General features: G+C 74.3%; 49 protein-coding genes and 2 pseudogenes (1 of these 51 cut by a window edge). 17 read left to right on the top strand and 34 right to left on the bottom strand.

All coding sequences use genetic code 11. From position 1 onward, the window contains the following. A pseudogene (locus KC207_RS15490) lies at positions 1–127 on the top strand (IS30 family transposase); the annotation flags it as partial. 157 nt (positions 128–284) lie between these two features. On the opposite strand, the gene purF reads toward KC207_RS15490, so the two are convergent. Together purF and KC207_RS15480 are read right to left on the bottom strand one after the other, a co-directional pair. Next, complete coding sequence (gene purF / locus KC207_RS15485; RefSeq protein WP_211604216.1) at positions 285–1,901, bottom strand: amidophosphoribosyltransferase; 1,617 nt, start codon at positions 1,899–1,901, stop codon at positions 285–287. A gap of 26 nt (positions 1,902–1,927) precedes the next feature. Beyond that, positions 1,928–2,170 carry a hypothetical protein gene (locus KC207_RS15480; protein WP_211604215.1) on the bottom strand — a complete coding sequence of 81 codons (243 nt, stop codon included), beginning with the start codon at positions 2,168–2,170 and terminating at the stop codon, positions 1,928–1,930. 148 nt (positions 2,171–2,318) lie between these two features. Here KC207_RS15480 and KC207_RS15475 point away from each other — a divergent pair, with 148 nt between their 5' ends. The 4 genes from KC207_RS15475 to KC207_RS15460 all read left to right on the top strand — a co-directional run bounded on the left by KC207_RS15475 (position 2,319) and on the right by KC207_RS15460 (position 6,165). Further along, a complete protein-coding gene (locus KC207_RS15475) occupies positions 2,319–3,899 on the top strand; it encodes a molybdopterin-dependent oxidoreductase (protein ID WP_211604214.1) in 1,581 nt (526 codons plus the stop codon). Between the two features lie 199 nt (positions 3,900–4,098). Next, positions 4,099–4,743, top strand: coding sequence for a fasciclin domain-containing protein (locus KC207_RS15470; RefSeq protein ID WP_211604213.1), 645 nt, complete (start codon positions 4,099–4,101; stop codon positions 4,741–4,743). 22 nt (positions 4,744–4,765) lie between these two features. Continuing rightward, entirely contained in the window at positions 4,766–5,368 is a 603-nt protein-coding gene (sigK, locus tag KC207_RS15465) for an ECF RNA polymerase sigma factor SigK (RefSeq protein WP_249138788.1), read from the top strand. Continuing rightward, the gene (locus KC207_RS15460) at positions 5,365–6,165 is read left to right on the top strand and encodes an anti-sigma factor (protein WP_211604212.1); all 801 of its coding nucleotides are present in this window, start codon (positions 5,365–5,367) and stop codon (positions 6,163–6,165) included. Before sigK ends, KC207_RS15460 begins: the two co-directional genes overlap by 4 nt. Before the next feature lie 16 nt (positions 6,166–6,181). On the opposite strand, the gene KC207_RS15455 is transcribed toward KC207_RS15460, so the two are convergent. Together KC207_RS15455 and KC207_RS15450 are read right to left on the bottom strand one after the other, a co-directional pair. Further along, positions 6,182–7,048, bottom strand: a complete 867-nt coding sequence (locus tag KC207_RS15455; RefSeq protein WP_367616054.1) for an LLM class flavin-dependent oxidoreductase — start codon at positions 7,046–7,048, stop codon at positions 6,182–6,184. After that, positions 7,045–7,422 carry a sterol carrier family protein gene (locus KC207_RS15450; RefSeq protein ID WP_211604211.1) on the bottom strand — a complete coding sequence of 126 codons (378 nt, stop codon included), beginning with the start codon at positions 7,420–7,422 and terminating at the stop codon, positions 7,045–7,047. Before KC207_RS15450 ends, KC207_RS15455 begins: the two co-directional genes overlap by 4 nt. 38 nt (positions 7,423–7,460) lie before the next feature. Between KC207_RS15450 and KC207_RS15445 the strand changes: the two genes are divergently transcribed. Beyond that, positions 7,461–8,255 (top strand): spermidine synthase, encoded by a 795-nt coding sequence (locus tag KC207_RS15445; RefSeq protein WP_211604210.1) that lies wholly within the window; start codon positions 7,461–7,463, stop codon positions 8,253–8,255. Positions 8,256–8,289: 34 nt separating this feature from the next. On the opposite strand, the gene KC207_RS15440 is transcribed toward KC207_RS15445, so the two are convergent. The 6 genes from KC207_RS15440 to KC207_RS15415 form a co-directional block, all read right to left on the bottom strand. Then, positions 8,290–9,105, bottom strand: coding sequence for a DUF1295 domain-containing protein (locus KC207_RS15440; protein ID WP_249138787.1), 816 nt, complete (start codon positions 9,103–9,105; stop codon positions 8,290–8,292). Positions 9,106–9,108: 3 nt separating this feature from the next. Then, the gene (locus KC207_RS15435; RefSeq protein WP_211604209.1) at positions 9,109–11,244 is read right to left on the bottom strand and encodes a xanthine dehydrogenase family protein molybdopterin-binding subunit; all 2,136 of its coding nucleotides are present in this window, start codon (positions 11,242–11,244) and stop codon (positions 9,109–9,111) included. Then, positions 11,241–12,242: an FAD binding domain-containing protein gene (locus KC207_RS15430; protein WP_211604208.1), complete on the bottom strand. Its 1,002-nt coding sequence runs from the start codon at positions 12,240–12,242 to the stop codon at positions 11,241–11,243. The genes KC207_RS15435 and KC207_RS15430 overlap by 4 nt, the downstream gene beginning before the upstream one ends. Next, positions 12,239–12,745 (bottom strand): 2Fe-2S iron-sulfur cluster-binding protein, encoded by a 507-nt coding sequence (locus KC207_RS15425; RefSeq protein WP_211604207.1) that lies wholly within the window; start codon positions 12,743–12,745, stop codon positions 12,239–12,241. The genes KC207_RS15430 and KC207_RS15425 overlap by 4 nt, the downstream gene beginning before the upstream one ends. A gap of 124 nt (positions 12,746–12,869) precedes the next feature. Continuing rightward, positions 12,870–13,757, bottom strand: a complete 888-nt coding sequence (locus tag KC207_RS15420) for a GNAT family N-acetyltransferase (RefSeq protein WP_211604206.1) — start codon at positions 13,755–13,757, stop codon at positions 12,870–12,872. A 58-nt stretch (positions 13,758–13,815) separates the two neighbouring features. Then, entirely contained in the window at positions 13,816–14,268 is a 453-nt protein-coding gene (locus tag KC207_RS15415; protein WP_249138786.1) for a MerR family transcriptional regulator, read from the bottom strand. A gap of 53 nt (positions 14,269–14,321) precedes the next feature. Between KC207_RS15415 and KC207_RS15410 the strand changes: the two genes are divergently transcribed. Beyond that, positions 14,322–15,374, top strand: coding sequence for an aldo/keto reductase (locus KC207_RS15410; protein WP_249138785.1), 1,053 nt, complete (start codon positions 14,322–14,324; stop codon positions 15,372–15,374). Between the two features lie 97 nt (positions 15,375–15,471). Here the strand turns inward: KC207_RS15410 and purL are convergent, their stop codons facing one another. After that, complete coding sequence (gene purL, locus KC207_RS15405) at positions 15,472–19,374, bottom strand: phosphoribosylformylglycinamidine synthase (RefSeq protein ID WP_211604205.1); 3,903 nt, start codon at positions 19,372–19,374, stop codon at positions 15,472–15,474. A 154-nt stretch (positions 19,375–19,528) separates the two neighbouring features. On the opposite strand from purL, the gene KC207_RS15400 reads away from it, so the two are divergent. Both KC207_RS15400 and KC207_RS15395 read left to right on the top strand, forming a co-directional pair. Continuing rightward, positions 19,529–20,296 carry an SDR family oxidoreductase gene (locus KC207_RS15400; protein ID WP_211604204.1) on the top strand — a complete coding sequence of 256 codons (768 nt, stop codon included), beginning with the start codon at positions 19,529–19,531 and terminating at the stop codon, positions 20,294–20,296. Between the two features lie 132 nt (positions 20,297–20,428). Beyond that, on the top strand, positions 20,429–21,772 hold the full coding sequence (locus KC207_RS15395; protein ID WP_211604203.1) for a family 43 glycosylhydrolase: 1,344 nt from the start codon (positions 20,429–20,431) through the stop codon (positions 21,770–21,772). A 165-nt stretch (positions 21,773–21,937) separates the two neighbouring features. Here the strand turns inward: KC207_RS15395 and KC207_RS15390 are convergent, their stop codons facing one another. The 8 genes and pseudogenes from KC207_RS15390 to KC207_RS15360 all read right to left on the bottom strand — a co-directional run bounded on the left by KC207_RS15390 (position 21,938) and on the right by KC207_RS15360 (position 29,219). After that, positions 21,938–22,432: a hypothetical protein gene (locus tag KC207_RS15390; RefSeq protein ID WP_211604202.1), complete on the bottom strand. Its 495-nt coding sequence runs from the start codon at positions 22,430–22,432 to the stop codon at positions 21,938–21,940. Positions 22,433–22,547: 115 nt separating this feature from the next. Beyond that, positions 22,548–22,718 (bottom strand): annotated as a pseudogene (locus tag KC207_RS16965) (DeoR family transcriptional regulator); the annotation flags it as partial. Positions 22,719–22,722: 4 nt separating this feature from the next. Further along, the gene (locus KC207_RS15385; RefSeq protein ID WP_211604201.1) at positions 22,723–24,222 is read right to left on the bottom strand and encodes a sulfatase family protein; all 1,500 of its coding nucleotides are present in this window, start codon (positions 24,220–24,222) and stop codon (positions 22,723–22,725) included. Beyond that, positions 24,219–25,214, bottom strand: a complete 996-nt coding sequence (locus tag KC207_RS15380) for an aliphatic sulfonate ABC transporter substrate-binding protein (protein ID WP_211604200.1) — start codon at positions 25,212–25,214, stop codon at positions 24,219–24,221. The genes KC207_RS15385 and KC207_RS15380 overlap by 4 nt, the downstream gene beginning before the upstream one ends. A 108-nt stretch (positions 25,215–25,322) precedes the next feature. Further along, complete coding sequence (locus KC207_RS15375; protein WP_211604199.1) at positions 25,323–26,138, bottom strand: ABC transporter ATP-binding protein; 816 nt, start codon at positions 26,136–26,138, stop codon at positions 25,323–25,325. Next, a complete protein-coding gene (locus tag KC207_RS15370) occupies positions 26,135–26,974 on the bottom strand; it encodes an ABC transporter permease (RefSeq protein ID WP_249138784.1) in 840 nt (279 codons plus the stop codon). The genes KC207_RS15375 and KC207_RS15370 overlap by 4 nt, the downstream gene beginning before the upstream one ends. Continuing rightward, the gene (locus KC207_RS15365; protein WP_211604197.1) at positions 26,964–28,169 is read right to left on the bottom strand and encodes an ROK family transcriptional regulator; all 1,206 of its coding nucleotides are present in this window, start codon (positions 28,167–28,169) and stop codon (positions 26,964–26,966) included. Before KC207_RS15365 ends, KC207_RS15370 begins: the two co-directional genes overlap by 11 nt. 147 nt (positions 28,170–28,316) lie before the next feature. Then, entirely contained in the window at positions 28,317–29,219 is a 903-nt protein-coding gene (locus KC207_RS15360; protein WP_211604196.1) for a phosphoribosylaminoimidazolesuccinocarboxamide synthase, read from the bottom strand. A 99-nt stretch (positions 29,220–29,318) separates the two neighbouring features. On the opposite strand from KC207_RS15360, the gene KC207_RS15355 reads away from it, so the two are divergent. The 3 genes from KC207_RS15355 (at position 29,319) to KC207_RS15345 (ending at position 32,116) form a co-directional block, all read left to right on the top strand. Then, positions 29,319–29,768 carry a MarR family winged helix-turn-helix transcriptional regulator gene (locus tag KC207_RS15355; protein ID WP_211604195.1) on the top strand — a complete coding sequence of 150 codons (450 nt, stop codon included), beginning with the start codon at positions 29,319–29,321 and terminating at the stop codon, positions 29,766–29,768. Positions 29,769–29,829: 61 nt separating this feature from the next. Continuing rightward, entirely contained in the window at positions 29,830–31,035 is a 1,206-nt protein-coding gene (locus KC207_RS15350; RefSeq protein WP_249138783.1) for an MFS transporter, read from the top strand. 82 nt (positions 31,036–31,117) lie between these two features. Next, positions 31,118–32,116 (top strand): acetamidase/formamidase family protein, encoded by a 999-nt coding sequence (locus tag KC207_RS15345; RefSeq protein ID WP_211604194.1) that lies wholly within the window; start codon positions 31,118–31,120, stop codon positions 32,114–32,116. Here the strand turns inward: KC207_RS15345 and soxR are convergent. Then, positions 32,041–32,496 (bottom strand): redox-sensitive transcriptional activator SoxR, encoded by a 456-nt coding sequence (gene soxR, locus KC207_RS15340; RefSeq protein WP_249138782.1) that lies wholly within the window; start codon positions 32,494–32,496, stop codon positions 32,041–32,043. The genes KC207_RS15345 and soxR overlap by 76 nt on opposite strands. A 56-nt stretch (positions 32,497–32,552) precedes the next feature. Between soxR and KC207_RS15335 the strand changes: the two genes are divergently transcribed. Next, positions 32,553–33,965 carry an MFS transporter gene (locus KC207_RS15335; protein WP_211604192.1) on the top strand — a complete coding sequence of 471 codons (1,413 nt, stop codon included), beginning with the start codon at positions 32,553–32,555 and terminating at the stop codon, positions 33,963–33,965. Between the two features lie 9 nt (positions 33,966–33,974). Continuing rightward, the gene (locus KC207_RS15330; protein ID WP_211604191.1) at positions 33,975–34,898 is read left to right on the top strand and encodes an LLM class F420-dependent oxidoreductase; all 924 of its coding nucleotides are present in this window, start codon (positions 33,975–33,977) and stop codon (positions 34,896–34,898) included. A gap of 27 nt (positions 34,899–34,925) precedes the next feature. On the opposite strand, the gene purD is transcribed toward KC207_RS15330, so the two are convergent. Beyond that, positions 34,926–36,212 (bottom strand): phosphoribosylamine--glycine ligase, encoded by a 1,287-nt coding sequence (purD, locus tag KC207_RS15325; protein WP_211604190.1) that lies wholly within the window; start codon positions 36,210–36,212, stop codon positions 34,926–34,928. A 299-nt stretch (positions 36,213–36,511) separates the two neighbouring features. Here purD and KC207_RS15320 point away from each other — a divergent pair, with 299 nt between their 5' ends. After that, on the top strand, positions 36,512–37,462 hold the full coding sequence (locus tag KC207_RS15320) for a glycine betaine ABC transporter substrate-binding protein (RefSeq protein ID WP_249138781.1): 951 nt from the start codon (positions 36,512–36,514) through the stop codon (positions 37,460–37,462). A gap of 99 nt (positions 37,463–37,561) precedes the next feature. Here KC207_RS15320 and KC207_RS15315 read toward each other — a convergent pair whose 3' ends face one another. The 3 genes from KC207_RS15315 to KC207_RS15305 all read right to left on the bottom strand — a co-directional run bounded on the left by KC207_RS15315 (position 37,562) and on the right by KC207_RS15305 (position 40,333). Continuing rightward, positions 37,562–38,443 carry an ABC transporter permease gene (locus tag KC207_RS15315; RefSeq protein ID WP_249138780.1) on the bottom strand — a complete coding sequence of 294 codons (882 nt, stop codon included), beginning with the start codon at positions 38,441–38,443 and terminating at the stop codon, positions 37,562–37,564. Beyond that, complete coding sequence (locus tag KC207_RS15310) at positions 38,440–39,606, bottom strand: betaine/proline/choline family ABC transporter ATP-binding protein (RefSeq protein ID WP_211604188.1); 1,167 nt, start codon at positions 39,604–39,606, stop codon at positions 38,440–38,442. Before KC207_RS15310 ends, KC207_RS15315 begins: the two co-directional genes overlap by 4 nt. Positions 39,607–39,673: 67 nt before the next feature. Further along, complete coding sequence (locus tag KC207_RS15305; protein WP_211604187.1) at positions 39,674–40,333, bottom strand: ABC transporter permease; 660 nt, start codon at positions 40,331–40,333, stop codon at positions 39,674–39,676. Between the two features lie 273 nt (positions 40,334–40,606). On the opposite strand from KC207_RS15305, the gene KC207_RS15300 reads away from it, so the two are divergent. After that, positions 40,607–42,817: a HelD family protein gene (locus tag KC207_RS15300; RefSeq protein WP_211604186.1), complete on the top strand. Its 2,211-nt coding sequence runs from the start codon at positions 40,607–40,609 to the stop codon at positions 42,815–42,817. 54 nt (positions 42,818–42,871) lie between these two features. On the opposite strand, the gene KC207_RS15295 is transcribed toward KC207_RS15300, so the two are convergent. The 5 genes from KC207_RS15295 to KC207_RS15275 form a co-directional block, all read right to left on the bottom strand. Then, entirely contained in the window at positions 42,872–44,173 is a 1,302-nt protein-coding gene (locus tag KC207_RS15295; RefSeq protein WP_211604185.1) for an adenylosuccinate synthase, read from the bottom strand. A 114-nt stretch (positions 44,174–44,287) separates the two neighbouring features. Continuing rightward, on the bottom strand, positions 44,288–45,067 hold the full coding sequence (locus KC207_RS15290) for a helix-turn-helix domain-containing protein (protein ID WP_211604184.1): 780 nt from the start codon (positions 45,065–45,067) through the stop codon (positions 44,288–44,290). Between the two features lie 304 nt (positions 45,068–45,371). Further along, positions 45,372–45,776, bottom strand: a complete 405-nt coding sequence (locus tag KC207_RS15285) for a DUF3151 domain-containing protein (protein WP_211604183.1) — start codon at positions 45,774–45,776, stop codon at positions 45,372–45,374. 169 nt (positions 45,777–45,945) lie between these two features. Beyond that, positions 45,946–46,983 carry a class II fructose-bisphosphate aldolase gene (fbaA, locus tag KC207_RS15280; RefSeq protein WP_282958980.1) on the bottom strand — a complete coding sequence of 346 codons (1,038 nt, stop codon included), beginning with the start codon at positions 46,981–46,983 and terminating at the stop codon, positions 45,946–45,948. 88 nt (positions 46,984–47,071) lie between these two features. After that, a complete protein-coding gene (locus KC207_RS15275) occupies positions 47,072–47,758 on the bottom strand; it encodes a hypothetical protein (protein ID WP_211604181.1) in 687 nt (228 codons plus the stop codon). A gap of 85 nt (positions 47,759–47,843) precedes the next feature. On the opposite strand from KC207_RS15275, the gene KC207_RS15270 reads away from it, so the two are divergent. After that, positions 47,844–49,151, top strand: a complete 1,308-nt coding sequence (locus tag KC207_RS15270) for an acyltransferase family protein (RefSeq protein WP_211604180.1) — start codon at positions 47,844–47,846, stop codon at positions 49,149–49,151. Here KC207_RS15270 and KC207_RS15265 read toward each other — a convergent pair. The 5 genes from KC207_RS15265 to KC207_RS15245 form a co-directional block, all read right to left on the bottom strand. After that, positions 49,105–50,361: an RNA polymerase sigma factor gene (locus KC207_RS15265; RefSeq protein ID WP_211604179.1), complete on the bottom strand. Its 1,257-nt coding sequence runs from the start codon at positions 50,359–50,361 to the stop codon at positions 49,105–49,107. The two genes, KC207_RS15270 and KC207_RS15265, sit on opposite strands and share 47 nt — an antisense overlap. Next, on the bottom strand, positions 50,358–50,723 hold the full coding sequence (locus KC207_RS15260) for a YciI family protein (protein WP_211604178.1): 366 nt from the start codon (positions 50,721–50,723) through the stop codon (positions 50,358–50,360). Before KC207_RS15260 ends, KC207_RS15265 begins: the two co-directional genes overlap by 4 nt. Continuing rightward, positions 50,720–51,100, bottom strand: a complete 381-nt coding sequence (locus KC207_RS15255) for a YciI family protein (protein ID WP_211604177.1) — start codon at positions 51,098–51,100, stop codon at positions 50,720–50,722. The genes KC207_RS15260 and KC207_RS15255 overlap by 4 nt, the downstream gene beginning before the upstream one ends. After that, positions 51,097–51,459 (bottom strand): YciI family protein, encoded by a 363-nt coding sequence (locus KC207_RS15250; RefSeq protein WP_211604176.1) that lies wholly within the window; start codon positions 51,457–51,459, stop codon positions 51,097–51,099. Before KC207_RS15250 ends, KC207_RS15255 begins: the two co-directional genes overlap by 4 nt. 128 nt (positions 51,460–51,587) lie before the next feature. Further along, positions 51,588–52,382 carry the 3' portion of an LLM class flavin-dependent oxidoreductase gene (locus tag KC207_RS15245; RefSeq protein WP_211604175.1) on the bottom strand. It continues 261 nt past the right edge of the window, so 795 of the gene's 1,056 nt are visible here — the last part of the coding sequence; the start codon falls outside the window, past its right edge; the stop codon is at positions 51,588–51,590.

Genomic DNA, 52,382 nt, shown 5'->3' with positions numbered 1-52,382 from the left:
CAAAGGCACCGACCTGTCCAAGCACACCCAGGAAGACCTCGACACCGTCGCCGACGGCCTCAACAACCGCCCCCGGATGACCCTCGGCTGGCACACCCCCGCCGAAGCCCTCGCCGACGTAGCCTGACACCCCCGTTGCACTCACCGATTGAATCCGCCGGGTGCTCACCTGCGTGTTGCCCGATCTCGACGGGAACGAGGGCGGCCGTGTGGGCGACGGCGCCTGCCGGCCCGATGCTCTTGCTGACGGGCGTCAGGGTGACGGGCGCGAGGACGGCCGGAGGTCAGGGGCGCAGGATCGCCTCGGAGGCGCCGCCGCCGGCACCGGTCGACACCCCGTCGACGTCGGTGAAGGGGCGGTCGACGAGCGTTCCCTGTCGCTGCGGGTGCCGCTCGCCGACGACCCGGCCCTCGGGCCCGTCGCCGGTCTCGATCGGCAGCTCCAGCTCGAGGACGCCCTTGCCGACCCGCCCGTCCTCGGGCAGGGCGACCGGGTAGACGCCGCTGAAGCAGGCCGTGCACAGCCGGTCACGCGGCTGCCCGGAGGCCTCGACCATCCCGTCCTCGGAGATGTACCCGAGGCTGTCCGCACCGATCGAGTTGCACACCTCGTCGACGCCGAGCCCGGTGGCGATGAGCTCGGCCCGGGTCGCGAAGTCGATGCCGTAGAAGCACGGCCAGCGCACCGGCGGCGAGGAGATCCGCACGTGGACCTCGGCCGCGCCCGCCTCGCGGAGCATCCGCACGAGGGCGCGCTGGGTGTTGCCGCGGACGATCGAGTCGTCGACGACGACGAGCCGCCGACCGCGGATGACGTCGCGCAGCGGGTTGAGCTTGAGTCGGATGCCGAGCTGGCGGATCGTCTGCGACGGGGCGATGAAGGTGCGTCCCACGTAGGAGTTCTTCACCAGGCCCTGGCCGTAGGCGATACCGGACTCCTGCGCGTACCCGATGGCCGCGGGCGTCCCGGACTCCGGCACCGGCATGACGAGGTCGGCGTCGACCGGGTGCTCGCGGGCCAGCGCGCGACCCATCTCCACACGGGCCTCGTGGACGACCCTCCCGGAGATCGTCGTGTCCGGCCGCGCGAGGTAGACGTACTCGAAGACGCAGCCCTTCGGCTGCGGCTGCGCGAACCGCTGGGAGCGCAGCCCGTCCTCGTCGACGGCGATGAGCTCGCCCGGCTCGACCTCGCGGACGAAGGAGGCACCGACGATGTCGAGGGCGGCGGTCTCGGAGGCGACGACCCAGCCGCGCTCGAGCCGGCCGATGACGAGCGGGCGGATGCCCTGGGGGTCCCGGGCGGCGTACAGGGTGTGCTCGTCCATGAAGACGAAGCAGAACGCCCCCCGCAGCAGCGGCAGCACCTCGAGGGCCGCCGTCTCGACCGTCCGGTCCGGGTCCTCGGTGAGCAGCCCGGTGACGATGGCCGTGTCCGTCGTGTTGCCGCGCGCCATCTCTCCACGGGCGCCGTCGACCCGGCGCCCGGCGAGGACGTCGCGCAGCTCCGCGGAGTTGATGAGGTTGCCGTTGTGCGCGAGCGCGACGGTGGAGCCGGAGTGCCCGTCGAGGGTCGGCTGGGCGTTCTCCCACGTCGAGCCGCCGGTCGTGGAGTACCGACAGTGACCGACCGCGAGGTGCCCCCGCAGCGAGGCCAGGGAGCGCTCGTCGAACACCTGCGACACCAGGCCCATGTCCTTGTAGACGAGGAGCCGCTTGCCATCGGAGGTCGCGATGCCGGCCGACTCCTGCCCGCGGTGCTGGAGGGCGTAGAGCCCGTAGTAGGTGAGCTTGGCGACGTCCTCGCCGGGAGCCCAGACCCCGAACACCCCGCAGGCGTCCTGGGGGCTCTTCTCGCCGGGGACGAGGTCGTGGCTGAGGCGTCCGTCTCCGCGTGGCACGCCCCGATTCTCACACAGCGCGGCGGTCAGGACCGACGGGACCACCAGTCGACCGCGAGGGCCACGAGCGCCGCGAGCAGCGCGAAGAGGCCGGCCCCGATGAGCCCGAGGTAGCCGACCGCCGCGCTGGGTCCGTAGGTGCCCTGGAGGGTCGACGGCTCCGGCTCGGCGAACCAGCCACCGGAGGCGAGCAGGGCACCGACGAGGAACCCGATGACGGCACCGGTGACGATGAACGGCAGGAAGCGCGGGCGGCGGGCGGACGACACGGTCCTTACGGTAGGCGACCACCGCCGCACCTCCCGCCGGGAGCCCGCGGGAGGATGGGTCCGTGACCGGTGGCCCACCCCGTCGAGCACGCCCCGTCCCCGCCGGGGCGGCACCATCCGTCCCGGCCCCTCGTTCCGAACGACGGTCATGACCACGACCACTCAGCCCAGCGCCACCCGGCGTCCGCGCCGCCCCTGGTACGCGGCCGGTACGCTGCTCGCGGCCGCTGCCGGGGCCGGCCTCGGCCACCTCGTCGCCGGCTTCGTCTCCCCCGAGAGTTCTCCGGTGCTCGCGGTCGGCTCGACGGTCATCGACGCCACCCCCACGCCCGTCAAGGAGTGGGCCGTCTCGACCTTCGGCACCGCCGACAAGCCCATCCTCGTCGCCTCGGTGACGGTTGTGACCCTCGTGCTCGCCGCGGCCGTCGGGCTCGTCGCCCGCAGCCGCCGCTCGCTCGGGCTCGGACTGCTCGGGGCGCTCGCCCTCCTCGCCCTCGCGGCCGCGGCCTTCCGGCCCACGAGCCAGCCGGTCGACGTCATCCCGGGCCTCGTGACGGCCGTCGTCGGGGTGCTCGCCGCCCAGTACTTCCTCGGCCTCCTCGACCGGGCCGGGGCGGCCGACGCCGACCCCGCCGCGGGCGCCGGGCCGGACCGCACCGCCCACCAGGACGGCCGGAGCGGACGGCGCACCGTCATCGCGGCCGCCGCGGGCCTCGGAGCCGTCGCCGCCACCGGTGGCGGGCTCGGCCAGACCGTCGCCCGCCGGGGCGCTCCCTCCGACATCGTGCTGCCGTCGCCGACGAACACGCTCGAGCCCCTCCCGCAGGGCCTGGAGGAGATGGTGCGCGGCATCACCTCCTTTCGGACCCCGAACGACGCCTTCTACCGGATCGACACCGCCCTCGTCATCCCCCGGGTCGACGCGGGGTCCTGGTCGCTGACGGTCGACGGCGACGTCGACAACCCCTTCGAGCTCAGCTACGCCGAGCTCCTCGAGCTGCCGATGATCGAGAAGGACATCACGATGACGTGCGTGTCCAACCCGGTCGGCGGCCCGTACGTCGGGGCGGCCCGCTGGCTGGGGGTCCCGGTCCGCGAGCTGCTCGAGCGCGCCGGCGTCCGCGGCGGCGTCGACCAGATCTTCAGCCGGTCGACCGACGGGATGACGATCTCGACCCCGCTCCAGGCGCTCATGGACGACCGCGACGCCCTCGTCGCCGTCGGGATGAACGGCGAGCCGCTGCCCCCCGTGCACGGCTTCCCGGCCCGGCTCGTCACCCCCGGCCTCTACGGCTTCGTCGGGGCCACGAAGTGGCTCACGCAGATGACGGCGACGACGTACGACGCCGAGCAGGCGTACTGGACCGAGCGCGACTGGGCCATCGACGCGCCCATCTACACGCAGTCCCGGATCGACACCCCGAAGCCGCTGTCGACGGTCGACGCCGGCGAGGTGACGATCGGCGGGGTCGCCTGGGCCCAGCAGCGCGGCATCGCCAAGGTCGAGGTCCGCGTCGACGAGGGCGAGTGGCGCGAGGCCGAGCTCGGGCCGGAGGCGAACATCGACTACTGGCGCCAGTGGTTCTACCGCTGGGACGCCGAGCCCGGCCGGCACACCCTCGAGGTGCGCGCCACCGACGAGGACGGGCAGACCCAGACCGAGCAGCGCCAGGAGCCCTTCCCCGAGGGAGCGACGGGCTGGCACTCGGTCGTCATGACCGTCGCCTGAGCCCCGGTCGCACCCCGGTCCGACGCCCTCGCCGCACCCGCGGCGGGGGCGTCGTCGTTCGTCCCGGCTCCGTTGTGCCGCAGCGTGACCGGATCGTGACCTCCGTCACGAAGATTTCCTCCCGGGGGCCAATCCACCGCCCTCGGGAGGCCGAACCACACGTGTACGAAGCAGAACCCCACCCGCAAGGAGACCTCCGATGCGCACCTCCCGTATGACGGTCGCCGCCATGGCGCTCGCCCTCCCCCTGACCCTCGCCGCCTGCGGCTCGGACGCCGACAGCACCGACGCCGGCGCCGAGAGCACCGCCCCCGCCACCTCCGCCGCCCCGTCCGAGAGCCCCTCGGAGGACGACATGGCGATGGACGGTCCGTTCGGCGCCGCCTGCGACGCGGTCCCGGCCGACGGCGCCGGCTCGTTCGACGGCATGGCCCAGGACCCGGTCGCCACCGCCGCGTCGAACAACCCGGTCCTCGAGACCCTCGTCACCGCGGTCGGCGAGGCCGGCCTCGGCGACACCCTGAACTCGGCCGAGGACATCACCGTCTTCGCCCCGACGAACGACGCCTTCGAGGCGCTCGGCCAGGAGACCCTGGACGCCGCGATGGCCGACCCGGAGGGTCTGCTCACCACGGTGCTCACCAACCACGTCGTCGAGGGCCGCCTGGCTCCGGACGAGCTGGCCGGCGAGCACGAGACGCTCAACGGCACGACGATCACCGTCGAGGGCTCCGGCGAGGACTTCACCGTCGACCCGGGCATGGCCAACGTCGTCTGCGGCAACGTGCAGACCGCGAACGCCACGGTCTACATCATCGACCAGGTTCTCGTCCCCGAGAGCTGATCCGTCAGCCATGATGGACCGCATGACAGCCGCCTCCTCGGACCCGCCCGTGACGGACTCCGAGGGGGCGGCTGCCCGCGGACCCGACCTGACGGACCTGCTCCGTCGGTCGGCCCGGGGGGACGAGGAGGCCTTCGCCGGCCTCTACGACGCGACCTCTCGCCGCGTCTACGGCCTCGTCCTGCGGATCGTGCGCGACCCCGCCATGTCCGAGGAGGTCACCCAGGAGGTGTACCTCGACGTCTGGCGGACCAGCGCCCGGTTCGACGCCGGACGGGGCACCGCGCTCTCGTGGCTCATGACCATCGCCCACCGTGCGGCCGTCGACCGGGTCCGCTCCAGCGAGGCGTCGCGCCGACGCGACGACGCCCACGCGAGCGCGACCCAGGAGGTCGACTTCGACGCCACCGCCGAGGCCGCACACACCTCCATCGAGGCCGCGAGGGTCCGCAAGGCCCTCGACACCCTCACCGAGGCGCAGCGCAGCGCCGTCGAGCTCGCCTACCTCGGGGGATACACCCACACCGAGGTCGCCCGGCTGCTCGACCTGCCCCTCGGAACAGCGAAGACCAGGATCCGGGACGGACTCATCCGTCTCCGGGACACGTTGGGAGTAACGGCATGAGCCCCGACCTTCACCACCTCAGCGGTGCGTACGCGGTCGACGCCCTCGACACCGACGAGCGGTCGGCGTTCGAGCAGCACCTGTCGCTGTGCAGTGCGTGCCAGTCGGACGTCCACGAGCTCACCGAGGCAGCGCACGCTCTCGCCGCGCTGACCGAGGCGGCCCCGCCCGCGTCGCTGCGGACCGCGGTGCTGGCCGGCATCGGGCAGGTCCGTCCGCTGCCGCCGCTCGTCGTCGACGACGCCGCGCAGCCGGTCGGCGGCGACGCGTCCACCGCCCCCACCCACGACGAGCCCGAGCCCGTGGCGGGCGAGGGCGCCGCAGTCGCCCGGCACGCGAAGGTCGTGCCGCTCTTCCGCCGCCGCACCACGTGGATCGCCGCCGCCGCGGCCGCCGCGGTGCTCGCCGTCGGCGGGGTCGGCGTCGACGCGTGGACCTCGCAGGAGCCCGAGCTGACGGCCGTCCAGGAGGTGCAGCAGGCACCGGACAGCTCGACCGTCACGAGCAGCCGCGGCGAGCTGTCCGCCGAGCTGACGTACAGCCGCGAGCTGGGCCGCTCCGCCATCTCGATGACGGGTGTCCCCCCGGCACCCGACGGGATGACCTACCAGCTCTGGTACGTCGGCACCGACGAGGTCGCCCGCTCGGCCGGGTTCATCGAGCCCGACGACGGGCGCGGCCAGTCGGTCCTCGAGGGCGACCTCTCCCGCGCGGCGGCCGTCGGTGTCACCGTCGAGCCCGCCGGTGGGTCCGACGCGCCGACGACGGAGCCGATCGTCGTCCTCGCCCTCGGCTGACTCCCCTCCCCGTCGGTCACCCGGCCGACCGCAGCGACCCCGCCACCTCCTCGAGGACGGCGGGGTCGCCCGCGTACGGGCCCTCGTCGCGCGGCCAGTGGCTCACGACGTCGGTGAACCCGAGCGCGGCGGCGCGGCCGGTCATCTCGGCGTAGAGGCCGGCGGACCCGAGGCTGAACCGCGGCGAGGAGTCGAGGGAGAGGTAGCGGGCGACCGGGCCCCGGCCGGCCTCGTCGAGCGCCTCGTCGAACCGCTCGACGAGGCCCGCCACGTGCGCGAACCACGCGTCGAGCGTGTCGCCCTTCCCGCCGTAGGTCACCCAGCCGTCGCCGTGCCCGGCCGCGAGCCGCAGTCCCCGCGGGCCGTTCGCGGCGACGAGCAGCGGGACCCGGTGCCGGACCGGTCCGGGCAGGGTCCGCGCGTCGCGGGTCGTGAACCAGTCGCCGTCGTGGTCGACGTGGTCCTCGCGGAGCAGCCGGTCGAGCAGGGGGACGAACTCGTGGAAGCGGTCGACCCGCTGCCGCAGGGCGAGGTCGGACCCGAGGAGCCGGGCGTCGAGGTCACCGCCGGTCCCGACGCCGCAGAGGAACCGTCCGTCGGTGAGGTCGTCGAGGGTGATGACGTCCCGCGCGTAGGTGTACGGGTGGTTCTGGTTCGGCGACGACACGAACGTGCCCAGCCCGATCCGCCCGGTGACGCCGGCTGCGGCCGCGAGCGTCGGCATCGCCGAGCGCCAGGGGCTGTCCGGCAGGCCGCCCCACACGAGGTGGTCGTAGGTCCACGCGTGGTCGAAACCCATCTCCTCGACGGCCCGCCAGCGCGGCGCCGTCTGCCGCCACGGCTCGTCGGTGAGCAGGACGACACCGTGCCGCAGCCCGCTCACGGCCGGTCCCCCCGGGTCAGGGGCAGCAGGGCGGACAGGTCGGCCCGGGTGCCGCTGACCCGCAGCGCCCCGCTCGCGAGCGCGTCGGCCCACGTCGTACGGCCGATGACGAGGAGCAGCCACGTCTCGGCGTCGGTCTCGACGACGTTCGGCGGGGTGCCGCGGGTGTGCCGCGGTCCCTCGACGCACTGGACGACGCCGTACGGCGGGACGCGGACCTCGACGCTGTTGCCGGGGGCGCGCTCACCGAGCTCCTCGAGGGTGAACCGGACGGCCGTGGCGCGGGTGGAGCGGTCGATGCCCTCGGCCTCGGCGCGCCACGCGGCGAGCGCGGCGCGGCCCTGGTCGGGGCTCGTTCGACGGCGGGGCGGCATGGACCCGACGCTACCGGGACACCGTAGTCTCGGCTGGCGTGGGCGCGCGGTTCGAGGACGAGGACGGGGTCGTCACGGTCGTCCTCGACGGGCACCCGCAGTCGGCGGTCGACCTCGAGGACCCGACGGTCCTGGCCTTCGAGTACGTCCAGCACCTCGCGCTCGCCGTCGACGTCCTGGCGCCCGAGGGGCGGCTGCGCACGACCCACGTCGGCGGCGCCGGGCTGACGCTCGCCCGGTGGCTGCACCACACCCGTCCCGGGTCGCCGCAGATCGTCCTCGAGCCCGACGCCGACCTCACCGACGCCGTCCGGCGCGAGCTGCCGCTGCCGCGCGGGCACCGCATCCGGGTGCGCCCGCAGCGGGGGGAGGAGGGGGTCGGGGCGCTCGCCGACGGCAGCGCCGACCTCGTCGTCCTCGACGCGTACGCCGACGGTCGGGTGCCGGGGGCGCTCGTGACCACGGAGTGGCTGGCGGACGTCGCGCGGGTGCTCGGGCCCGACGGCCTGCTCCTCGCGAACCTCGCCGACGAGCGGGGACTGAGGTGGGTCGCCCGGGTGGTCGCGGGGGCGCAGGAGACGTTCGGGAACGTCGCACTCGTCGGGCTGCACGAGGTGCTCAAGGGGCGGCGGTTCGGCAACGTCGTCCTCGTCGCGTCGCCCGCCCCGCTGCGGCTGTTCGACCTGCGCCGGGCGTGCGCGTCGGCCCCGCTGCCGACCGGGGTGCTCACGGGTGAGGACGTGCTCCGCAAGGTCCCCGGGAGCCGTCCGTTCACCGCCGAGGACCCCGAGTCGTCCCCGGAACCCCCGCACCGCGACGGCTGGCGCCGCTGACCCATCGGGCCCGATCTCGACGCGGCGGCGGACGTCAGCGCGAGCGCGGCGGGCGGGGGAGGAAGAACGCGACCCGGTCCTGGTAGTCGCGGTAGGCGGGCCGTTCCTCCATCCGGTCCTCCGTCCGCTTGGCGCCGGTGGCGTACACGAGGAAGTAGGACATCGCGATGGGCGCGGGGACGGTCCAGCCGCCGGGTGCGGAGGCCGCCGCCGCGAGCCAGGCCCCGTCCCAGACGAGCGAGTCGCCGAAGTAGTTGGGGTGCCTCGACCAGCCCCAGAGACCCGAGTCGAGGATCTCCGGCGCCTCCTCCCCCGCATCCTTCGCGCGCTGCTTCTCGGCCGTGAAGGCGGCTTTCTGGCGGTCGGCCACGGCCTCGACGACGCCACCGAGGACCATGACGCCGAGCCCCACGGGGAAGAGCCATCGACGCCGGCCGCGCGGCAGGGGGCTCGCGGCCGCCAGCTGGAGCGGCGCGGAGACGAGGATCTGCGCGAGCGCCTGCGTGCCGAAGACCTTGGCGACGACGACCGGTGTCGGGTCGCCCTCGAGGAACTCGGTGTACCGCTCGTCCTCCTCGTCCGCGCCGCGCAGGCGGCCCAGCATGAGCCGCTCGAGCCGCGTGGCCCAGGCCGTCGTCGCCGCGGCGAGCGCCCAGCGGCGCCACGGGTCGCCCCGACCGACGACGGCCCCGGTCACGGCGACCGCCGCGAGGCCCGGACCCCAGACCCCGTCGGCGTAGTCCCGCCGACCGCTGCGGACCGCGACGACGACCGTCGCGGCCTGGAGCGCGCCGACGACGGCGGTGGACACCCCGACGACCCGGCGTAGGTTCCCCCGGTCCACGGCCACGGCTCAGCCCTCCCCGAGGAAGCGGTCCGCGGTGACGGGCAGGTCCCGGACCCGTACCCCCGTCGCGTGGTACGCGGCGTTGATCACGGCGGCCGCCGTCCCGACGATGCCGATCTCCCCGATGCCGCGCGCCCCCATCGGGGTGAACTCCTCGTCACTGCCCTCGAGCCAGTCGGCGTCGACGTCGAGGACGTCGGCGTGCGACGCCACGTGGTAGGTCGCGAGGTCCTGCGTCACGACGTGACCGAAACGCGGGTCCCGGACGGACTCCTCGTGCAGCGCGCTCGACAGACCCATGACGAGCCCGCCGACGAGCTGGCTGCGCGCCGTCGTCGGGTTCATCACGCGCCCGACCGAGTACATCCCGAAGAGCCGCGGGACCCGGATCTCGCCGGTCCGGCGGTGGACCCGCACCTCGGCGAACACCGCGCCGTGGGAGTGGAAGACGTGGTCGCCGTTCAGCGGGTCGTCGGCGGCCGAGGCGGTGAGGGAGGCGCCCGGGTCCGGGGTCCGACCGTGCTCGTGGAGGAAGGCCTGCGCGGCCGCGCTGACCGCCGACCCCCACGAGGCCGTCCCCGACGACCCGCCCGCCACCGACGCGGGCGGCAGGCTCGAGTCGGCGACCCGGAGCACGACCGCCGCGGGGTCGACGCCGAGGGCGTCGGCCGCGATCTGAGTGAGCACGGTCCGCGCCCCGGTGCCGATGTCGACGCAGCCGATGGCCACCTCGAACCGTCCGCCGTCGAGCGCCGTCACGCGGGCCTCGTTGCCCGGCATCCGGTAGCCCGGGTAGGTCGAGACGGCCATCCCGGTGCCGACCCGCCACTCGCCGTCGAGGGTCGCCCCGGCCTGCGCGGGCCGGTCCGCCCAGCCGAACCGCTCGGCGCCCTCGCGCAGGCACTCGACGAGGCGGTGGTCGCTGAACGGCTTGCCGGTCTCCGGATCCCGTTCCGGAATGTTGCGCACCCGCAGCTCGACGGGGTCGACGCCGCACGCGACGGCGAGCTCGTCCATCGCGACCTCGTGCGCGAAGATCCCCGGCATCTCGCCGGGCGCGCGCATCCACGAGGGCACCGCGACGTCGAGGACGGCGAGCCGATGGCTCGTGCGTCGGTTGGCGGCCGCGTAGAGGGACCGGGTGCCGACGGCGGTCTGCTCGGCGAACTCCTTGACGGCGGCGGACTGGGCGTACGCGCGGTGCTCGATGGCGGTGAGCCGGCCGTCGCGGTCCGCGCCGAGCCGCATCCGGGAGACGGTCGCCGTCCGGTAGCCGGTGAGGGCGAACATCTGCTGCCGGGTCACCGCGAGCGAGACCGGCCGGGGGGACGTCTCGCGGGCGGCGAGCGCGGCCACGACGACGTTCGCGTGCGGCAGCCCCTTGCTGCCGAACCCGCCGCCGACGTACGGCGCCGTCACGTGCACCTGGTCCTTGCCCAGCCCGACCATCGGCGCGATCGTCGACGCCACGCCGTGCACGCCCTGGGTCGAGTCGACGAGCCGCAGCACGACCCCGTCGTCGTCGCCCTCGTGCCACCGCGCGATCGTCGCGTGCGGCTCCATCGGGTTGTTGTGCTCGTACGGCGTGCCGTAGGACGCGTCGACGACGACCGCGGAGCCGGCGAGCGCCGCGTCGACGTCCCCGTCGTCGCTGTCGGTCTCGAACGCCGGGTTCACCGAGTCGGGCCGGTAGGTGGCCCCCTCGACGGTGAACGCGGCCGCGTGCGGCTCCGCGCGGTAGGAGACCTCGACGAGCGCGGCCCCCTCGCGCGCCGCCTCGGAGGTCTCGGCGACGACGACGGCGACGATCTGGCCCCGGAAGTGCACGCGGGCGTCCTGCAGGACGGCGAGCTCGCCGTCCTCGGTGTCCTCGAGCCGCGGCGCACTCGTGTGGTCGAGCACCCGCAGGACGCCGTCGTGCGCGAGGGCGGCGGAGGCGTCGACCGCCTCGACCTCGCCCTTGGCCACGGTCGACTGCACGAGCCAGAGGGACAGCGGGTCGCCGAGGCCCTCCTCGTCGCGGTGCTCGACGGCGTAGCGCGCCCGGCCGGTCACCTTCTCCGGGCCGTCGACCCGGGCGAGCCGGGTTCCGACGGATCGCACGTCGAGCGGGACGGGGACCTGTTCCACGGTGTCGGTCATGCGTCCTCTCCCTCCACGAGCGCCAGCAGCGTCTCGACGGTGGCACCCCGCAGCATGGGGACCTTGTAGGTGGTGGCCTCGCTCGTCTCTGCTTCGGCCAGCTCGGCGTCGACCGCCGCGGCGACCGCCTGCTCGTCGACGGGTCCGCAGCGCAGCGCCTCCTCGGCACGCCTCGCCCGCCACGGCGCGTGGGCGACCCCGCCCCAGGCGAGCCGGACGTCCTCGACGACGCCGCCCGCGGTCCGGACGGCGGCGGCGACCGACACCAGGGCGAACGCGTACGAGGCCCGGTCGCGCACCTTGCGGTACGTCGAGACCGCCGCGAGGTCGGTGAGGGGGATCTCCACGCCCGTGACGAGCTCGCCGTGCGCGAGCGTCGTGTCGCGCTGCGGTTCGTCGCCCGGGAGCCGGTGCAGGTCGGTCGACGGCATCCGCCGCTCACCGTCCGGCCCGAGGACGACGACCGACGTGTCGAGCGCCGCCATCGCGACGGCCATGTCGGACGGATGGGTCGCGACGCAGTGCTCGCTCGCCCCGAGGACGGCGTTGTAGCGGCCGTACCCCTCGAGGGCCGAGCACCCGGAGCCCGGCTCGCGCTTGTTGCACGGGGTCGTGACGTCCTGGAAGTAGACGCAGCGGGTGCGCTGCAGGAGGTTCCCGGCCGTGCTGGCCTGCTGGCGGATCTGGCCGGATGCTCCGGCGAGGAGCGCGCGCGAGAGCCCCGGGAGGCGGGAGCGGACGACGGGGTGGGCCGCGAGGTCGGCGTTGCGCACCGTGGCCCCGACGCGCAGCACGGTGCCGCGGTCGGTGTCGTGGGTGGCGACCTCGTCGAGCGGCAGCCGGCTCACGTCGACGAGCCGCCCGGGGCGCGCCACCCCGAGCTTGAGGTGGTCGACGAGGTTGGACCCACCGGCGAGGAACATCGCGTCCTCGTCACCGGCGACCGCGGCGACCGCCTCCTCCGGCGTGGACGGCCGGACGTAGTCGAGAGCCCTCACGAGCGGGCCGCCTGCCGGACGGCCCCGAGGATCCCCGGGTAGGCACCGCAGCGGCAGAGGTTGCCGCTCATCCGCTCCCGGATCTCGTCGTCGTCCAGGTCGGGCTCGGCCCCGAGGTCGGCCGTGACGTGGCTGGGGTGGCCCCGCTTCGCCTCGTCGAGCATCCCGACGGCCGAGCACACCTGGCCCGGGGTGCAGTACCCGCACTGGTAGCCGTCGTGGTCCAGGAACGCCTGCTGGACGGGATGCAGCACGTCACCGTCCGCGAGCCCCGAGGCCGTGACGACCTCCGCCCCGTCCTGGGCGACGGCCAGGCTGAGGCACGTGAGGTGGCGCCGCCCGTCGAGGAGGACCGTGCAGGAGCCGCACTGGCCGTGGTCGCACCCCTTCTTCACCGTGGTGACGCCCAGCCGCTCCCGGAGGGCGTCGAGAACGGTGGTGCGGGTGTCCACGTCGAGTCGGTGCTCGACACCGTCGACGGTCAGGGTGATCGGAACGTCCATGGGTGCCGTCTACCCGGGGTCGTGGACGTCCAACCCCTGCGCAGCGTCTCCCCCGGGTCGAGGTCCGGCAACACGCAGGTCGTCGCTGGTCGTTCGTCTGCGTTTCGCCCGATCTCGACGCGGGTCACCCGGCGCGGCGGACGTCCCGGACCGGCTCCGCGGCGACGAACCCCGCCGCCTCGTACGTCGCGACGGCGCCGGTGTTCGCGGTCTCGGCGCACACGAGGGCGCTCGAGGCACCCGCGTCCCGGAGGACGGCGGCCGCGGCGAGGCAGACGGACCGCCCGTACCCGTGCCCGCGGTGGGCGTCGTGCACCCCCATCGGCTCGAGGAGTCCCGGCCGCCCGGCTCCCGCCGTCCAGACCGCGGCGCACGCGACGGCCGCCCCCGCCGCGTCGCGCCCGGTCACCGCGGTGACGTCGGCGGCGAACGGGCCGGCCGTGAGCGTGTCGAACCGGTCGCGGACGAGCCGGCGGTCGTCGTCGGTCACGACGTCACCGTGGAAGGCCGACAGGTGCACCTCGACCCAGTCGTCGGCGGTGTCCGGGCCGACGACCTCGAGCCGCAGGTCGACGCCCGGGACCGGGTCCCGCAGGTCCCGGTGCAGCGGCGTCCAGGGCTCGTCGTCGACCCAGCCCCTCTCCTTGAGCGCGGCGAGGAGCAGCGGGCCGCCGCGGGCCTCGACGACCGCCTCGCCGGACGGCAGCACCCCCCGGGCGGGGTCGTCGACGTCCTCGGCCATCCGGCGGGCGAGGTCGGCGTCGGTCCCGAGGTGCGGGTCGACCGCGGTGCGCAGCAGGTCGTCGCCGTCGAGCAGCCCGACCGCGACGACCCGCCCGCCCACCCGCCAGACCCGGAGGGCGGCCGCCGTGGCAGCCGGACCGAGACGGCCGTACCACCCGATGTCGCCGGGATGGAGCTGGAGCGGTCCGTCGTCGCGCTGCCAGCCCCCGACCGCGTCGGTGACGGATCGCAGGTCGGCCGTGGCGGGCGTCGACATCGTGAGGTCCATGGCCCTCACCCAACCCGACCGGCCACCACCCGTCGACCGGTTTCCCCGGGCCGCCGGGTCAGCCGATGCGCGCGGCGGCGTCGAGCGGGACGGTGTCGCAGTCGAGCCGCTCCCCCCGCTCGGCGGCGGCGTAGTGCGCGATCTTCCCGTCGAGGACGGCAGCAGCCCGTTGCAGCTCGGCGATGGCCGCGCCGACGGTCCGCCGGTGCTCCTCGAGGAGGGCACGTCGCTCCGGCACCGTGCCCTGGCCGTCCCGCACCATGCGGGTGTAGCGGCGCACCTCCTCGAGAGGCATCCCGGTGGCCCGCAGGCGCAGCACGAAGACCGTCCACCCCAGGTCGTCGCGGGTGTAGACCCGACGCCCCGTCGACGTACGCCGGACCGGAGGCATGACCCCGGCGCGCTCGTAGTAGCGGAGGGTGTCGACGCTGACCCCGGTGGCTCGCGCGGCCTCGCCGATCCCGACGAGGTCGTCCGTGTCGAGCGGGGCGGCGGCCGTGGGAGTGCTCACCACTCCACCCTAAAACTTGACCTGGAGTGCACTCCAGGATGTGTGCTGGACCCATGAGCACCGACACACAGGCCATGCCCACCGCCCCGCTCGGCCCCCGCGGACCCGTCGTCACCCGGCTCGGCCTCGGCACGATGACCTTCGGGGCGGAGACACCCGAGGCCGAGGCGCACGCCCAGCTCGACGCGTTCGTCGCCGCCGGTGGCACCTTCGTCGACACCGCGGACGTCTACGCCGGCGGGGAGTCCGAGCGGATCGTCGGCCGGTGGCTCGCGGACCGGGGAGCCGACGTCGTCATCGGCACCAAGGGGCGCTTCGCCCCGCCCTCCGGGTCGGCGGGCGCCTCGCGACGAGCGCTCGCGCGGGCGGTCCAGGGATCGCTCGACCGCCTCGGCGTCGACGCCCTCGACCTCTACACCGTGCACGGCTGGGACGACCACACCCCGGTCGAGGAGACGCTCGACGCCCTGAGCAGCGAGGTCCGGCGCGGCCGGGTGCACGCCATCGGGTGGTCGAACGTCACCGGATGGCAGCTGGGTCGCATCATGGCGACGGCCCGGCTCGGCGGCTACGTCGTCCCGACGGCGGTACAGCCGCAGTACAACCTGCTCGACCGCACCATCGAGCTCGAGATCGTCCCGGCGGCGCTCGCGGAGGGCATCGCGCTCACCCCGTGGGGGCCCCTCGGCGGCGGCTGGCTGACCGGCAAGTACCGGTCCGACGAGCGGCCGTCCGGCGCGACCCGGCTCGGCGAGGACCCGCACCGCGGCGTCGAGGCCTACGACGTGCGCAACACCGACCGGACGTGGCGGGTCGTCGACGCCGTCCGGTCCGTCGCGGCCGCGCACGACCGGCCCATGGCGCACGTCGCCCACGCGTGGCTGCTCAGCCGACCCACGGTGGCCTCGGTCCTGCTCGGCGCACGGACCACCGAGCAGCTCGCCCAGAGCCTCGAGGCCGCCACGCTCGAGCTCTCCGCGGACGACCTCGCCCTGCTCGGCGACGCGAGCGCGCCCGGCCTCCCGTCCTACCCGTACGGGATGGTGCAGGACGCCTGTGGTGTCGACGTGTGGCGCCGGCTGGGCACCGCCGCGCCCACCGACTGAGCACGGCCGTCACCGTGTGGAGGATCTCGGGGGTCACCACCCCCGGGATCCTCCACACGGAGCCTTCCCGACGCGGGACCCGCCTGGGCGGGCGACCTCAGCCCACGAACACCCGCGCGTTGCGGAACATCCGCAGCCACGGGCTCTCGTCCTCGACCGCCGCGTCGGTCCACGACATCTGGGCGTTGCGCGAGACCCGCTCCGGGTGCGGCATCATCGCCGTGAACCGGCCGTCTGTGCTCGTCACCGCGGTGAGGCCGCCCGGAGACCCGTTCGGGTTGAAGGGGTGCGCCGTCGCGGGCTGGCCGTGGTGGTCGACGAACCGGGCGACGCGCTGCACCGCCCGCTCGTCCCCACGGGCGGTGAAGTTCGCGAAGCCCTCGCCGTGCGCGACGGCGATCGGGAGGCGGCTGCCGGCCATCCCGGTCGTGAGCACCGACGGGGAGTCGAGCACCTCGACGAGCGTGAGCCGCGCCTCGTACTGCTCGGACCGGTTGCGGGTGAACCGCGGCCACGCCTCCGCGCCCGGGACGAGGTCGGCGAGCGCGGCGAACATCTGGCAGCCGTTGCAGATGCCGAGGCCGAACGTGTCGTCCCGGTGGAAGAAGTCCCGGAACATGTCGGTGAGCCGCGGGTTGAACAGGACCGAGCGCGCCCAGCCCTCGCCCGCCCCGAGCGTGTCGCCGTAGGAGAAGCCGCCGGCGGCGACGAGGCCCCGGACGTCGGCGAGGTCGATGCGGCCGGTCTGGAGGTCGGTCATGTGGACGTCGTAGGCGTCGAACCCGGCGCGGTCGAGCATGAAGGCCGTCTCGACGTGGCTGTTGACGCCCTGTTCGCGCAGGACCGCGACCTTCGGCCGCACCCCGGTCGCCACGAAGGGCGCGGCGACGTCGTCGGTCGGGTCGAAGGTGGGAGCGACGACGAGGCCGGGGTCGTCGTCGGCGCCGACCGCGGCGTGCTCCTCGTCGGCGGCCCCGGGGTTGTCCCGCAGCACCGAGACCCGCCACGACACCTCGTCCCAGGCCTGCGCGAGGTCCCGGACCCGCTCGGAGAGCAGGTCGACGCCGTCGACGCGGACCCGGACCCGGCGCTCGCTGACGGTGTGCCCGACGACGGAGACGACGTCGTCGCCGAGCCCGTGCGCCGCAAAGACATCACGCACCACCTCGACGTCCCCCGTGGCGACACCGAAGACCGCGCCGAGCTCCTCGGCGAAGAGCGCGGCGACCGACGGCACGTCGAGGTCCAGGCCGCTCCCGCCGGCGAAGGCCATCTCGCAGGCGGTCGCCCACAGCCCGCCGTCGGACCGGTCGTGGTACGCCGTGACGAGTCCCCGCTCCCGCAGGTCGACGAGGGCGGACGCCAGGCCGAGCAGCCGCTGCGGGTCGTCGAGGTCGGGCACGTCGTGGCCGAACGCGCCCGACACCTGGGCGAGCATCGAGCCGCCGAGCCGGTCCCGTCCCGCGCCCAGGTCGACGAGGACGAGGGCCGACCCGTCCCGCAGCTGCGGGGTCCACGTGCCGCGGACGTCGGGGAGCGAGGCGAACGCGGTGACGACGAGCGACACCGGCGAGGTCACCTGCTTCGCCTCGCCGTGGACGTCGGTCCACCGGGTCCGCATCGACAGGGAGTCCTTGCCGACCGGTACCGAGACCCCGAGCGCCGGGCACAGCTCCATCGCGACGGCGCGGACGGTGTCGTAGAGCGCGGCGTCCTCGCCGTCCTCGCCGCAGGCGGCCATCCAGTTGCACGACAGCTTGACCGCGGAGAGCGTCGGGACCGGTGCGGCGAGGAGGTTCGTCAGCGCCTCGCCGACCGCCATCCGGCCGGAGGCGGGCGCGTCGACGGCGGCGAGCGGCATCCGCTCCCCGCTCGCCATCGCCTCACCGGCGAGGCCGACGTGATCGGCGAGGGTGACGGCGACGTCGGCGACCGGCACCTGCCACGGGCCGACCATCTGGTCGCGGTGGGTGAGCCCGCCGACGGTCCGGTCGGCGATCGTCACGAGGAAGCGCTTGGAGGCCACGGTCGGGTGCCGCAGGACGGCGTACGCCGCCTCCCGCGCGTCGAGCGCGTCGACGTCGAGGGCGTCGCCGGACCGCGGCACGCGGACGACGTCGCGGGTCATCCGCGGCGGCTTGCCGAGCAGGGTCTCCATCGGCATGTCGATGGGACGGTCCTCGCCGGGCACGTCCTCGGGACCCTCGGCGAGGACTAGCCGGCCGTCGTCGCGGGCGAGGCCGACGACCGAGTGCGGGCACCGCTCCCGCTCGCAGAGCGCGGCGAACCGCTCGATCGACTCCGGCGCGACGGCGACGACGTAGCGCTCCTGCGACTCGTTGCACCACGCCTCCTTCGGCGCGAGCCCGGACTCCTCGAGCGGCACCGCGGAGAGGTCGAAGCGGGCGCCGAGACCGGCCCCGTCGACGAGCTCCGGGAAGGCGTTGGACAGCCCGCCGGCACCGACGTCGTGGATCGCGAGGATCGGGTTCTCCTCGGGACCGAGCGACCAGCAGTGGTTGACGACCTCCTGGGCGCGCCGCTCGATCTCGGGGTTGCCACGCTGCACCGAGTCGAAGTCGAGGTCGGCGGCGTTCGCACCCGCGGCCATCGAGGACGCCGCGCCGCCGCCCATGCCGATCCGCATGCCCGGCCCACCGAGCTGGACGAGCAGGGTGCCGGCCGGGAAGGTCACCTTCTCGACGAGGTCGGCGCTGATCGTGCCGAGCCCACCGGCCGACATGATCGGCTTGTGGAACCCGCGGTGCACGCCGTCGACGGTCTGCTCGTAGACGCGGAAGAACCCACCGAGGCCCGGGCGTCCGAACTCGTTGTTGAAGGCCGCGGCGCCGATCGGTCCCTCGACCATGATGTCGAGCGGGCTCGCGATGTGGCCGGGTGCGCCGTACTCGGTGCGCTCCCACGGCTCGTCCGTGCCGGGCAGGCGGAGGTTGGACACGGCGAACCCGGTGAGGCCGGCCTTCGGCTGCGACCCGCGACCCGTCGCCCCCTCGTCGCGGATCTCGCCGCCCGCCCCGGTCGCCGCGCCGGGGAAGGGGCTGATCGCGGTCGGGTGGTTGTGCGTCTCGACCTTCATGAGGACGTGCACCTCGTCCTCGCGCCCGCGGTAGGGGCTCGGGCCGTCGGTGCGCTCGGGCAGCCAGCGGGTCCGCGCGCCGCCCACCATGACCGACGCGTTGTCCTCGTACGCGACGACCGTCCCCGCGCCGGCGACCTCCTCGGTGTGCCGGATCATCCCGAAGAGGGAGCGGCTCTGCGCCTCGCCGTCGACGACGAAGTCGGCGTTGAAGATCTTGTGCCGGCAGTGCTCGGAGTTGGCCTGCGCGAACATCATGAGCTCGACGTCGGTCGGGTTACGGCGCAGCCCGGTGAAGGCCTCGACGAGGTAGTCGACCTCGTCGTCGGACAGCGCGAGCCCGAAGTCCCGGTCGGCCTCCTCGAGGGCGTCCCGGCCGCGAACGAGGACGTCGACGTGCGCCATCGGCTCGGGCTCACGGGCGTCGAAGAGGCCCGCCGACGCCTCGACCGACGGCAGGGCCGACTCCGTCATCCGGTCGTGGAGGAGCTGCGCGCACGCGACCCACTCCTCCTCGGTGAGCGGGCGGGCCGACCCGATGACGTACTCGGTGACCCGCTCGACCCGGCGGACGCCGACGCCGCAGCTGTGCGCGATGTCGGTCGCCTTCGAGGCCCACGGGGAGAGCGTGCCGAGCCGGGGCGCGACGACGACGGACGTCGTGTGCGCGGCGGCGGGCGGCTCCAGCGCGGGGTCGCCGTAGGCGAGCAGCGCCCCGACGGTCGCGCGGGTGTCGTCGGTGAGCGGGCCCTCGCTCGCGACCCAGTGGACGAACCGCGCGGTCACCGACTCGACCCCGGGTACGGCGACCCGCAGCCGGGCGAGGGCGCCGGCGGCGCGGAAGCGGGAGAGGGCGGAGCCCCCGGGGACGGTGGTCAGCACGAGGTCGTGCGACGGGGCCATGGGCGGGGGTCTCCGTGGGGTGCGCGAGGGTGGCGGCTGCCGGGACCAGGCTACCGGCGTGCGGGGCGCCGGGCCGGGCCGCCCGGACCGTGGCGCCCGGGCGCCCGGCGTGGCAGGCTGACCGACCTCGGAGGTGCCGGGTCGAGGAGGGGTCGTGCGAGTCGTCGTCCTCGGTGCCACCGGCGAGATGGGAGGCCTCGTCGTCGACCTCCTCGGCGCACGCGGGCACGCGGTCGTCCCGGCGTCCCGCGCGAGCGGGGTCGACGTCCTCGCCGCCGGCCTCGCCGACGTCCTGCGCGGCGCCGACGCCGTCGTCGACTGCCTGAACGTCGAGACGCTCTCGCGGCGGGAGGCCGTGTCGTTCTTCGGGGGCACGGCGAGCGCGGTGACGACCGCCGCCCGCGACGCCGGCGTCCCGCACCTCGTCCTGACGTCGATCGTCGGGACGACCGACCCGGCCGTCTCCCGCTCCACCGGCTACTACGCCGGGAAGGCGGTCCAGGAGGAGACCCACGCCGCCGCCGCGGTTCCCGTGAGCGTCGTCCGCTCGACGGCGTGGTTCACCCTGGCCGAGACCTTCCTCCGCCAGGTCCGCATCGGCCCCGTCGCCGTCGTCCCGCGGATGCGCCTGCGGCCGGTGCACCCGGCGGCCGTCGCCGACCTCCTGGTCGAGGTCGTCGTGTCCGGGCCCTCGACCGGACCGGCGGTCACCGACGGACCCGCCGTCCACGAGGTCGCCGGACCCGACACGACGGACTCCGCGACCATGGCGCGGGCGGTCGCCACCCGGGACGGCGAGGGCGTCCGCGTCCTGTCCTTCCCCGCCCCGTTCCGCGGGATGCGCCACGGCCTCCTGCCGGGGCCGACGGCCCGCCGCGACGAGCGCGGATTCGCCGACTGGGTCTCGCGCCGCTCCGGGTAGGGACCTCTCCGGTTGGGCCCGCGGACGCCGCACGAGAAACCTTTCCGCCGCCCGTTCAGTGTCGGAATTCCCGTGGCTAGCGTCCCTCGCAGAGGGGCGACGAGGCCCCTCCCCGACCGAGGAGAGTCACCGATGACGTCCGACCACCACCGGAGCACACCCGGCCGCCGGGCCCTGCTCGCCGGCGCCGGCGCCGGGACGCTGGGGCTGGCCCTGTCGCCGACGACCGCCCTGGCCGCGACCCGGGCGGGACGGGGTGTCCCGCCTCCGCACGCCGCCCGCTGGCCCGAGCCCTGGCCGGCGCTCGAGCCCTACGGCACCGCGGACACCCGGACCGAGCTGTGGCCGCGGGAGGACAACTCCTTCGTCCTGCCGCTCGAGCTCCGTCCGCGCGACGAGGAGCTGGGCCGGGTCTGGATGCGGGACACCTTCGTCGACCACTTCGTCGTCGGCGGCCGCTCGGTCTACGTCTGCACTGGAACCAGCCGCGTCCCGTCACTCGACCGGGCCGCCCCGTGGAACGACGGCCTCTTCGTGTGGACGGCCCCGTCGCTGCGCGGCCCGTGGTCCCTGGTCGACACGACCGGCATCCGGCCGGGCGCGGAGAAGGGGAAGGTCTGGTCGCCGGAGTTCGTCGACGAGAACACCCCCGGACGCGTCGTCGTCGCACCCTGGCAGGAGTACTGGTACGACGAGCGCTTCGGGAAGCGGGGACAGGTCTGGGCCCCGGAGGTCCACCGGTTCGACGACACGTGGTTCATCGTCGCGTGCATGGGCGACCACTCGCGCAAGGTCGGGTCGTTCATGCTGCGCAGCGAGGGCGGGATCGAGGGACCCTACCGGCTCGTCGAGGGCAACCACGACAAGCCCTTCGGCGACCCCTTCGTCGGCGGGCCGACGTTCATCGAGGCCGGCGCCTACCACCACATCGACGGCAGCATGTACCACGAGGACGGGAACGCCTGGCTCGTCCTGCACAACCATCTGTACGCGCGCTTCCGCGACGACATGGAGGACATCGTCCCGTCGACCGGCCTGCCGGAGTTCCAGGAGCAGCCGTACACGCCCGAGCCGTACATCGAGGGCGCGTACGTCTTCCCCAAGGGCGGGAAGTACTACCTCGTCGGCGCCGTCTGGGACCGCACCTGGACGGTGGACGGCGAGCGGGTGTACCGGTACGACGACCCGGGCCCCGGACGCGAGCAGCTGCACTACGACATGGTGCTCGCCGTGGCCGACTCCTTCGAGGGCCCGTACTCGCCCCGGTGGACCGCGGGCGTCGGCGCCGGCCACAACAACCTCTTCGAGGACCGGAGCGGCCAGGTCTGGGCCACCTACTTCCTCAACCCCAACGCCGGGTACTGGTCCGACCCCGAGCGCATCGACGACGCCGCCGTCGCGGGGGTCGTCCGGATGGAGTGGACCGGTCCGGGGGACGACCGGCTCTACGTCGCACGGCCGCGCGGCGGCGCGTAGGCCGGGTCCGCACGACGACGGCCCCCGCGACCCCACCGTCCCGGGGGCCGTTGCCGTGGGCTGCGGGACCCGGGCCCGGTGACGTCCGCGTCCGCGCCCGACGACGGCGGCGTGCGCCCTGTCGGGGCTGCGGCGTGCGCCTGCGGCGGCTGCCGCGGCCAGCGCCTAGCCGGCGAGCACGACGCGGCCGACCCGGCGGCGCATCCCGGGCGACACGCGGCCCACATCGTGACGCCCGACGACGAGGACGTCGACGGCGCCGGCGTCGAGCACCTCGCCCTCGTCGGTCCCCCTGTCGGACGACCCGGGCTCGAGCACGACGACGCCCCCCGGGGCCGCCGAGCGGACGAGGGAGGACGCCAGGCCGGGACGCCCGGACAGGCGGACCCCGGCCGGCGTCGTCCCGCAGGCGCCGACGAGGACGACGTCGAGCCGCAGGGCGTCGAGGCACTCCGCCACGGACCGGCCGACGACCTCGCCGCGCCCGTCGTGGCGGCCCGGGGGCAGGACCACGGGGACCTCGTCGTCGAGGCGGCCGGCGAGCACCGTCGAGGTCGTCACGACGACCGTCGGACGGACGCCGAGAAGGGCCGGTGCGAGGTCGCCCACCCATCGGCCGCCGACGACGCCGACCGTCGCCCCGGTCGGCACGAGCGACATCGCGGCGGACAGGACCTGCTCCCGGGCCTGCGCGCCGCCGCTGCCGTCCCGCCCCGCCGCGCCCCCCCTCCGGAGCGGGTGGGCCGGTGCGCCGCCCGTCGCCGACCACGGCCCCGCCCCGGTGCCGGACGAGCCGTCCCTGGTCCTGCAGGTCCCGCAGGTCCCGGCGCACGGTGGCGCTGGAGACGGCGAGGGCACGGCTCAGCTCGTCGACCTCGACGACACCCGCCTCCGCCAGCCGTCCGAGGATGACGCGGTGCCGACGGCCGGCGAGCGTGTCGGCCATCGGCTCAGGGTCTCCCGGACCGGTACGTGGCCTCGTCGAGCCCGCTGAGGGTCGGGTCGTAGCCGACCTCGCCGACGTCGTACATCGACGTCATCCAGTGGTAGAAGTTGTCGCCGCGGTCGCGGAGCACGTCGTAGAGGCGCCGCATCATCCGACCCCGCACACCCGCCGTCTCGGGGTGCTCGTAGACGTTGAGCAGCTCGTCCGGGTCGACGTGCAGGTCGTAGAGCTCGTTGACGGAGTCGGGGTTGACGACGAGCTTCCACCGGTCCTCCCGGAGCATCCGCTGCGGGTACGGGAAGTGGTGCCCGTGGAACTCGCAGACGATGTCGTCCTCCCACTCCACCTCCCCGGGCTTCGTGAGGGGCAGCAGGCTGCGCGAGTCGACGGCCAGCTTGGGGTCCAGTCCGGCGAGGTCGAGGATCGTCGCCGTGCAGTCGAGCAGGCTGACGAACTCGCTCCGCTCGACCCCCGCCGGCTGCCCGGGGACCCGCAGGAGCCCGGGCGTCCGGTAGATGTCCTCGTACATCGCCGGGCCCTTGTCGTGCAGCCGGTGCGCCCCGGTGAACTCCCCGTGGTCGCACGTGAAGAAGACCGCGGTGTCGTCGATGAGGTCCAGACGCTCCAGGGCGTCCATGACCCGGCCGATCTCCATGTCGATGAGCGCGACGTAGCCCCAGTAGACGGCGATGAGCTTGCGGGTGACCTCGATCGGCATCGTGTCGAAGGTCCAGTGCGCGCTGTAGTTGCGCTGGACCGGCGGCTTCCCCTGGAAGGTCTCGGCCACCGACTTCGGCAGCTCGACGGACGCCGGGTCGACGAGGTCGAAGTAGGCGTCCGGGAGGATGTACGGCAGGTGCGGGCCGAAGAAGTTGAGCTGGAGGAAGAACGGCGTCCCCTCCCGGGCCTGAGCCGCGTACCCCTCGAGCATCTCGATCGTGCGGGTCGCGAGGTAGTGCTCGAACGTCGCCTCGACCGGCTGGTGCAGGCGCGCCGCGAGCAGGTTGCCCGGGCCGCCGTTCGGCAGTGTCCCGCGCACGTGGTCGCTGATCTCGTACGGGGGCAGGCCGTGCTCGTCGAGGTAGGCGAGGTAGTCCGGGTGGTCGACCGGGTTGTGCCACCCCGGCAGGTCCGGGCCGTCGAAGCCGAAGTCCGGCGCCGTCCGCTCGGTGCCGACGTGCCACTTCCCGACGAGGCCGCAGTTGTACCCGTCCTCCTTGAGGGCCTCCGAGAACGTGAAGGTGTCCCGGGGCAGGTCCTCCTGGTACCCGACGTTCCGCTCGTGGTTCGCGAGCACCTTGTGCCGGAACGGCGCCTGCCCGGTGAGCAGGCTGGCCCGCGCCGGGGTGCAGATGGCGGTCGGGGTGTACCAGCGGTCGAAGCGGGTGCCGGTCCGGGCCAGCTCGTCGAGAACCGGCGTCGTCCCCTCCGGGTTGCCGTACGCCCCGAGCGTGTCGACCCGGTGCTGGTCGGTCATGAGGAAGAGGACGTTGGGGCGGCTCACTCCGCGGCCCCGGTGAAGAGGTCGCCGGTGTACCAGGTGCTCGGGTCGGTCGGCGCGTCGAGCTTGCCGTTGTCGACGAAGAAGTCCTGCATGCCGTTGAGCCAGCCGTCGACGGTACCGTCCTCGGTCGCGGCGTCGAGCTCCTCGAGGGTGAGGACGGTGTTGTTGTCGGCGTCGGCCTGGACGTCCTCGACGGACTTGTTCAGCATCTCGGCCGTGACGGCGACCGCCTCCTCCGGGTTCTCCGCCCGGAACGTCATCGCCTCGCGCAGGACGGCGAGCGTCTTGGTCGTCTTCTCCTCGTCGACGACGTCGTTGCCGGCGACGAACGCCGTCGGGAACTGCACGTCGGTGAAGTCGGAGTTCTTCGCGAGCTCGACGAGGTTCGGGTCCTGCTCCTTGATCGTCGCGATCGCCGGGTACCAGAACCCGGCGGCGTCGATCTGGCCGCTCGAGAACGCGGACACGATGGTCGACGGGTCCATCGGGGTCAGCCGGACGTCGTCCTTCGTGAGCCCGGCCTCCTCGAGGGCGAGGCTGAGGATCATGTCTCCGCTCGTGCCCTCCGGGACGCCGACGGTCTTGCCGGCGAGGTCGGCGACGGAGGAGATGCCCTCCTGCGCGATGACCCGGTCGGAGTTGCCGAGGGTGTTGATCGCGATGACCTTCGCCTGGCCGCTCGCGGGCAGCCACATCGCGCCGGGGCCGATGTACCCGTAGTCGAGGTCACCGGTGCCGAGCGCCTGGATCTGCAGGGGGCCGTTGGTGAAGACGGGGGTCTCGGCCTCGAGGCCGTGCTTCTCCCACAGGCCCTGGTCGTCCGCGATGGCGAGCAGGCTCGTGCCGTTGTAGTCGGCGATGTAGCCGAAGGTCACGGGCTCGAGGTCGCCCCCGGAGCCGGTGCCGCCCCCGTCGGACCCGCACCCGGCGAGGCCGAGTCCGAGGCCGGCGGTGAGGGCGGTCGCGAGGATGGTGCGTCGGGTCGTGCGCATGGGTTCTCCTGGGTTCGGGCCGTCGTCGTCGACGGCGTCGTGCGTGCCGGTGTCCGCCCGGCGGTCGGTGGGGTGCGGTCCTCGCCCGCGGGCGGCGACCGCCCGGGGTCAGGCCCCGTCGCGGTCGGCCACGGTCCGGCCCTGCTGGTGGTAGACGGAGCTCCAGACCCTGTTGCGCAGGTCGGCGAACTCCGGAGAGAGCCGGAACTCCTCGGTCCGCGGGTACGGGACGTCGATGTCGACGACGTCGTAGACCCGGCCCGGTCGGGCGGCCATGACGACGACACGGTTCGCGAGGTAGACCGCCTCGTCGACGTCGTGGGTGATGAACATGACGGTCCGCTGGTCCTGGCGCCACGTCTCCTGGAGCTGGTCCTGGAGATTCACGCGGGTCAGCGCGTCGAGGGCGCCGAACGGCTCGTCCATGAGGAGGATCGACGGGTCGACTGCGTAGGCCCGGGCGATGGCGCACCGCTGGCGCATCCCGCCGGACAGCATCTTGGGCAGCGCGTCGGCGAACTGGGTGAGGCCGACGAGCTCGATGAAGTGGTCGGCCCGCTCGCGCCGCTCGGCCTTGGGGACCTTGGCGGTCCGCAGCCCGAACTCGACGTTCTTGCGCACGGTGAGCCAGGGGAAGAGGGCGTACTGCTGGAAGATGACGCCCCGCTCGGGTCCGGGCCCGGTGACGACCACGTCGTCGACGCGGGCCTCCCCGTCCGTCGGCTCCTCGAGGCCGGCGAGGATGTTCATGAGCGTCGACTTGCCGCACCCCGAGGGTCCGACGACGGTGACGAACTCGTTGTCGGCGATGTCGAGGCTCACCCGGTCGAGGGCCGTGAAGCTCTCCTTGCCGAGGTCGAACTCCTTGGTCACCTCGCGCACGGAGATCTTGGCGGTCGTGGTCGTGGGGGCCGTGGTCGTCATCGGCGCTCCTCCCATCCGGTGAGGCGTCGCTCGGCGAGCAGGAGCAGCCGGTCCATGAACAGACCCAGCAGGCCGATCGAGATGATGCCGACGAAGATCGTCGGCAGGTCGTAGTAGAGCTGCGCGTTCTGCATGAGGTAGCCGAGGCCGGTCGGCGCGGCGATGAGCTCGGCGGCGACGAGCGTGGCCCACGAGGAGCCCAGCCCGACCCGCATGCCGACGAGGATGAAGGGCGTCGACGCGGGGACGATGACGCGGGCGAAGATCGCCGGGTCCTTCGTCCCGAGGACCCGGGCGGCGTTGATGAGGGTGCGGTCGACGCTCACGACGCCCTGGAACGTCGAGATGACGCAGGTGAGGAAGGCCGCGAGGAAGATGACGAAGACCTTCGGCGCCTCCCCAATGCCGAGCAGCACGATGGCCAGCGGGATGATCGCGAGCGGCGGGATCGTGCGGAAGAACTGGATCCAGGGCTCGATGATCGAGCGGACCGGCGCGTACCAGCCCATGAGGAACCCGACGGGGATCGCGGCGGCCGTCCCGAGGACGAACCCCGACAGCACGCGGCCGAGGCTGGCGAGGACGCTGTCGGCGAGCTGCCCCGTGCCGGCGAGGGTCCAGGCCTGGGCCGCGACCTCCGGCGGGGTCGGCAGCTGCAGCCCGGCGGCGGCCAGGCCCCACCAGAGCGCGATGCCGAGGGCGATCGACGCGAGGTTGATGAGGCCGGACCTGTGACGGGACGGCCCGGCCGCCCGTCGACGGGGCGTCCTCTCCGATGGGCGGTCCGGCGCGGTGGCCGTCGTGGACGGCTCGCCGACGGACGGGTCAGTGGACACCGACATGGGTCCCTCCAGTGGTGACCGGGGGTCGAGGGGAGCCGGCGGACCCGGTCACGGTCCGCGGCTGTTGGGGGTAGTTCTCGAGCAGGGGGGAGCTGTGGAAGAGGGCGGCGAGCGCCCCGAGCGCCCCGTCGTCGTCACTGAGCGTCGCGAGGCGCACCCGCGGGGGCTCGCTCCCCGGGAAGGCGGTCGTCGCGACGACGCGGGCGGCCTCGGCGACGAGCGGTGGTGCGACGCGGGCCACCGAACCACCGATGACGACCTCGGCCGGGTCGACGGCCATCGCGACGGTCCCGAGGACGCGACCGACGGCGGTCCCGACCTCCCGGGCGACGGCGAGCGCGGCGGGCTCGCCGTCGTCGACGGCCGCCCCGTACGCCTCGAGGTCGGGCAGGTCGAGGCCGCGTCGAGCGGTGGCGGTCAGGACCGCACGGGCGGAGGCGACGGTCTCGAGGCAGCCGGTCTTGCCGCAGCGGCAGGAGGCGCCGTCCGGGTCGACGGTCACGTGGCCGAGCTCGCCGGAGAGCCCGTGCCGGCCGGCGACGAGCCGTCCGCCGACGACGACGGCCCCGCCGACCCCGTCGGAGAGGCGGACGAACACGAGGTCCTCGACCTGGGCGTCGGGCGGCACCCCGAGGAGGGCCTCGGCGAGCCCTGCGAGGCGGCTGTTGTTGTCGACGAGGACCCGGGTCCCGAACCGCCGCTCGAACGCGAGGTCGACGGCCGCCTCACGGAAGGACGGGGCAGCCGTCGTGTGGGGCGCCTCGGCGGACAGCGGTCCGGTGACCCCGATCCCCACCCCCTGGAGCGCGCCGAAGTGCAGGTCGTGCTCGGCCGCGAGGTCGTCGGCGAGACCGAAGGCGCGCTGTACCCTCTCGGTCCACGGGCACGACTCCGGGTACTCGCTGGCGCCCACCGCGACGATCTCGTGGGAGGCGTCGGCCACGGCGACCTGCACCCGCCGGTGGCCGAAGTCGACACCGAGGAACTGGCCGGAGCGTGGGTCGAGGGCCAGGCGCTCGGCCGGTCGGCCGCTGCCCGTCCGACGCTCGGCGTCGGTGTCGACGACGACGATGGCGCCCCGCCGCAGGAGGTCACCGGCGATCTCGGAGAGGGTCGTCCGCGAGAGGCCGACGGCGTTCGCGATCTGGCCGCGGCTCATCGCCCCTCCACTGCGGAGGGTCCGCAGCACGCGGTCCTCGTGTGTCCTTCGCACGATGGCGTGCACTCCGTCGGGCGCCATGAGCACCACGGTGGGGCCGCCGAATTTTTCCGTCAACCGTCCGACAGAAAGAATCTCAGCCGCAGCCCCCAGTCCCCGTGGCGACGGCGGACCGGGTCAGAAGGTCGAGCCGGTGAGCCGCTCGTAGGCCTCGACGTACTTCGCGCGGGTGCGCTCGACGACGTCGTCCGGCAGCGGCGGCGGCGCCTCCCCCGACGCCTTGTCCCAGCCGCTCGCGGGCGACAGGAGCCACTCGCGGACGAACTCCTTGTCGTAGCTGGGCTGCGGGTGGCCCGGCTCCCACTGCTCGGCCGGCCAGAAGCGGGACGAGTCGGGGGTCAGCACCTCGTCGGCGAGGACGAGGTCGCCGTCGGCCACCCCGAACTCGACCTTCGTGTCGGCGACGATGATCCCGCGCGGCGCGGCGACCTCGTTGCCGCGCGCGATGATCCGCACCGTGAGGTCACGCGCCCGGGCGGCGAGGTCCGGGCCGAGGGCGCTCTCGACGGCGGCGTAGTCCATCGGCTCGTCGTGCTGCCCGGACGGGGCCTTCGTCGACGGGGTGAACAGCGGCTCGGGAAAGCGGGAGCCGTCGGTGAGCCCGTCCGGGAGGGCGATGCCGGAGACCGTGCCGTCCGCACGGTACTCACGCAGCCCGCCCCCGGTGAGGTAGGCCCGGGCGACGCACTCGACGGGCAGCATGTCGAGGCGCCGGACGACGACGGCCCGCCCGGCGACGGCGTCCGGGACGTCGGTCGAGACGAGGTGGTTCGGGACGAGGTCGGCCAGCTGCTCGAACCACCACAACGACATCCGCGTGAGGACCTCGCCCTTGTCCGGGATCGGGCTGTCGAGGACGAAGTCGAAGGCCGAGATCCGGTCCGAGGCGACGAGGAGCAGCAGGTCCCCACGGGCCTCCCCCGTCCGCTCGTCGACCGGGGCGTAGAGGTCGCGGACCTTGCCGGAGTGGACGGGGACGTACCCGGGGAGGTCGGGCGGGGCGCTGGGGGCGTCGGCCATGCCGGCGATTCTTCCACCCGGGCAGCGCGGTCGGACCGCCGTCCGTGCCGTCGGCGACGCGGGCTTGAGATACATAGTCAGACTATCTATTCTGTGGGAATGACGACCGAGGACCTCGCCAACGACCTCCTGCGCCTGTCCGCCCGCGTCTCGCAGTGGGCGAGCCGGCACGCCGACCCGGGGATGCCCTGGGCCCAGGTGCGGGTGCTCTCCCACGTCGAGCGGCTCGGACCGGCCCGGGTGACGACGCTCGCGGCCGCGGACGACACGACCCAGCCGACGACGACCGCGCAGGTCCAGCGGCTCGAGGCCGACGGGCTCGTCGAGCGGACCCCCGACCCCGACGACGGCCGCGCGCACCGGGTCGCCCTCACCGCCGCCGGCCGCGAGGCCCTCGCCCGGGCCCGCCGCGAGCGCGCCGCCGCGGTCCTGCCGCTCCTCGACGGGCTCGACGGCGGGCCCGAGCGGGTCGCCGACGCGGTCGACCTGCTCGAGGAGCTCGTCGCCGCCATCGAGGCCGACCGCCCGACCCCCGTGCCCGGCGCCTGACGGACCGCGGCACCGTCCGCCCTCCACCACTCCCACCCACCGCCCCGAGAGGAGCCCGCCCGTGTGGCGTCAGCCCAAGACCGTCTGGAGCGTCGCGTTCGCCTGCGTCGTCGCCTTCATGGGGATCGGCCTCGTCGACCCCATCCTCCGGCCCATCGCCGAGGACCTCGGCGCCGGCCCGAGCGAGGTCAGCCTGCTCTTCACGAGCTACCTCGCCGTCATGGGCGTCGCGATGCTCGGCACCGGGTGGGTCTCGAGCCGGATCGGCGCCAAGCGCACCTTGCTCCTCGGCCTCGCCGACATCATCGTCGGCGCGGGTCTGGCCGGCCTCCAGGACACCGTCGGCGCCATCGTCGGTTTCCGGGCGCTGTGGGGCCTGGGCAACGCCCTGTTCATCGCGACCGCGCTCGCGACCATCGTCTCCGCCTCACGGGGGTCGGTGGCCCAGGCGATCATCCTCTACGAGGCCGCCCTCGGCCTCGGCATCGCGGCCGGCCCGCTGGTCGGCGGGGCGCTCGGCGGCATCTCGTGGCGTGGGCCGTTCTTCGGGGTGAGCGCCCTCATGGCGGTCGCCCTCGTCGCCGTGTGGACCACGCTGCCCGAGGCGGACCAGCGGCCTCGGCCGACCCCCCTCTCCGCACCGCTGCGAGCCCTGCGACACCGGGGGCTGCTCACCGTGGGCGTCACGGCGCTGCTCTACAACGTGGGCTTCTTCACCCTGCTCGCGTTCACCCCGTTCCCGCTGGCGCTGTCGGCCGAGGGGACCGGGCTCGTGTTCTTCGGGTGGGGCCTGTTCCTCGCCGTCGCGTCGGTGTGGGTGGCCCCGTGGGTGCAGCGGCACGTGGGCACCTACCGCGGGATGGTCGGCGCGCTCCTCGGCTTCGCCGCCGTGCTCGCCGTCATGGGCGTGTGGACCGAGCAGCGGGCCGTGCTCGTCGCCGGGGTCGTCCTGGCCGGCGGGCTGCTCGGCGTCAACAACACCCTCATCACCGAGACCGTCATGAAGGTCTCGCCCGTCGAGCGGGGCGTCGCCTCGGCGGCCTACAGCTTCGTCCGGTTCAGCGGCGGCGCCGTCGCCCCGTGGCTCGCCGGACGGCTCGGCGAGTCGAACGCCCACGTCCCCTTCTGGGTCGGCGCCGCCGCGGTCGTCCTGTCCGTCGTCGTGCTGAGGACCGGTCGGGTCTTCGTCGCCGCCGCCTTCGCGGCCGAGGACGAGGAGGCCGAGCGCGACGCCCGGGACGCCCCGGAGACCGTCGCCCGCCCCTGAGACCCGCCCGGCACGCGGAGCGCCGGGGGACGTCCGCCCGTGGCACCGTGATCCGCACGGCACCGCCGGACCGAGGAGCGCCATGACCGAGCACGAGATCGACGCGACGCCGGGGACGACGGTCGACGTCCTCGACCGATCGCACACTCCCCGGCTCACCGTCGACCCCGGGGACCGGGTCACGGTCACCTCGCTCGACGCCTCCGGCTACCTCGAGCGGCAGACCGTGCCCGGCGAGCGGCGTCCGACGATGTTCGCCGAGCCGCGCGGGCACTGCCTCACCGGCCCGCTCGAGGTCCGTGGGGCCCGCCCCGGCGACCATCTCGCCGTCCACTTCGAGGAGGTCGTCCCGCTCGGCTGGGGCTGGACCGCGACCGGGGGACGGCACACGCCCGTCAACGACCGCCTCGGGGTGGGCGACGGGCCGACGGCCTGGCTGCTGTGGGACGTCGAGGACGACGTCGCCACCGAGAGCCGCGGCTTCCGCTGCCCGACCGCGCCCTTCCTCGGGGTCGTCGGCACGGCCCCGGCCGAGCCCGGCGAGCACTCGACGATCCCGCCCCGCCCGGGCACCGGGGGGAACCTCGACTGCCGCGAGCTCGTCGCCGGAAGCACGCTGTACCTCCCGGTCGAGGTCCCCGGAGGCCTGCTCTACCTCGGCGACGGGCACGCCGCGCAGGGCGACGGCGAGGTCGGCGGCACCGCGATCGAGTGCCCGATGCGCACGGTCGTCACCGTCGACGTCGTCACGGACCGTCCGGTGCCCGGCGTCCACGCCGAGACCCCGGGCGGGCTCGTCACCCTCGGGGTCGACACCGACCTCGAGGTGGCCACCGGCGACGCCGTCGAGGCGATGTGCCGGTGGCTCGGCGCGCTGCACGGCCTCGACACGGCGACCGCGCTGGCCCTCGCGAGCACGGCGGTCGACCTGCGGGTCACCCAGGTGGTGAACCGGACGTGGGGCGTGCACGCGGTCCTGGCGCCGGGCCGGCTCGAGCGAGCCCCTCAGCCCTCGCGGGCGGCCGGAGGGAGCCGCCGGGCGCCGGGCCCCTCGGACGACAGCACGTCGTCCGCGTTGTAGACCGGGCAGGACCGCAGCGACAGGCAGCCGCAGCCGATGCAGGACGAGAGGCCGTCACGCACCCTGGTCATCGCCTCGATGCGCTCGGTGAGCAGGTCGTGCCACCGGCGGGACATCCGGGACCAGTCCCGCTTCGTCGGGGCGCGGTCCGGGGGCAGCGCCTCGAGGGCGTCCCGGATCTCGGCGAGGGTGAGCCCGAACCGCTGGCCCGCCCGGACGACGGCGATCCGCCGCAGAACGTGGCGCTCGAACCGGCGCTGGTTCCCCGCGGTCCGCACGGACACGAGGAGGCCCTTCTCCTCGTAGAAGCGGACGGTCGGGACGCTGACGCCCGACCGCTGCGCCACCTCGCCGATCGCGAGCAGGTCGTGCCGGTCCACCCCACCACGGTAGCCGGCTTGACCTCCAGCACACATGAGGTACGAGGATCGCCGACGTGACGACCACCGACGCCGCCCCGACCCCGGTGCGCCTCCTCGACCGGGCGCACCTGCCGGTCGTCGCCGGGGTCCTCGGCCTCGTCACCCTCGCGGCGTTCGAGGTGCGGGCGGTGCAGACCGTCCTGCCGCTCGTCGTGCGCGACCTCGACGGGTGGGGCTGGTTCGGCGCCGCGAACGGGGCCGCCCTCGTCGCCTTCACCGTCGCCGCGGCCTACTCCGGCCGGTGGACCGACCGCGTCGGACCGCGCCGCGTGCTGGCCGCGGGCCTGGCGCTCTTCCTCCTCGCCCAGGTCGGCGCCGGCCTCGCGCCGACCATGCCCGTCTTCGTCGCCGCGCGGACCCTCTCCGGCGCCGCCGAGGCCCTCCTCGACACCGCCCTCATGGTGCTCGTCGCCCAGACGCTCCCGACCGCGCTGCGGGCCAAGGTCTTCGCGGGCTTCGCCGCCGCCTGGGTCCTGCCGTCACTCCTCGGGCCCGGCGTCGCCGGCGGCCTCGAGGCGCTCGGCGGCTGGCGGCTCGTCTTCGTCGGGCCCCTCGCCGTCGCCCTGCCCGCGCTCCTCCTCCTGCGCCCGGCCCTGCGCCGGACCCGTGCCGAGGGGGCGAGCGTGCCGGACCCGGACGCGCGTGGCCGGACCGTCGCCGCCCTCGTCCTTGCCGCCGCGCTCGGGACCGCGACGCTCTCGGCGCCCCTGCTCGAGACCCCGGCGCACCGGGCGGTCGGCCTCGCCGTCGTGCTCGGCGCCCTCGGCGTCGCCGTCGGGGCGGCCGCCCGTGCCCTCCCCCGCGGCACGGTCCGGCTCGCCCCCGGGGTCCCGGCCGTCCTCGGCCTGCGCCTCCTCGTCGCCGCGTCCTTCGCCGGCGCGGGCGCGACCATCCCCCTCATGCTCGTCACGGTCCACGACGCCTCGGCGGCGCTCGCCGGCGTCTCGCTGTCCGTGACGGGGGTCATGTGGGCGGTCGGGTCCTGGGTCGTCAGCACCGACCCGGTCCGCGCCCACCTCGGCCCCGTCTCCAGGACCCGGGTCGGGGGCGTGCTCATCGCGGTCGGCGCCCTCGGCCCGGCCCTGCTCGCCCTCGACGTCGTCGGGCTCGTCCCCGGGATGGCCGGGTGGGCGCTCGCCGCGACCGGGATGGGCGTGCTCTCGCCCACCCTCGCGACGGAGCTGCTCGCCCATGCGCCCGCCGCCGCGCACGGCCGGGTGAGCGCGGCCCAGGGCCTCGCGGTCTCGACCGGCGTCGCCCTCCAGACCGGGGTCGTGGGTGCGGTCGTCGCCTGGGCCGGCCCCGGGATCGACGGGCCGGTCTTCGCCGCGCTCGTCGCGTCGGGTGCCCTCCTCGCGGTGCCGGTCGCCCTCGCGGCGGGCCGGGTGGGGTCACCGCCCGGGACACCGGGGACCGTCGGCCCGTAGCGTGGGGTCATGGACCTCCGGATCTTCACCGAGCCGCAGCAGGGCGCGACCTACGACGACCTCCTCGCCGTCGCGAGAGCGAGCGAGGACCTCGGCTACGACGCGTTCTTCCGGTCCGACCACTACCTCCACATGGGGGACGGCGACGGCATGCCCGGGCCGACGGACGCGTGGACGACACTCGCCGGCCTGGCCCGCGAGACCTCGCGCATCCGGCTCGGGACGCTCGTGTCGTCCGCGACCTTCCGCCTGCCCGGCCCGCTCGCCGTGACGGTCGCCCAGGTCGACCAGATGAGCGGCGGCCGGGTCGAGCTGGGCATCGGCGCAGGCTGGTTCGAGGCCGAGCACGCCGCCTACGGCATCCCGTTCCCCCCGCTCAAGGAGCGCTTCGACCGGCTCGAGGAGCAGCTCGCCGTCATCACCGGCCTGTGGTCGGCCCCCGCCGGGTCGTCCTGGGAGCACGACGGGTCGCACTACCCGGTGAGCGACTCGCCCGCCCTTGCCAAGCCCGTGCAGGAGGGCGGCGTCCCGATCGTCGTCGGCGGGGCCGGCAAGCGACGGACCCCCTCGCTCGCCGCCCGGTACGCGGCGGAGTTCAACGTGCCCTTCGGCTCCGTCGAGGAGGTCGGCCGGCTCTTCGAGCGGGTCGACGCCGTGTGCGAGGACCACGGCCGCGACCCGGTGAGCCTCGTCCACTCCGCGGCCCAGGTCGTCTGCGTGGGGGCGGACGAGGCCACGGTGCGGCGCAGGGCCGCCGCGATCGGTCGCGATACCGACGAGCTCCGGGCCAACGGGGTGGCCGGGACCCCCGAGGAGGCGCGCGACCGCGTCGGCCGGCTCGCAGAGGCAGGGGTGCAGCGCCTGTACCTCCAGGTCCTCGACCTCGCCGACCTCGACCACCTCGCCGACGCCCGGGCGGCCCTCACCGCCTGAGTCGCAGACCTCGTCCGCCGGTGACCGTCAGCCGGGAACGGTGACCTCGCCGCGCTCCGCCCGCTCGGCGATGTCCCGACGGTGGTGCGACCCGGGCAGGTCGACGGCGTCGACGCCCGCGTAGACCCGCTCCCGGGCCTCGGCGAGGGACGGGGCCGACGCGACGACGGACAGCACCCGGCCGCCGGACGACACGAGCAGGCCCTTCTCGTCGTACGTCGTGCCGGCGTGCAGCACGTAGGTGTCCGGCCCGCCGGGCAGGTCCTCGGTCCCCGACACCGGTCCCCCGGTCACCGGCGTCCCGGGGTAGTCCTGCGCGGCGACCACGACCGTCACGGCCGTCTCCTCGCTCCAGCGCAGCGGGTCGACCCCGGCCAGGCGGCCCTCGGCCGCCGCGAGCAGCAGGCCGCCGAGCGGCGTCCGCAGCCGGTGCAGGACGACCTGGGTCTCGGGATCGCCGAAGCGGACGTTGAACTCGATGACGCGGGGGCCGCGGCTCGTGAGCGCGAGGCCGACGTACAGCACTCCCACGAACGGCGTCCCGCGCCGCGCCATCTCCTCCACGACCGGGCGCGCGATGCGCGCGACGACGTCGTCGACGAGGCCGTCCGGCGCCCAGTCGAGGGGGCTGTAGGCGCCCATCCCCCCGGTGTTGGGTCCGGTGTCGCCCTCGCCCACCCGCTTGAAGTCCTGGGCCGGGCTGAGCGGCAGCACGGTCTCGCCGTCGCAGAGGCAGAAGAGCGAGACCTCGGGGCCGTCGAGGAACTCCTCGACGACGACCCGCCCGTCCGGCTTGTCGAGGCAGGAGCAGCCGTGGGCGAGTGCCTCGTCCCGGTCGTCGGTGACGACGACCCCCTTGCCGGCCGCGAGCCCGTCGTCCTTGACGACGTACGGGGCGCCGAGCGCGTCGAGGGCGTCGACCAGCTCGTCGGCGGTGGTGCAGACGTGCGCGAGACCCGTCGGCACCTCCGCCGCGGACATGACCTCCTTCGCGAAGGCCTTGCTGCCCTCCAACCGGGCCGCCGCCGCGGACGGGCCGAAGCACGGGATGCCGGCCGCCCGGACCGCGTCGGCCGCGCCGGCGACGAGCGGGGCCTCGGGCCCGACGACGACGAGGTCCGCCCCCAGCCGGACGGCGAGGTCGGCGACGAGCGCCGGGTCGGTCCCCCCGCCGGGCAGCGGCTCGACGGCCGCGACGAGGCCGATACCGGGGTTGCCGGGGGCGGCGACCACCGCGTCGACGGCGGGGTCCCGCGACAGCGCGCGGACGACGGCGTGCTCACGGGCACCGGATCCGATGACGAGGACCTTCACGGGTCCCACCCTAGGACCCGCGGCACCGGCGCCGTCGGGGCCGTAGGGTGCCGTCCCGCGACCCGGACCGCATCCCGGGCACGGTCACAAATGCGTCACGACCTGCCCAGGAGTTTGGTGGTCACCCCCACCGGGGGGCAAAGGTGGGAGGGAGCCATCCGGTGCCGCGCCCGGCGACCGGTCGCAGACCGTGCCAGCACGTCCGCCGACCGGGCTCCCGGCCCGGGACACGGACGGCCCTTGCAGGACCCGATCCACGACGCACGATCCCGACGACACCCGAAGGTGACAGCATGCGTATGCGCAAGACACCCATGGCCCTGGCACTGGGCCTGACCGCCACCCTGGCGCTCTCCGCCTGTGGCAGCGACGACGGCGGCAGCGGAGGCGGCGACGGTGGTGGCGACGAGAGCCGCCTCGACGGCGTGAGCATCACCGTCGGCTCCAAGGACTTCACCGAGAACATCCTCCTCGGCGAGATCTTCGCCCAGGCCCTGGAGAACGAGGGCGCCGACGTCACGAACCAGACGAACCTCGGTGGCACCAACGTCAACCGTGAGGCGCTGCTCTCCGGCGACATCGGCGTCTACCCCGAGTACAACGGCACCGGCTGGACCGTGCACCTCGGCCAGGAGGACCCGAGCCAGGACCCCGAGGAGCTCTACACCGTCACGGCGGAGCGCGACCTCGAGGAGAACGACATCGCGTGGATCGGGCGCTCCCCGTTCAACGACACGTACGGCTTCGCGGCGAACGGCGACCTGGCCCAGGAGGAGGGCGGCTTCGACCTCCAGGGGATGGCCGACTACCTCGAGGCCAACCCGGACACCACGGTGTGCCTCGAGACCGAGTTCCCCGACCGCCCGGACGGCCTGGTGCTCTTCGAGGAGGCGACCGGCTACGAGGTGCCGCAGAGCCAGATCAACATCCTCGACACCGGCCTCATCTACACCGAGACCGCGAACGGCGCCTGCCAGTTCGGTGAGGTCTTCACGACCGACGGCCGGATCACCGCGCTCAACCTCGAGCTCGTCGAGGACCCGGGTGTCTTCATCCTCTACAACGTCTCGTACACGATGCAGAACGAGATCTACGAGGCCAACTCCGAGGTGTACGACGAGATCGTCACCGCCATCCTCGAGCCGCTCGACAACGACAAGATGGCCGAGCTGAACGCCCAGGTCGACGTCGACGGCGACCCGGCCGACAGCGTCGCCGAGGACTACCTCGAGGAGATCGGGCTGAACTGACCCGGTCGCCCACGACGAAGGGCCCCTTCCCACCGCGGTGGGAAGGGGCCCTTCTCGTCCCCCGGTGCCGGTCGGGTCGGCGCGGCCGTCGGCGGCGGCTCAGACGCCGCGGGGGCGCAGGTACTTCTCGGCAACGGCCCCGACCCAGTCGAAGGACAGGGCGACGATCGCGACGAGGGTCGAGCCGACGAGCAGCACCTCGTTCTGCTGGAGCTTCAGACCGACCGAGATGGTCACCCCGAGGCCGCCTCCGCCGATGAGGAAGGCGAGGGTGGCCATGCCGATGTTGAGGATCATCGCGACCCGGATCCCGGCGAGGATGACCGGGACGGCGAGCGGGAGCTCGATGCGGGTGAGGACCTGGCCCCGCGTCATCCCCATGCCCCGGCCCGCCTCGATGATCCCGCGGTCGACCCCGTCCAGGCCCACCATCGTGTTGCGCAGCACGGGGAGCAGCGCGTACACCGCGAGGGCGACGACGACGGTGGTGAGGCCCTGGCCCATGAGGGTGAGGAAGATGATGAGGAGGCCGTACGCGGGCAGGGCCTGGCCGGCGTTCGCCGTCGAGACGAAGGCCGGGCCGTACCGCCGCAAAGGCTCACGCGTCAGGGCGATGCCGAGGGGGATGGCGATGACGACGACGATGATCGTCGACCAGAACGCGATCGTGAGGTGCTGGGTCAGCTGCGGCCACAGCTTCGTGCTCCACTCCAGCGCGGAGGTCTGCGAGCTCGGCGCCGTCGTGCCCAGCCCGAGGCTCCGGTAGTAGAGGAAGAGCCCCAGCCCGAGGAGGGCGATGGCGACCGGGGCGAGCTTGAGCCCGAGGTTCATCTCCCGGGCCCGGAGGAACCAGGACGCGGGCTGCTCGGTCGGCGCGGCGTCCGTCGCGTCGGACCCGGTGTTCGGGTCCGGCGGCGGCTCGGGGTTGTCCTTCTCCTGGCCCTCGTAGCCGATCCGGCCCTGTGCTCCGGTCATGCTCATGACGTGGCCTCCAGCTGCGCGTAGTGCTCGCGGGCCTCGAGCCGGGCCCGGCGGATCGCCTTGTTGAGGTGGGTGAGCCGGACGACGCCGTAGAACGAGCCGTCCTCGCGCACGACCGGCGAGACGGCCGCCTCGCTGATGAGCATCTGCTCGAGCGCCTCGAAGAGGGTCGCCCCGAGCGAGACCTTCGCGACGACCTCGCTGCCGGAGTCGCTCGAGACCGTGGAGCCACCGCCGAGGTCGGACACTGGGACCCAGCGGGTCGGGTGCTCCTGGTCGTCGAGGAGGAGCACCCAGTCGGTGCCGGCCTCCCTCGCCCGGGCCACCGCCGCCGTCGGGTCCTCCCCGACGTGCATCGTCGGGTACGGCTCGAGGGTGACGTGCTCGTCGACCGTCTCGAAGTGCAGGCCCTTGAGGGTCGAGCCCTCGCCGATGAAGTCGCGGACGAAGTCGTCGACGGGGAAGGCGAGGATGCGCTCGGGGGTGTCGATCTGGCGGATGTGGCTGCGGTCACCGAGGATCGCGATCCGGTCGCCCATCTTGATCGCCTCGTCGATGTCGTGGGTGACGAAGACGATGGTCTTGCGCAGGTCCTCCTGGACGCTGAGGAACTCGTTCTGCAGCCGGTCCCGGGTGATCGGGTCGATGGCCCCGAAGGGCTCGTCCATGAGCATGATCTCGGGGTCGGCGCCGAGGGCGCGGGCGACGCCGACGCGCTGGGCCTGGCCGCCGGACAGCTCCTTGGGGTACCGGTCCCGGTAGGTGTCGGGGTCGAGCCCGACGACGGTGAGCAGGCGGTCGATCCGCTCGGCCACCTTCGCCTTGTCCCAGCCGAGCATCTTCGGCACGGTCGCGATGTTCTGCGCGATCGTCTGGTGCGGGAAGAGGCCGATCTGCTGGATGACGTAGCCGATCCGGCGGCGCAGCTTGTCGGCGTTGACCTTCGTGACGTCCTCGTCGTCGAGGTAGATCCGCCCGCCGGTCGGCTCGATCATCCGGTTGATGAGGCGCAGGGTCGTGCTCTTGCCGCACCCCGAGGGGCCGACGAGGACGAGGATCTCGCCCTCGTACACCTCGAGGGAGAGGCTCTCGACCGCCGGCACCTTCGTGCCGGGGTACGTCTTCTCCACGTGGTCGAGTCGGATCTTCGCGTCGGGGCTCATCGGTTCTTCCGTTTCGTGACGTGTGCGGGGTGCGGGTCGGTGGGGGCCGCGGCGGCGGCACCGGAGGTCAGATGCGCTGGCCCTTCGTCGTCGTGAACCGCTGGATCGTCGCCCACATCGCGTCGAGCACGAGGCCGAGGAGCACGGTGAAGACGACACCCGTCCACACGGAGAACTCGCTGTTCGGCAGGCCCAGGCGGGTGAGCCCGCTCTGGATGTAGGACCCGAGGCCGTCCCCGCCGACGAGCACGGCGATCGCCGCGATGCCCACGGTGATGAGGCTCGCGATGCGGACGCCGGCCATCATGATCGGCCAGGCGAGCGGCAGCTTGATCTGGAACAGCTGCCGCATCGTGCCCATCCCCATGCCCTTGGCGGACTCGACGACGGCGGGCGGCACGGCGTCCAGCCCCGTCACCGTGTTGCGCAGGATGGGCAGCAGCGCGTAGAGGATCATCGCGACGATCGCCGGCCGGTTGCCGATGCCGAAGACCGGGATGAAGAAGGCGAAGAACGCCAGCGAGGGGATCGTCAGGAAGATGCCGGTGATGCTGAGCGACATCGCCCGCAGCGTCGGCCGGCGCTGGACGTAGACCCCGAGGAGCACGGCCACCGTCGTCGCGACCCCGATGACGACGAGCACGAGCTGGGCGTGCTCCCACGTGGTCTCGAGGATGTCGTCGTACCGCTCGGCGACGTAGCCGAACCATTCCAGGATGGAGTTCACGTGGTCGAGTCCTCGGGCTAGAACGAACCGACCACGCCGTGCGCGTGGCGCCGGCCGGGAAGGTTCCTGTCTATCAGACCCCTCCCCGCCTCGTCAGGAGTCTCCCGGATCACGGTTCGGCACCCATGTGCCCTCCGGCCGGTCGCCGCCCGGACCGTCCCCGGCCGTCCACGCCCCCTCACCGGGTCCGGCGGCCGGTGCGCCCGGGTCTAGAGTGGAGCGTTCTGTGCCCGGGCGCGACCGCGCCACCGCCGGAGGGGAGACGACCGTCCCGTGACCGCCCACCGACCCGGAACCGCCGCACCGTCGGCCGCCGTCGAGCACGAGGTCGCCGTCGAGCAGGCCCACGTCGACCGCGTCTACGCCGAGCTCGCCAAGGCCGCCGTCCGCGCCGGCGACGTCGAGGCGGACGGGCTGGCCCGAGGACGGACCGACCGCACCGGTGACGTCCGGGACGAGGAGCTGACCGGCCTCTTCGAGCGCGACGCCCTCGTCTTCGCGGCGGCCAAGCGTCGGGCGAGCATCGACACCCAGTACGAGGGGCTCGTCTTCGGCCGGCTCGACCTCGGCACCGAGGACTCCACCGCGGCCGAGCGAGAGGTGCGGCACGTCGGGCGCCTGGGGGTCCGCGACGACGAGTACGAGCCGCTCGTCGTCGACTGGCGGGCGCCGGCGGCGGCCGCCTTCTACCGCGCCACCCCCGTCGACCCGATGGGTGTCGTCCGCCGCCGGGTGCTGCGCTGCAGCGGCTCGACCGTCGTCGGCGTCGAGGACGACCTCATGGTGCCCGAGGCCCCCGAGGACATCGTCGTCGTCGGCGACGGCGCCCTCATGGCCGCGCTCACCCGCACCCGCGGACGGCGGATGCGCGACATCGTCGCGACGATCCAGTCACACCAGGACGAGGCGATCCGGGCCCCCTCGCGCGGCGTCACCGAGATCACCGGCGGTCCGGGCACGGGCAAGACCGTCGTCGCCCTGCACCGCGCGGCCTACCTGCTCTACAACGAGCGGCGGCGGTTCGAGCGCGGCGGCATCCTCGTCATCGGGCCCTCCGCGGCGTACACCGCCTACATCGAGCGGGTCCTGCCGAGCCTCGGCGAGGACTCCGTCGCCCTCCGGGCCCTCGGTGACGTCGTCGACGGCGTGACCGCCGTGCGCCCGGACTCGCCCGAGGTCGCCGCGATCAAGGGTTCGCTGCGGGTCCGCCGGCTGCTCGCGCGCCTCGTCCAGGACCCCCCGGCCGGCTCGCCCACGACGTTCCGCGCGTTCGTCGCGGGGCACGCCGTGCGGGTCGACCACGAGCAGCTGCTCCGGGTCCGGCGGGAGGTCCTGCGCGGCGCCCAGCACAACCTCGCGACCGACGCCGCCCGGGACGCCCTCGCGGAGGCGGCGTGGCGCAGCGTCCGCCAGGGTGCGCGGACCGAGCGCGCCGACTTCCTCGACGCCTTCGACGGCTCCCGCGAGGTCGACGACTTCATGGCCTCCTGGTGGCGCCAGGTCGACCCGCGCGAGCCGCTCCTCGCCCTCACCGACACCGAGAACGCGTACGCGGTCTGCCGCGGGATCCTCGGGCACGAGGAGGCCGCCGCGCTCGCGGGGTCCTACCGCGACGCGCTCGAGACCGGCGAGTGGTCCGTCGCGGACGCGGCCGTCGTCGACGACCTCCTCGCGCGGCTCGGACCGGTGCAGGAGGTCGAGCGCGAGGACGCCGGGTTCTACGACATCGAGGAGCTCGACGAGCGCGCGTGGGCCCGGGAGAGCGGCGGCGGCCGGATGGCGCGGCCGGTCGAGACGCGCGCCGTCGTCACCCCCGCCGACGCCCGCGAGCGGCTGCTCGCCGGACGGGTCGAGCGCGGGTCGGGCTACGCCCACGTCCTCGTCGACGAGGCCCAGGACCTCTCCCCCATGCAGTGGCGGATGGTCGCGCGGCGCGGGCGGTCGGCGTCGTGGACCGTCGTCGGGGACGCGGCGCAGGCGTCGTGGTCCGACCTCGACGAGGCCGCCGCCGCGCGCGAGGACGCCTTCGCGGGCCTGGAACGCCGGTCGTTCCACATGGACACGAACTACCGCAACGCGCGGGAGATCTTCGACCACGCCCGCGGTGTGATCCTGCCGCTCGTCCCCGACGCCGACATCCCCGAGGCCGTCCGCGAGACCGGGGTGCAGCCGGTGGACCGGGTGCTCGACGGCTCCGTCGTCGCCGGGGTGCGTGAGGCGCTGTCCGTCGTCCTCGACGAGGTCGACGGGTCCGTGGCGGTCATCACGCCGCGGCGGTGGGCCGACCGGCTCGCCGACCTCGACGGCGCCGGCGACGGGCGCGTGCAGGTGGTCGACCCGCTGTCGACGAAGGGCCTGGAGTGGGACGCGACGGTCGTGCTCGACCCGGACGGCATCGCCGAGGAGTCACCGGGCGGCGTCCGCGTCCTCTACGTCGTCCTCACCCGGGCGGCGCACCGGATGCACGTCCTGCGTCCGGCCTGAGGCGCACGCCGGGCCGAGCGAGCGCCCCGGGCCGCGGGGGCGTGGGTGCGGTGCTCAGTCCAGGAGCGCGTGGCGCTGGATGATCTCGTGCCGCCCCGGACCGACCCCGATGGCCGAGACCCGGGCGCCGACGAGCTCCTCCACCCGCAGGACGTAGCGCTGCGCGGCGTCCGGCAGCTCCTCGAAGGTGCGGCAGCCGGAGATGTCCTCCCACCAGCCGTCGAGCATCTCGTAGACCGGGGTGGCGTGGTGGAAGTCGGTCTGGTTGACCGGCATCTCGTCGTGCCGCACGCCGCCCACGTCGTAGGCGACGCAGACCGGCACCTGCTCGAACCCGGTGAGGACGTCGAGCTTGGTGACGACGAAGTCGGTCACCCCGTTGACCCGGGTCGCGTACCGGCCGATGACGGTGTCCATCCACCCGCAGCGCCGGGGGCGACCGGTCGTCGTCCCGTACTCGGCGCCGGTCTTGCGCAGCGTCTCGCCGTCGTCGTCGTGCAGCTCGGTCGGGAAGGGACCCTCGCCGACGCGGGTCGTGTACGCCTTGAGGATCGCGATGACCCGCGAGACGCGGGTGGGCGGGATGCCGGACCCGGTGCAGGCGCCCCCGGCGGTCGCGGACGACGACGTGACGAACGGGTAGGTGCCGTGGTCGACGTCGAGGAGGGTCGCCTGACCCGCCTCGAGGAGCACGTTCTGGCCCGCGTCGAGCGCCTTCTCGAGGACGAGCGAGGTGTCGGCGACCATCGGCCGGAGGCGGTCGGCGTAGCCCAGCAGCTCCTCGACGACGAGGTCGACGTCGACGTCGCGGGTGTTGTAGATCTTCACGAGGACCTGGTTCTTGAACCCCAGGGCGGCCTCGACCTTCTGGCGCAGGATGTTCTCGTCGAAGAGGTCCTGGACCCGGATCCCGATCCGGTTCATCTTGTCGGCGTACGTCGGACCGATGCCGCGCCCGGTCGTGCCGATCTTCTTCTTGCCGAGGAAGCGCTCGGTCACCTTGTCGAGGGTGCGGTTGTACGGCGCGATGACGTGCGCGTTCGCCGACACGACGAGCTTGGAGGTGTCGACCCCCCGCGCCTCGAGGCCGTCGAGCTCCTCGAAGAGCACCTCGAGGTCCACGACGACGCCGTTGCCGATGACGGGCGTGACCGTCGGGGTGAGGATGCCGGACGGCAGCAGGTGCAGCGCGTACTTCTCGAGCGAGCCGTCCTCCCCCTGGATGACGACGGTGTGGCCGGCGTTGTTGCCGCCGTTGAACTTGACGACGTAGTCGACGTCCTCCCCCATGAGGTCGGTGGCCTTGCCCTTGCCCTCGTCGCCCCACTGGGCGCCGACCAAGACGATCGCCGGCATCCCGGCTCCTTCCGAACGCGTGCCCGGCGGCGTCCCGCCCGGCGCGGAGAAGGCCCCTCGCGGAACGCGCCGGGGCCTGAGGCGGCCAGCGTACCGTGCGGCCGCCGGGGCGGGTCAGGACCGCCGCGAGGCGAGGACCCACCCGAGCTGGAAGCGGGTGTCGACCCCGTTGACCGACATCAGGCGCGCGACGCGGCGGCGCACGGTGCGCAGGCTGACGCCGAGGTGCCGGGCGATGGCCTCGTCCTTCAGGCCCAGCTCGAGGAGCTCGACGAGGCGCGGGTCGCTGCTGCCGTCGTTCTCGTCGCTCGGCGCGGGCACGCCGTACTTCCACGCGAGGTCGAAGTAGGCGCTGTAGAGCCGGACGACGAGGGGGTCGCGGAAGACGACGTAGCCGGCCTCCAGGTCGTCCCACCCCGCGAGCGCGATGACGGCGCTGTCGCCGAAGACGGCGAACTCCGTGCCCGTCGTCGGCAGGATCCGCTGGTCCTCGCCGGTCTCGGACCACATCGCGAGCCACCGCTGGCCGGCGGCGGTCGTGAGGACGTCGGCCGGGTAGACGGCCCGCTGGTCGTCGCCGCGCTCGATCCGGGACCGGTTCGCCCGCATCGTCGCCTCGTCGAGCGCGGGCCCGGTGTCGACGGTGAGGACGAAGTTGCGCACCATGCCGGTGCTCTCGGACAGCAGTCGGTCGACGACGGAGGGTGCGGACGCGGCCGACAGCGGCTCACCGGAGGTCTCGTGCGCCCCCAGGCTGCGGCTCGTCACCCGGCCGATCAGCTCGCGGGCGTTGTCGAGGTCGCGGCGTCGCTCCTCGAGCCGGGCGTGCTCCCGGCGCAGATGCTCCTCGAGGACGAGGAACGCCCCGTCCTGCTCGGCCTCGCGTGCGGCCACGCTCGGTACCTCCCTCGGTGCGACCGGGAGACGACCCGGCGTGGCTACTTGGTGCCAATGGCACCCAAGTGTCGCACGCCTGCCCCCGACCGTTGCAGGATGGTGTCGAGCAGCCGAGGTTGCAGGGGACCATCGGGTGCGCGTTTCTTGGCGAGAGGGAAGCGCCCACCATCCCCGGTGGTCTGCCTTGGCTGTGGAGAGGCCCGGGCGGTCACCGCCCGGGCCTCTCGTTCCGTCCGGAGAGTGCCGCGGACCCTCTGTGCCGCAGGCGGACCCGGTCACGAGGGACGCGCCGGCCGCCCGGTCAGAGCCCGAGCTCGCGGGCTCCCGTCGCGCTCGAGGCCCGGAGGAACTCCGCGCAGCGGTGCCGCTCCTCCTCCTCGCCGATCTCCCCCGCCGCCCGCGACAGCGCCCCGAGCGCCCGCAGGAAGCCGCGGTTCGGCGCGTGCTCCCACGGCACCGGTCCCTGGCCCCGCCACCCGCTGCGACGCAGCGCGTCGAGACCGCGGTGGTAGCCGGTCCGGGCGTACGCGTACCCCTCGACGGTCCGCCCGTCCTCGAGCGCGTCCTCCGCGAGGACCGCCCAGGCGAGCGAGGACCCCGGCGAGGCGGCGGCCACCTCGTCCGGGGCGACGCCGCGCTCGAGGGCGCCGGCGGCCGGGTCGTCCGGGAGGTGGGTGGGCGGGATGCCGAGGAGGTCGGAGCTCATGGACCCAAGCCTAGGAGACACGCGAGGTCCGGCCAGGAGACGACGGCGCCGGGGGGGGCCCGGGGGGCCCCCCCGGCCCGGGGGGCCCCGCGGTCCCCCCGGGGGGCGGGCCCGGTGGCCGCGGCGGGGGGGGGCCCGGGGGGCCCCCCCGGCGCCGTGTCGTCCGCGGTCAGGCCGGGTGGGTCCCCGCCGAGCGGAGGTTCTCGCACGCCTCGACGACGCGCTGGGCCATCGCGGCCTCGGCGACCTTGCCCCACGCGCGCGGGTCGTACTGCTTCTTGTTGCCGACCTCGCCGTCGACCTTCAGCACGCCCGCGTAGTTCTCGAGCATGTAGCCGGCGACCGGACGGGTGAACGCGTACTGGGTGTCCGTGTCGACGTTCATCTTCACGACGCCGTAGTCGACCGCGTCCGAGATCTCCTGCGGCAGCGAGCCGGACCCGCCGTGGAAGACGAGGTGGAACGGCTTGCTGTCGGGTGCGAGGCCGAGCTCTCCGGCCGCGGCCTCCTGGGCGGCCTTGAGGACCTCGGGGCGCAGCTTGACGTTGCCCGGCTTGTAGACGCCGTGCACGTTCCCGAAGGTCAGGGCCGTCATGTAGTAGCCCTTCTCGCCGCCACCGAGCGCCTTGACGGTCGCGACGGCGTCCTCGGGGGTCGAGTAGAGCTTCTCGTTGATCTCGTTCTCGACGCCGTCCTCCTCGCCACCGACGACGCCGACCTCGATCTCGAGGATGACGTTCGCCGCGGCACAGTCGGCGAGCAGCTGCTCGGCGATCTGCAGGTTCTCGTCGAGCGGGGTGGCCGAGCCGTCCCACATGTGCGACTGGAAGATCGGCAGACCGCCGGCCTTGACCCGCTCCGCGGACGCGGCGAGCAGCGGGCGGACGAAGGAGTCGAGCTTGTCCTTGGGGCAGTGGTCGGTGTGGAGCGCGATGTTGACCGGGTAGTTCTTCGCGACCTCCTCGGCGTAGGCGGCGAGCGCCTTCGCGCCGGTGACCATGTCCTTGATCGTCGACCCGGAGGCGTACTCACCGCCGCCGGTCGAGACCTGGATGATGCCGTCGGAGCCGGCCTCGGCGAAGCCGCGGATGGCCGCGGTCACCGTCTGGCTCGACGTGATGTTGATGGCCGGGTAGGCGAACGAGCCGTTCTTGGCCCGGTCGAGCATGTCGGCGTAGACCTCGGGCGTTGCGATGGGCACGCTGATCTCCTTAAGGCGTGACTGTGCCGTACGTCACCGATCCTTCCACGCCTCGGCGGGACGTCCACCCCGGTGTCCACGTGCGGGTGGGACGTCACCGGCCCTCCGGCGGTCGGCCCAGGTCGCCGGCCCGCGGTCCGCCGCAGAACAGCACCGAGAACGGGCGGCAGCCGAGGCCGGTCCGGCTCACCCGGGCCTCCGACCGGACGACGACCCAGGCCTCCCCCGGGGCCGGCGGCGCCGGGCGGTCACCCTCGAGCACGAGCGTCCGGCCGGTCCCGGGCTCGCGCAGGTCGGAGGTGCAGTCGTGCTCCCACGGACGCTCGGCGGTGAGGGCGGCGGCGGGGCCCCGCTGCGCCACGGCGAACGTCCGGGGCTCCGCCCGGTCGGGCGGGTCCGGAATGCCGAGACCCTCGCACGAGTCCCCGACCTCGGTCCCCTCGGGCAGGACGAGGATGGCGACCGCCCGGACGACGCAGACGTCGTCGTAGGACTGCGGGACCCATCCGGCGTCGACGCTCTCGAGCCGGCAGGACAGCTCGGCGAACCGTGCCCGTTCGGCTCCCGTCCCGGTGGCGCGGACGGCGGCGAGCGCGCCGTCGAGAGCGTCCTCGGCGCTCGCGCGGGCGGCGGGCAGTCCGGCGTCCCGCTCGGCGGCCGCGCGGTCGCGGGCGGCGTCGAGCTGCACGAGCCGGACGACGCCGCTCCCGAGGAACAGGCCGACCGGGACGAGGACGACGGCGAGGAGGAGGACGAGGAGCACACGGAGGGGCCGGGACATGCCGACGAGCCTGGCGCGGTGCGGTCCGGCGGACATCGGTAGCGCTACTCAGGCGCCCGTCGCTCCCGCTCGGGACCCTGGACGCATGTCGACCCTCTCCCCCGCCGCCGTCGCCGCGGCCACCCCGACCGACCGCAACCGCGTCGTCGACCTCCTGCGGGTCGCCGCCCTCTCCGTCGTCGTCCTCGGGCACTGGCTCGTCGCGGTGGTCGTCGTCCGCGACGGCGCGCTCGAGACCGGCGCCGTGCTCGACCGGGCGACGTGGACCCACCCGCTGACGTGGGTCTTCCAGGTGATGCCGGTCTTCTTCCTCGTCGGCGGGTACGCCAACGGCCTGTCCTGGCGACGGGCGCGCCAGCGTGGCGACGGCGCGACGGACTGGCTGCGAGCCCGGCTGTGCCGCCTCCTCGTCCCGGTCGTCCCGCTCCTGCTCCTCTGGGTCGGGCTGGTCCTCGTCGCGGACGCCGCGGGGGTCGACCGGGCGGCCCTGCGGACCGCCTCGCAGGTGGCGCTCGTCCCGACGTGGTTCCTCGCGGCGTACGTCGTCGTCTGCGCGCTCGCCCCGCTGACGCTCCGGCTCTGGGAGCGGCACGGGTGGGCGAGCGTCGTCGTCGCCCTGGCGCTCGGCGGGGTCGTCGACGTCGTGAGCCTCACGGTCGGCCCGTGGTGGGTGGGGTTCGCGAACTACGTCGTCGTCTGGGGCGCCGTGCACCAGCTCGGGTACGCCTGGCTCGACGGACGCGTCGGCGGGACCCGTCGCCGGCTCGGGCTCGCCGCCGTCGGTGGTGCCGGCCTCGTCACCCTCGTCGCGCTCGCGCCGTACCCCGTGTCGATGATCGGGCTCGACGGCGCGGCCGTGAACAACTCGTACCCGACCCGCGTCACGCTGGGGTTCCTCGGGCTGCTCCAGGCGGGAGTGGTCCTCGCGGCCGAGCCGGTGCTACGGCGGGTGACGGCGCGCGACCGGGTGTGGTGGCTCACCGTCGTCCTCGGCCGCCGGATGATGAGCGTCTACCTCTGGCACCTCACCGTCATGGTCCTCCTCGTCGGGGCGGCGATGCTGCTCGGCGGGCCGGGCCTGGGTGTCGAGCCGCTGTCCGGGGTCTGGTGGGCGACCCGGCCGCTGTGGTGGGGCGTCCTCGCCGTCGCGACCGCGGGGGTCGTCGCCCTCGTCGGCGCCGCTGAGGACGTCCGGCCGGCGGCCGGTCCGTCCGGGGCCTGGCGGCCGGTCGCCGCGACGGTCCTCGGCTGCGGGGGTCTCGGCGTCATGGCGGCCCGGGGGCTCGTCGGGACCGACGGCCTCTCGTGGTGGTGGGCCCTGCTCCCCCTCGCCGGCGTCGCCCTGCTCAGCGGGCGGACGGCGGGTCGAGCAGCCCGTCCCGCCTGGCGGTGAGGTGGGCTCGCTCGACGGCGTTGCCGCACCGGTCGATCGCGACGGCGAGCGCGGCGACCGCTCCCGGACGATCCCCGAGCCGGGCGAGCAGCTCGCCGCGGACCGCCGGGACCCGGTGGCTCGTCGGGAGGGCCTCGTCGAGTCCCTCGAGCGCCGCGAGGCCCGCGGTCGTGCCGTCCCGCTCGGCGACGGCGACGGCCCGGGCGAGCCGCACGGACGGGGACGGGTTGACGACCGCGAGCGCGTCGTACGCCTCGCAGACCCGGTCCCAGCGCGTCTCCGACGCCGACGGCGCCGTCGCGTGGAGGGCGCCGACCACCGCCTGGAGGCGGTAGGACTCGGTGAGGGGATCCGTCCCGACGGGCACGTCGGCGAGCAGCCCGAGGGCCTCGACGACCTCGTCGTGGTGCCAGCGGTCGCGGTCCTGGTCCGGCAGGAGGACGAGCCGGCCGTCGGGTCCGACGCGGGCGTCGCGTCGCGAGTGCTGCAGGAGCACGAGGGCGAGCAGCGCCCGGAGCACCGGCTCCTCGGGGCGAAGGGCCAGCGTCGTCCGGACGAGGCGCACCGCCTCCCCGGCGAGGTCGGCCCGCAGCAGGTCCGTCCCGGAGCCGGGGGCGTACCCGGCGGTGAACGCGAGGTAGGCGGTCTGCGCGACGGTGCGCATCCGGTCGGGCAGGTCGGCGGCGGCGGGGACGGCGTACGGGATGCCGGCGGCGACGATCTTCTTCTTGCCGCGGGTGAGCCGGGCCGCCATCGTCGCCTCGGGGACGAGGAAGAGCCGGGCGATGTCGGCGGTCGTCACCCCGACGACGAGCCGGAGCGCGAGGGCGCTCGCGACCTCCGGGGCGAGGGCGGGGTGGCAGCACATGAGGACGAGACGCAGGACGTCGTCCTCCACGATCCCGCCGGGGTCGGCCATCGCTCCTCCTCCCGGTCCGCGCTCGGCCTCGACGACGAGCAGCGGCGCCTTCCGCAGCGCCATCGCCTCCGCGCGCAGCCGGTCGAGGACCCGGCGGCGGGCCGCGGTGTGCAGCCACGCCGCCGGGTCGTCGGGGGTGCCGTCGCGGGGCCAGCGGCGCGCGGCGGTCTCGACGGCGTCCGCGAGCGCGTCCTCGACGAGGTCGAGGCGGCGGAACCGGCCGAGCAGGAGCGCGACGAGGCGCCCCCACTCGACCCGGACGACCTGCTCGAGCGCCGCGTCCGGCGTCACGCCGACTCGTACCCCTCGATCCGCAGGACGGGCCGGATCTCCACGGTGTAGGCGGCCGGCAGCAGCCGCCCCGCGGCGATGGCCGTGTCGAGGTCGGGGAGCTCGACGTCGTAGTAGCCACCGACCTGTTCCGCGAGCTCGGCGTAGGGCCCGTCGGTGACGACCCGCTCCCCGCCCGTCCCCGGAGAGAGGGTCGTCGCGGTGTCGGCGTCGCACAGGGCGCCGCTCGACAGCCGCGTCCCGTGCTCGTCGACGTACCGCTCGAAGGCGTGGTGGGCGTCGAAGTACGTCTGCCGCTCGGCCTCGTCGGCCCGCTCCCAGTCCCCGGGGCGGTAGGCGACGAGGACGACGTAGCGCGTCACGACGCACCGCCGTGGTCGTGCTCGCCGTCGGCCACCATGTCGCGCAGCTCGATGAGCTCGCCGCGGGCGGAGAACTCGGTGCAGATGCGGACGAGGTCGTCGCGGTCCGGGCTGTCGACGAGGTAGAAGCCGACCATCTGCTCGACGGACTCGAGGAACGGGCCGTCGGTCACGAGCGCGCCCCCGGAGCCGTCGGGACGCATCGAGACGGCCTCGGCCGACGGGGTGAGGGGGCCGGCGACGACGATCGAGTGTCCGCCGGCGGCGAGGTCGCGGTGGAACTGCTGATGGCTGCGCATCCCCTTCTCGTGCTCCTCGGGCGGCAGCCGCGCCCACTCGGCCTCGGGAGCGGGCAGCAGGACGAGGTGACGGCTCATGAGGGACGGTCCTCCGGGGTGACGGTGCGGCGGACCTCGACGCCGTCCCCGACGGCCGCGATGATGCGGCAGCAGTCGAGGAGGTCGTCGAGGTCCTCGGACTCCACCTGGTAGAAGCCGCCGACCTGCTCGGCCGTCTCGGTGAACGGCCCGTCGGTGACGGGCCCGCCACCCGGTGGGATGCGCTTGGCCTCGCCCGTCGCGTGCAGCTCGGCGCCACCGGTGATCCGGTGGCCGCGTCGCGACAGCTCCTCGGCGAAGCGGGTGTACTCGGCGTAGCCGGCGACCCGCTGGTCGCGGTCCATGGTGGTCCACCAGCGGTCGGCGTCACCGACGATGAGGACGACGTACTCGGTCATCTCGTGCTCCTCGGGTCCGGGCCGCGCGCGTCGCGGCCTCACCCCCGTGACGATCGGGACCGGCCGCTCTCGACAGGTCTACCGGACTTTCGTCGTCGGCGGACCCGAAGAGGGCGTCGGGCGGTCCGTCAGGACAGCGCGTCGGCGAGGAGGGCGAGGGTCCGCTCGCGCGCCGGCGCGCTGTCCGGGGCCGTCCCGGCGAGGGCACCCGCGACGGGGTGGACCATGACCTCGTCGACCGCGAACGTCGCGGCGAGGTCCCGGACCCGGCGGGCCGCCTCGTCCGGCGTCCCGACGACCCAGCGCTCGAGCATCTGGTCCGCGAGGTCGGCGTGGGCGGGCGCGAGCGGGGCGGCCTCCGCCTCCTCGACGAGCGGGAGCGGGGTGAGCGGCTGCCCGGTGCGGAGGGTGACCATCTGGCGCAGGTTCGGCTCGGCGAGCCGCCGCGCCTCCTCCGCGGTCGGAGCGACGACGACGTTGACCGTGAGCAGCGTGCGCGGGTCCGGGTTCGCCTCGGACGGCTCGTAGCCGTCCCGGTAGAGCGCGAGCGCCTCCGCCGTGCCCCGGCCCGAGAAGTGGTGCGCGAAGACGTACGGCATCCCCCGCGAGGCGGCGAGGCGGGCCGAGTAGTCCGACGAGCCGAGCAGCCAGATCGTCGGCGTCGACGTCGCCCGGGGCGTCGCCCGCAGCACGTGGTCGCCGCTCGGCAGCCGCAGCGCGGCGCCCTCGGGCGACATCATCGCGAGGACCTGGTCGACGTGGTCGGGGAAGCGGTCGACGGCGTCGGCCTCCACGCCGCCACCCCCGCTGCGCAGCGCCCACGACGTGACCGGGTCGGTCCCGGGCGCCCGCCCGATGCCGAGGTCGACCCGGCCGGGGAAGGCGGCCTCGAGGAGGGCGACCTGCTCGGCGACGACGAGCGG

It is taken from the genome of Phycicoccus avicenniae, from assembly GCF_018139485.1.
Taxonomy (GTDB): domain Bacteria; phylum Actinomycetota; class Actinomycetes; order Actinomycetales; family Dermatophilaceae; genus Phycicoccus; species Phycicoccus avicenniae.
This window is presented reverse-complemented; position numbering and strand designations above follow the sequence as displayed.

Coding starts and splice junctions, on each gene's coding strand:
- KC207_RS15270 (WP_211604180.1), top strand. CDS start 47,844: ATGTCGACCCTCTCCCCCGCCGCCGTCGCCGCGGCCACCCCGACCGAC.
- KC207_RS15470 (WP_211604213.1), top strand. CDS start 4,099: ATGCGCACCTCCCGTATGACGGTCGCCGCCATGGCGCTCGCCCTCCCC.
- KC207_RS15320 (WP_249138781.1), top strand. CDS start 36,512: ATGCGCAAGACACCCATGGCCCTGGCACTGGGCCTGACCGCCACCCTG.
- KC207_RS15380 (WP_211604200.1), bottom strand. CDS start 25,214: ATGCGCACGACCCGACGCACCATCCTCGCGACCGCCCTCACCGCCGGC.
- KC207_RS15295 (WP_211604185.1), bottom strand. CDS start 44,173: ATGCCGGCGATCGTCTTGGTCGGCGCCCAGTGGGGCGACGAGGGCAAG.
- KC207_RS15435 (WP_211604209.1), bottom strand. CDS start 11,244: ATGACCGACACCGTGGAACAGGTCCCCGTCCCGCTCGACGTGCGATCC.
- KC207_RS15390 (WP_211604202.1), bottom strand. CDS start 22,432: ATGTCGCTCGTGCCGACCGGGGCGACGGTCGGCGTCGTCGGCGGCCGA.
- KC207_RS15310 (WP_211604188.1), bottom strand. CDS start 39,606: ATGAGCCCCGACGCGAAGATCCGACTCGACCACGTGGAGAAGACGTAC.
- sigK (WP_249138788.1), top strand. CDS start 4,766: ATGACAGCCGCCTCCTCGGACCCGCCCGTGACGGACTCCGAGGGGGCG.
- KC207_RS15420 (WP_211604206.1), bottom strand. CDS start 13,757: ATGGACCTCACGATGTCGACGCCCGCCACGGCCGACCTGCGATCCGTC.
- KC207_RS15255 (WP_211604177.1), bottom strand. CDS start 51,100: ATGAGCCGTCACCTCGTCCTGCTGCCCGCTCCCGAGGCCGAGTGGGCG.
- purL (WP_211604205.1), bottom strand. CDS start 19,374: ATGGCCCCGTCGCACGACCTCGTGCTGACCACCGTCCCCGGGGGCTCC.
- KC207_RS15330 (WP_211604191.1), top strand. CDS start 33,975: ATGGACCTCCGGATCTTCACCGAGCCGCAGCAGGGCGCGACCTACGAC.
- KC207_RS15475 (WP_211604214.1), top strand. CDS start 2,319: ATGACCACGACCACTCAGCCCAGCGCCACCCGGCGTCCGCGCCGCCCC.
- KC207_RS15425 (WP_211604207.1), bottom strand. CDS start 12,745: ATGGACGTTCCGATCACCCTGACCGTCGACGGTGTCGAGCACCGACTC.
- KC207_RS15250 (WP_211604176.1), bottom strand. CDS start 51,459: ATGACCGAGTACGTCGTCCTCATCGTCGGTGACGCCGACCGCTGGTGG.
- KC207_RS15275 (WP_211604181.1), bottom strand. CDS start 47,758: ATGTCCCGGCCCCTCCGTGTGCTCCTCGTCCTCCTCCTCGCCGTCGTC.
- KC207_RS15410 (WP_249138785.1), top strand. CDS start 14,322: ATGAGCACCGACACACAGGCCATGCCCACCGCCCCGCTCGGCCCCCGC.
- KC207_RS15450 (WP_211604211.1), bottom strand. CDS start 7,422: ATGCCGCCCCGCCGTCGAACGAGCCCCGACCAGGGCCGCGCCGCGCTC.
- KC207_RS15460 (WP_211604212.1), top strand. CDS start 5,365: ATGAGCCCCGACCTTCACCACCTCAGCGGTGCGTACGCGGTCGACGCC.
- KC207_RS15395 (WP_211604203.1), top strand. CDS start 20,429: ATGACGTCCGACCACCACCGGAGCACACCCGGCCGCCGGGCCCTGCTC.
- KC207_RS15360 (WP_211604196.1), bottom strand. CDS start 29,219: ATGGCCGACGCCCCCAGCGCCCCGCCCGACCTCCCCGGGTACGTCCCC.
- KC207_RS15375 (WP_211604199.1), bottom strand. CDS start 26,138: ATGACGACCACGGCCCCCACGACCACGACCGCCAAGATCTCCGTGCGC.
- KC207_RS15315 (WP_249138780.1), bottom strand. CDS start 38,443: ATGAGCATGACCGGAGCACAGGGCCGGATCGGCTACGAGGGCCAGGAG.
- KC207_RS15285 (WP_211604183.1), bottom strand. CDS start 45,776: ATGAGCTCCGACCTCCTCGGCATCCCGCCCACCCACCTCCCGGACGAC.
- KC207_RS15355 (WP_211604195.1), top strand. CDS start 29,319: ATGACGACCGAGGACCTCGCCAACGACCTCCTGCGCCTGTCCGCCCGC.
- KC207_RS15345 (WP_211604194.1), top strand. CDS start 31,118: ATGACCGAGCACGAGATCGACGCGACGCCGGGGACGACGGTCGACGTC.